General features: G+C 73.1%; 53 protein-coding genes and 1 pseudogene (2 of these 54 only partly in view). 28 read left to right on the plus strand and 26 right to left on the minus strand.

The window, feature by feature from the left end; genetic code table 11:
* Positions 1-69, minus strand: the 5' portion of a protein-coding gene (locus tag AC6EI4_RS08545) for a LysM peptidoglycan-binding domain-containing protein (protein WP_498451200.1). The gene continues 663 nt to the left of window position 1, outside the view; the window shows 69 of its 732 coding nt (coding positions 1-69); it begins with the start codon at positions 67-69; the stop codon falls past the left edge of the window.
* 111 nt (positions 70-180) lie between these two features.
* Here AC6EI4_RS08545 and AC6EI4_RS08550 point away from each other — a divergent pair, with 111 nt between their 5' ends.
* Positions 181-723: a hypothetical protein gene (locus tag AC6EI4_RS08550; RefSeq protein WP_498423301.1), complete on the plus strand. Its 543-nt coding sequence runs from the start codon at positions 181-183 to the stop codon at positions 721-723.
* Positions 724-738: 15 nt separating this feature from the next.
* Here the strand turns inward: AC6EI4_RS08550 and AC6EI4_RS08555 are convergent, their stop codons facing one another.
* From AC6EI4_RS08555 to AC6EI4_RS08590, 8 genes are read right to left on the minus strand one after another with little or no spacing between them, the layout of a single operon-like run.
* Positions 739-1,074, minus strand: a complete 336-nt coding sequence (locus tag AC6EI4_RS08555; protein ID WP_498423299.1) for a sec-independent translocase — start codon at positions 1,072-1,074, stop codon at positions 739-741.
* Between the two features lie 3 nt (positions 1,075-1,077).
* Positions 1,078-2,232: an Mrp/NBP35 family ATP-binding protein gene (locus tag AC6EI4_RS08560; RefSeq protein ID WP_498423297.1), complete on the minus strand. Its 1,155-nt coding sequence runs from the start codon at positions 2,230-2,232 to the stop codon at positions 1,078-1,080.
* A 25-nt stretch (positions 2,233-2,257) separates the two neighbouring features.
* On the minus strand, positions 2,258-2,818 hold the full coding sequence (locus tag AC6EI4_RS08565) for a DUF1003 domain-containing protein (protein ID WP_498423296.1): 561 nt from the start codon (positions 2,816-2,818) through the stop codon (positions 2,258-2,260).
* Positions 2,819-2,821: 3 nt separating this feature from the next.
* Complete coding sequence (locus tag AC6EI4_RS08570; RefSeq protein ID WP_498423294.1) at positions 2,822-4,108, minus strand: magnesium transporter MgtE N-terminal domain-containing protein; 1,287 nt, start codon at positions 4,106-4,108, stop codon at positions 2,822-2,824.
* Between the two features lie 36 nt (positions 4,109-4,144).
* Positions 4,145-5,263 (minus strand): hypothetical protein, encoded by a 1,119-nt coding sequence (locus AC6EI4_RS08575; protein WP_498451201.1) that lies wholly within the window; start codon positions 5,261-5,263, stop codon positions 4,145-4,147.
* Positions 5,260-5,469 (minus strand): DUF6752 domain-containing protein, encoded by a 210-nt coding sequence (locus AC6EI4_RS08580; protein ID WP_498423291.1) that lies wholly within the window; start codon positions 5,467-5,469, stop codon positions 5,260-5,262. The genes AC6EI4_RS08575 and AC6EI4_RS08580 overlap by 4 nt, the downstream gene beginning before the upstream one ends.
* 5 nt (positions 5,470-5,474) lie before the next feature.
* Positions 5,475-7,067, minus strand: coding sequence for a LicD family protein (locus tag AC6EI4_RS08585; RefSeq protein ID WP_498451202.1), 1,593 nt, complete (start codon positions 7,065-7,067; stop codon positions 5,475-5,477).
* Entirely contained in the window at positions 7,051-8,130 is a 1,080-nt protein-coding gene (locus AC6EI4_RS08590; protein ID WP_498451203.1) for a glycosyltransferase family 2 protein, read from the minus strand. The genes AC6EI4_RS08585 and AC6EI4_RS08590 overlap by 17 nt, the downstream gene beginning before the upstream one ends.
* Before the next feature lie 139 nt (positions 8,131-8,269).
* Between AC6EI4_RS08590 and AC6EI4_RS08595 the strand changes: the two genes are divergently transcribed.
* The 4 genes from AC6EI4_RS08595 (at position 8,270) to AC6EI4_RS08610 (ending at position 13,955) form a co-directional block, all read left to right on the plus strand.
* Positions 8,270-10,381, plus strand: coding sequence for a DUF6077 domain-containing protein (locus AC6EI4_RS08595; RefSeq protein ID WP_498451204.1), 2,112 nt, complete (start codon positions 8,270-8,272; stop codon positions 10,379-10,381).
* A gap of 109 nt (positions 10,382-10,490) precedes the next feature.
* The gene (locus tag AC6EI4_RS08600; RefSeq protein WP_498423285.1) at positions 10,491-11,579 is read left to right on the plus strand and encodes a hypothetical protein; all 1,089 of its coding nucleotides are present in this window, start codon (positions 10,491-10,493) and stop codon (positions 11,577-11,579) included.
* Between the two features lie 52 nt (positions 11,580-11,631).
* A complete protein-coding gene (locus AC6EI4_RS08605; protein ID WP_498451205.1) occupies positions 11,632-12,120 on the plus strand; it encodes a hypothetical protein in 489 nt (162 codons plus the stop codon).
* Positions 12,121-12,131: 11 nt separating this feature from the next.
* Complete coding sequence (locus AC6EI4_RS08610; protein WP_498451206.1) at positions 12,132-13,955, plus strand: peptidoglycan DD-metalloendopeptidase family protein; 1,824 nt, start codon at positions 12,132-12,134, stop codon at positions 13,953-13,955.
* Here AC6EI4_RS08610 and AC6EI4_RS08615 read toward each other — a convergent pair.
* From AC6EI4_RS08615 to AC6EI4_RS08625, 3 genes are read right to left on the minus strand one after another with little or no spacing between them, the layout of a single operon-like run.
* The gene (locus tag AC6EI4_RS08615; RefSeq protein WP_498451207.1) at positions 13,939-15,234 is read right to left on the minus strand and encodes a lipopolysaccharide biosynthesis protein; all 1,296 of its coding nucleotides are present in this window, start codon (positions 15,232-15,234) and stop codon (positions 13,939-13,941) included. The genes AC6EI4_RS08610 and AC6EI4_RS08615 overlap by 17 nt on opposite strands.
* A complete protein-coding gene (locus tag AC6EI4_RS08620; RefSeq protein ID WP_498423279.1) occupies positions 15,227-15,592 on the minus strand; it encodes a DUF2304 domain-containing protein in 366 nt (121 codons plus the stop codon). The genes AC6EI4_RS08615 and AC6EI4_RS08620 overlap by 8 nt, the downstream gene beginning before the upstream one ends.
* A complete protein-coding gene (locus tag AC6EI4_RS08625) occupies positions 15,589-16,368 on the minus strand; it encodes a glycosyltransferase family 2 protein (RefSeq protein WP_498423277.1) in 780 nt (259 codons plus the stop codon). Before AC6EI4_RS08625 ends, AC6EI4_RS08620 begins: the two co-directional genes overlap by 4 nt.
* A 161-nt stretch (positions 16,369-16,529) precedes the next feature.
* Here AC6EI4_RS08625 and AC6EI4_RS08630 point away from each other — a divergent pair, with 161 nt between their 5' ends.
* The 7 genes from AC6EI4_RS08630 (at position 16,530) to AC6EI4_RS08660 (ending at position 25,661) form a co-directional block, all read left to right on the plus strand.
* Positions 16,530-17,693: a hypothetical protein gene (locus AC6EI4_RS08630; RefSeq protein ID WP_498451208.1), complete on the plus strand. Its 1,164-nt coding sequence runs from the start codon at positions 16,530-16,532 to the stop codon at positions 17,691-17,693.
* Positions 17,690-18,964, plus strand: a complete 1,275-nt coding sequence (locus tag AC6EI4_RS08635; protein WP_498451209.1) for a glycosyltransferase family 4 protein — start codon at positions 17,690-17,692, stop codon at positions 18,962-18,964. The genes AC6EI4_RS08630 and AC6EI4_RS08635 overlap by 4 nt, the downstream gene beginning before the upstream one ends.
* Positions 18,965-19,045: 81 nt before the next feature.
* Positions 19,046-20,242: an acyl-CoA dehydrogenase family protein gene (locus AC6EI4_RS08640; RefSeq protein ID WP_498423272.1), complete on the plus strand. Its 1,197-nt coding sequence runs from the start codon at positions 19,046-19,048 to the stop codon at positions 20,240-20,242.
* Between the two features lie 86 nt (positions 20,243-20,328).
* Entirely contained in the window at positions 20,329-23,292 is a 2,964-nt protein-coding gene (locus AC6EI4_RS08645) for an RCC1 domain-containing protein (protein WP_498451384.1), read from the plus strand.
* A 129-nt stretch (positions 23,293-23,421) separates the two neighbouring features.
* Positions 23,422-24,732, plus strand: a complete 1,311-nt coding sequence (locus AC6EI4_RS08650; protein WP_498451210.1) for a phospholipase D-like domain-containing protein — start codon at positions 23,422-23,424, stop codon at positions 24,730-24,732.
* A 100-nt stretch (positions 24,733-24,832) separates the two neighbouring features.
* Positions 24,833-25,018, plus strand: a complete 186-nt coding sequence (locus tag AC6EI4_RS08655) for a DUF5302 family protein (protein ID WP_498423267.1) — start codon at positions 24,833-24,835, stop codon at positions 25,016-25,018.
* 109 nt (positions 25,019-25,127) lie between these two features.
* Positions 25,128-25,661 carry a MaoC family dehydratase gene (locus tag AC6EI4_RS08660; RefSeq protein ID WP_498451211.1) on the plus strand — a complete coding sequence of 178 codons (534 nt, stop codon included), beginning with the start codon at positions 25,128-25,130 and terminating at the stop codon, positions 25,659-25,661.
* Positions 25,662-25,735: 74 nt separating this feature from the next.
* Here AC6EI4_RS08660 and AC6EI4_RS08665 read toward each other — a convergent pair whose 3' ends face one another.
* The gene (locus AC6EI4_RS08665; RefSeq protein ID WP_498423264.1) at positions 25,736-26,914 is read right to left on the minus strand and encodes an MFS transporter; all 1,179 of its coding nucleotides are present in this window, start codon (positions 26,912-26,914) and stop codon (positions 25,736-25,738) included.
* 82 nt (positions 26,915-26,996) lie between these two features.
* Between AC6EI4_RS08665 and AC6EI4_RS08670 the strand changes: the two genes are divergently transcribed.
* Positions 26,997-27,632: a DUF6758 family protein gene (locus tag AC6EI4_RS08670; protein WP_498451212.1), complete on the plus strand. Its 636-nt coding sequence runs from the start codon at positions 26,997-26,999 to the stop codon at positions 27,630-27,632.
* An 84-nt stretch (positions 27,633-27,716) separates the two neighbouring features.
* On the opposite strand, the pseudogene AC6EI4_RS08675 reads toward AC6EI4_RS08670, so the two are convergent.
* The 4 genes and pseudogenes from AC6EI4_RS08675 to AC6EI4_RS08690 form a co-directional block, all read right to left on the minus strand.
* Positions 27,717-28,445: pseudogene (locus AC6EI4_RS08675) on the minus strand (AfsR/SARP family transcriptional regulator); the annotation flags it as partial.
* A gap of 436 nt (positions 28,446-28,881) precedes the next feature.
* Complete coding sequence (locus AC6EI4_RS08680) at positions 28,882-30,357, minus strand: sugar transferase (protein WP_498423260.1); 1,476 nt, start codon at positions 30,355-30,357, stop codon at positions 28,882-28,884.
* 107 nt (positions 30,358-30,464) lie between these two features.
* The gene (locus AC6EI4_RS08685) at positions 30,465-31,145 is read right to left on the minus strand and encodes a LuxR C-terminal-related transcriptional regulator (RefSeq protein ID WP_498423258.1); all 681 of its coding nucleotides are present in this window, start codon (positions 31,143-31,145) and stop codon (positions 30,465-30,467) included.
* A complete protein-coding gene (locus AC6EI4_RS08690; protein WP_498423256.1) occupies positions 31,124-32,554 on the minus strand; it encodes a sensor histidine kinase in 1,431 nt (476 codons plus the stop codon). The genes AC6EI4_RS08685 and AC6EI4_RS08690 overlap by 22 nt, the downstream gene beginning before the upstream one ends.
* 209 nt (positions 32,555-32,763) lie before the next feature.
* Between AC6EI4_RS08690 and AC6EI4_RS08695 the strand changes: the two genes are divergently transcribed.
* Positions 32,764-33,666 (plus strand): PHP domain-containing protein, encoded by a 903-nt coding sequence (locus tag AC6EI4_RS08695; RefSeq protein WP_498423254.1) that lies wholly within the window; start codon positions 32,764-32,766, stop codon positions 33,664-33,666.
* On the plus strand, positions 33,663-34,283 hold the full coding sequence (locus AC6EI4_RS08700) for a MarC family protein (protein WP_498423252.1): 621 nt from the start codon (positions 33,663-33,665) through the stop codon (positions 34,281-34,283). The genes AC6EI4_RS08695 and AC6EI4_RS08700 overlap by 4 nt, the downstream gene beginning before the upstream one ends.
* A gap of 4 nt (positions 34,284-34,287) precedes the next feature.
* Here AC6EI4_RS08700 and AC6EI4_RS08705 read toward each other — a convergent pair whose 3' ends face one another.
* Positions 34,288-35,103 (minus strand): SDR family NAD(P)-dependent oxidoreductase, encoded by an 816-nt coding sequence (locus AC6EI4_RS08705; RefSeq protein ID WP_498451213.1) that lies wholly within the window; start codon positions 35,101-35,103, stop codon positions 34,288-34,290.
* 58 nt (positions 35,104-35,161) lie between these two features.
* On the opposite strand from AC6EI4_RS08705, the gene AC6EI4_RS08710 reads away from it, so the two are divergent.
* Positions 35,162-36,001: a ParA family protein gene (locus tag AC6EI4_RS08710; protein ID WP_498451214.1), complete on the plus strand. Its 840-nt coding sequence runs from the start codon at positions 35,162-35,164 to the stop codon at positions 35,999-36,001.
* A 2-nt stretch (positions 36,002-36,003) separates the two neighbouring features.
* Positions 36,004-36,738, plus strand: a complete 735-nt coding sequence (locus AC6EI4_RS08715; RefSeq protein WP_498451215.1) for a L,D-transpeptidase — start codon at positions 36,004-36,006, stop codon at positions 36,736-36,738.
* Between the two features lie 58 nt (positions 36,739-36,796).
* Here AC6EI4_RS08715 and AC6EI4_RS08720 read toward each other — a convergent pair whose 3' ends face one another.
* Complete coding sequence (locus AC6EI4_RS08720) at positions 36,797-38,320, minus strand: DEAD/DEAH box helicase (protein ID WP_498451216.1); 1,524 nt, start codon at positions 38,318-38,320, stop codon at positions 36,797-36,799.
* A 364-nt stretch (positions 38,321-38,684) separates the two neighbouring features.
* Between AC6EI4_RS08720 and AC6EI4_RS08725 the strand changes: the two genes are divergently transcribed.
* Positions 38,685-39,389 carry a ferritin-like fold-containing protein gene (locus AC6EI4_RS08725; RefSeq protein WP_498423243.1) on the plus strand — a complete coding sequence of 235 codons (705 nt, stop codon included), beginning with the start codon at positions 38,685-38,687 and terminating at the stop codon, positions 39,387-39,389.
* Between the two features lie 79 nt (positions 39,390-39,468).
* Here AC6EI4_RS08725 and AC6EI4_RS08730 read toward each other — a convergent pair whose 3' ends face one another.
* Together AC6EI4_RS08730 and AC6EI4_RS08735 are read right to left on the minus strand one after the other, a co-directional pair.
* Positions 39,469-39,690: a DUF3107 domain-containing protein gene (locus AC6EI4_RS08730; protein WP_498423242.1), complete on the minus strand. Its 222-nt coding sequence runs from the start codon at positions 39,688-39,690 to the stop codon at positions 39,469-39,471.
* A 55-nt stretch (positions 39,691-39,745) separates the two neighbouring features.
* A complete protein-coding gene (locus tag AC6EI4_RS08735; protein ID WP_498423239.1) occupies positions 39,746-40,384 on the minus strand; it encodes a TetR/AcrR family transcriptional regulator in 639 nt (212 codons plus the stop codon).
* 184 nt (positions 40,385-40,568) lie between these two features.
* On the opposite strand from AC6EI4_RS08735, the gene moeZ reads away from it, so the two are divergent.
* The gene (gene moeZ / locus AC6EI4_RS08740; protein ID WP_498451217.1) at positions 40,569-41,795 is read left to right on the plus strand and encodes an adenylyltransferase/sulfurtransferase MoeZ; all 1,227 of its coding nucleotides are present in this window, start codon (positions 40,569-40,571) and stop codon (positions 41,793-41,795) included.
* Between the two features lie 234 nt (positions 41,796-42,029).
* Positions 42,030-42,344, plus strand: a complete 315-nt coding sequence (locus AC6EI4_RS08745; RefSeq protein ID WP_498423235.1) for an MGMT family protein — start codon at positions 42,030-42,032, stop codon at positions 42,342-42,344.
* A 79-nt stretch (positions 42,345-42,423) separates the two neighbouring features.
* On the opposite strand, the gene AC6EI4_RS08750 is transcribed toward AC6EI4_RS08745, so the two are convergent.
* Genes AC6EI4_RS08750 through AC6EI4_RS08760 form a run of 3 tightly spaced genes read right to left on the minus strand, consistent with a single transcriptional unit; the run spans position 42,424 to position 46,216 of the window.
* Positions 42,424-43,857, minus strand: a complete 1,434-nt coding sequence (locus tag AC6EI4_RS08750) for a YlbE family protein (RefSeq protein WP_498451218.1) — start codon at positions 43,855-43,857, stop codon at positions 42,424-42,426.
* On the minus strand, positions 43,854-45,353 hold the full coding sequence (locus tag AC6EI4_RS08755) for an AllF/FdrA family protein (RefSeq protein WP_498451219.1): 1,500 nt from the start codon (positions 45,351-45,353) through the stop codon (positions 43,854-43,856). The genes AC6EI4_RS08750 and AC6EI4_RS08755 overlap by 4 nt, the downstream gene beginning before the upstream one ends.
* Entirely contained in the window at positions 45,350-46,216 is an 867-nt protein-coding gene (locus AC6EI4_RS08760; RefSeq protein WP_498451220.1) for an oxamate carbamoyltransferase subunit AllH family protein, read from the minus strand. Before AC6EI4_RS08760 ends, AC6EI4_RS08755 begins: the two co-directional genes overlap by 4 nt.
* 78 nt (positions 46,217-46,294) lie before the next feature.
* Here AC6EI4_RS08760 and AC6EI4_RS08765 point away from each other — a divergent pair, with 78 nt between their 5' ends.
* The 7 genes from AC6EI4_RS08765 to AC6EI4_RS08795 all read left to right on the plus strand — a co-directional run bounded on the left by AC6EI4_RS08765 (position 46,295) and on the right by AC6EI4_RS08795 (position 55,216).
* A complete protein-coding gene (locus AC6EI4_RS08765; protein ID WP_498451221.1) occupies positions 46,295-47,566 on the plus strand; it encodes a PucR family transcriptional regulator in 1,272 nt (423 codons plus the stop codon).
* A 230-nt stretch (positions 47,567-47,796) separates the two neighbouring features.
* Positions 47,797-49,242, plus strand: coding sequence for a uracil-xanthine permease family protein (locus AC6EI4_RS08770; RefSeq protein ID WP_498423519.1), 1,446 nt, complete (start codon positions 47,797-47,799; stop codon positions 49,240-49,242).
* A 14-nt stretch (positions 49,243-49,256) separates the two neighbouring features.
* Positions 49,257-50,156, plus strand: a complete 900-nt coding sequence (locus tag AC6EI4_RS08775; protein ID WP_498451222.1) for an FAD binding domain-containing protein — start codon at positions 49,257-49,259, stop codon at positions 50,154-50,156.
* The gene (locus AC6EI4_RS08780; RefSeq protein WP_498423222.1) at positions 50,153-50,716 is read left to right on the plus strand and encodes a (2Fe-2S)-binding protein; all 564 of its coding nucleotides are present in this window, start codon (positions 50,153-50,155) and stop codon (positions 50,714-50,716) included. The genes AC6EI4_RS08775 and AC6EI4_RS08780 overlap by 4 nt, the downstream gene beginning before the upstream one ends.
* Positions 50,713-53,106, plus strand: coding sequence for an aerobic carbon-monoxide dehydrogenase large subunit (gene cutA / locus AC6EI4_RS08785; protein WP_498423220.1), 2,394 nt, complete (start codon positions 50,713-50,715; stop codon positions 53,104-53,106). Before AC6EI4_RS08780 ends, cutA begins: the two co-directional genes overlap by 4 nt.
* Positions 53,107-53,114: 8 nt before the next feature.
* Positions 53,115-53,816, plus strand: coding sequence for an SRPBCC family protein (locus tag AC6EI4_RS08790; protein ID WP_498423217.1), 702 nt, complete (start codon positions 53,115-53,117; stop codon positions 53,814-53,816).
* Positions 53,813-55,216: an amidase gene (locus tag AC6EI4_RS08795; RefSeq protein WP_498451223.1), complete on the plus strand. Its 1,404-nt coding sequence runs from the start codon at positions 53,813-53,815 to the stop codon at positions 55,214-55,216. The genes AC6EI4_RS08790 and AC6EI4_RS08795 overlap by 4 nt, the downstream gene beginning before the upstream one ends.
* Here AC6EI4_RS08795 and AC6EI4_RS08800 read toward each other — a convergent pair.
* Together AC6EI4_RS08800 and AC6EI4_RS08805 are read right to left on the minus strand one after the other, a co-directional pair.
* Positions 55,203-55,742, minus strand: a complete 540-nt coding sequence (locus AC6EI4_RS08800; RefSeq protein ID WP_498451224.1) for a 2'-5' RNA ligase family protein — start codon at positions 55,740-55,742, stop codon at positions 55,203-55,205. The two genes, AC6EI4_RS08795 and AC6EI4_RS08800, sit on opposite strands and share 14 nt — an antisense overlap.
* 4 nt (positions 55,743-55,746) lie before the next feature.
* Positions 55,747-55,992 carry a superinfection immunity protein gene (locus AC6EI4_RS08805; RefSeq protein WP_498423211.1) on the minus strand — a complete coding sequence of 82 codons (246 nt, stop codon included), beginning with the start codon at positions 55,990-55,992 and terminating at the stop codon, positions 55,747-55,749.
* A 54-nt stretch (positions 55,993-56,046) separates the two neighbouring features.
* Here AC6EI4_RS08805 and AC6EI4_RS08810 point away from each other — a divergent pair, with 54 nt between their 5' ends.
* Positions 56,047-56,176, plus strand: partial view of an HNH endonuclease gene (locus AC6EI4_RS08810; RefSeq protein WP_498451225.1) — the 5' portion only. Its footprint extends 1,292 nt past the window's final position; only the first 130 of its 1,422 coding nucleotides appear in the window; its start codon is at positions 56,047-56,049; its stop codon lies off the right edge, out of view.

The following is a 56,176-nucleotide window of genomic DNA, read 5'->3' on the forward strand; positions in this document are numbered from 1 at the left end:
CAGTCCGGTCACGGCCAGCCAGACCGCGAGGCAGCGCCCGAGTGGTGCGCGTTCGACAGGTCCGGCCACGGCCTGATCCCTTCGTTTGCGTGCGTTTACCTCATTCAAAGTCCGTTCACGGCGTTGGTCAACCGTTTGTCCACAGTGGATTCGGGAAGGCCAGCGTGGCAAGGTCGGCACATGTCCTGGGAGGAACAGCTGTTCGCGCTCTTCGACGACCTGGAGTCCCAGGCGGACACGCTCTTCCAGGCCGAGCGGGAGCTGGAGCTGGCCGACCGGATCCGCGCGGAGTACCAGCACGTCGACCTGGACAGCCGGTTGATGGCCTCGCTGGAGCGCGAGCTCACCGTGTCCCTGCGCGGCGTGGGGCAGGTCGGTGGCGTGCTGCAGCGCGTGGGCCCGGGCTGGTTCCTGCTGCAGGGTCCGGGCCAGGACTGGATCGTCGCGAGCGCCGCCGTGCTCACGCTACGGGGAGCCTCGCCACGGTCGGTGCCGCGGGAGGCCTGGTCACCGATCCACCGGCTGGGGCTGTCCTCGGCGCTGCGCCGGATCGCCGACGCCGGGGAGCGGTGCGTGGTCCACCTCGTCGACGGCGCCCGGCACGACGTCACGTTGTCCCGGGTCGGCCACGACTTCGTGGAGGTGCTCAGCGGCGAGGGACGCTCGGCGCGCTCCGTCCTGGTGGCCTACGCCGGGCTGGCGGCCGTGCAGAGCCGTGACTGAGCGCCGACGCGGCGCTCAGGTGGCGTCTACGTCGTAGGGCGGGAGCTCGCCCTCGGCGAGGGGGCGCAGGCCCTTGCGAGCGGGTGCCGCGGCGGCGGCGTCGTCGTCCTCCAGCGCCTCCATGATGTGCTTGCGGACCACGTTGCGGGGGTCGAGGTCGGTGAGCTCGAGATCGGAGAACTCCGGGCCCAGCTCGGTGCGCAGCTCGTCGCGGGTGGCGTTGGCGAAGTCACGCGCCTTGCGGACGAACTGGCCCAGCTGCTTGGCCACCTCGGGCAGCCGATCGGGGCCGAAGACGAGCACGGCGACGAAGGCGATCACCGCCAGCTCGGTCAGCCCGACACCCCACACAGGTCAGAACTTACTGGTGGGCGTGAGCCCCAGCTGCATGCCGGCCAGGCCGCGGCCGCGGCCCGCCAGTCCCTCGGCGACCTGACGCAGCACCTGGGCGGCGGGGGCGGCGGGATCGGCCTCGACGATCGGCTTGCCGGCGTCGCCTCCCTCGCGCAGGGAGATGTCCAGCGGGATCTCCCCGAGCACGCGCACGTCGTAGCCGAACCGCTCGGAGAGCGTCTTGGCGACCCGGGCGCCACCGCCGGATCCGAAGACCTCCAGGCGGTGCTCGGGCCCGCAGTGCGGGCAGGGCAGGAAGCTCATGTTCTCGACCACTCCGACGACGCGCTGGTGCATCATCGAGGCCATCGTGCCGGCTCGCTCCGCGACCTCGGCGGCCGCCTCCTGCGGCGTGGTGACGACCACGACCTCCGCGTTGGGCAGGTGCTGGCCCAGGGAGATCGCGACGTCGCCGGTGCCCGGGGGCAGGTCGAGCAGGAGCACGTCGAGATCGCCCCAGTAGACGTCGGAGAGCATCTGGACCAGCGCCCGGTCCAGCATCGGGCCACGCCAGGCGACGACCTGGTCGCGGCGGGGCTTCAGCATCCCGATGGAGATCACGGAGACGCCGGACGCGGTGGGGACCGGCATGATCAGGTCCTCGACCTGGGTCGGGCGGGCGTCGGCGACCCCGAGCATGGCCGGCACCGAGTGGCCGTAGATGTCGGCGTCGACGACGCCGACCTTCAGGCCCAGCTGGGCCATCACCAGGGCGAGGTTGACCGTCACCGAGGACTTGCCGACGCCGCCCTTGCCGCTGGCGATCGCGAACACCTTGGTCAGCGAGCCCGGCTGGGCGAACGGGATCTCACGCTGCGCCTGGCCGCCGCGCAGCACCTCCTGCAGGCCCTGGCGCTGCTCGCCGGTCATCACCCCCAGGTGGAGGTCCACCCCGGTCACCCCCGGCACCCGGCGCAGCGCCGCCTCGACGTCGCGGTTGATGGTGTCCTTCATCGGACAGCCGGCGACGGTGAGAAGGACGGTCAGCGCGACGGTGCCGTCGTCGCGGACCTCGACGGCCTCGACCATCCCGAGCTCGGTGATGGGGCGCTTGATCTCGGGGTCGTTCACGGTCGCCAGCGCAGCGGTGACCTGCTCGACGGTGGGGGTGCTCATGATGCGCAAGCGTAGACCTTGCGCCTCAGCGCTCCCGCCTCGGAGGGCCCTCCGTCGCGCCGGCGACGCTCTCACCCTCCTCGGCGGAGCCGGACCGGGCACGCTCGTCGAGCTCGTGCAGCAGGGTGCGCAGCTCCGAGCGCAGGTAGTCGCGGGTCGCCACCTCGCCCAGCGCCATCCGCAGCGACGCCACCTCGCGGGCCAGGAACTCCATGTCGGCGTGGGCGCGTGCGTTGGCCTGCCGGTCCTGCTCGGCGATCACCTTGTCGCGCATCTCCTGGCGGTTCTGCGCGAGCAGGATCAGCGGCGCGGCGTACGACGCCTGCAGGCTGAGCATCAGCGTCAGGAAGATGAACGGGTAGGCGTCGAAGTCCATGTCGCCGGGGGCGGCCCAGTTCCAGCCCACCCAGACCAGCACGAACAGCGTCATGTAGATCAGGAAGCGCGCGGTGCCCATGAACCGGGCGAACTGCTCGGCGAAGACGCCGAACGTGTCCGAGTCGTAGGAAGGGCGCCGGACGAGGTGGCGACGGGTGTCGCGGGGGGTGTCCAGGCGCGGCGTGCGGGAGGTACGGCTCTCTGCCATCGCTCAGATCACCGACCCCGGGGCCTTGCGGTGGGCGGCGGGGCGCCCCCGTCTGGCCACCCGGTCGCGCCAGCCGTCGGGCAGCATGTGGTCGAGCAGGTCGTCCACGGTGACCGCGCCCAGCAGCCGGCCCTCCTCGTCCACGACCGGCGCGGCGACGAGGTTGTAGGTGGCGAGGTGCGCGGCCACCTCGTCGATGCCCGCCTCCGGGCGCAGCGGGTCCATCGAGGAGTCCAGCGCCGCGGCCACCAGCGTGGAGGGCGGCTCGCGCAGCAGCCGCTGGATATGGGCGACGCCGAGCAGCTTGCCGGTGGGCGGCTCCAGCGGCTGACGACAGACGTAGACCAGGGCGGCCAGGGCGGGGGAGAGCTCGGGGTTGCGCACGTGGGCCAGGGCGTCGGCGACGGTGGCGTCGGGGCCGAGGATCACCGGCTCGGGCGTCATCATCGCGCCGGCGGTGTGCTCGGCGTACGACATCAGCCGCCGCACGTCCTCGGCCTCCGAGGGCTGCATCAGCTCGAGCAGCTGCGCGGCGGTCTCGGGCGGGAGATCGGCGATCAGGTCCGCCGCGTCGTCGGCCGACATCTCCTCGAGGACGTCGGCCGCGCGCTGGGAGTCGAGGTGCTCGAGGATCTCGACCTGGTCCTCGTCGGGCAGCTCCTCGAGGACGTCGGCGAGGCGCTCGTCGTCCAGCGCGGCCACCACCGCGGTACGCCGTTCGGGGGGCAGGTCGTGGATCATGTTGGCGGCGTCGGCCGGGCGCATCTCGTTGAGCGCCGCGATCAGGTGGGTCGCGCCCTGGGAGGCCTCGCGCTGGGTGAGGTTCTCGACCTCCCACCAGTCGACGACGTGCGACTGACCCCGGCGGCGGAACCCCTTGCCGGGCTCCTGGATCGCGACCCGACTCAGCACCCAGTCGCGGTTGCGGGCCTGCTCCATGGCGACGTCGTAGACGGTGCCCACCGTGCCGGTGCCCTTGACCCGCACCTCGCGGTCCAGCATCTGGCCGATCACCAGGGTCTCGGTCGGGCGCTGCTCGAAGCGGCGCATGTTGAGCAGCCCGGTGGTGTAGACCTGACCGCTGTCGATGTTGGTGACGCGGGTCATCGGCACGAAGATCCGCCGGCGGCCGAAGACCTCGGCGACCAGGCCGAGGACGCGCGGCTGGTTGGCCTCGGTCCGCAGCGCTACGACGAGGTCGCGGACCTTGCCCACCTGGTCGCCCTGGGGGTCGAAGATCGGCAGGCCGACGAGCCGGGCGGCGTAGACGCGGGGAGGGGTGGTGCTCACCAGCGTCACGCTACCGGGTGTCCCGGGCGCGGTGCCTCAGCGGCGCCGCAGTCGGCGCAGCGCCCCGCCCACTCGTCGGGCGCCCGAGGCGGCGCGCCCGCGCCAGCCGCCGTGCGCGCGCGCGGCGGGCGTCCCCGCCGCCCCGCTGCGCTCGCGCACGTCGGCGAGCAGCCGGGCGGAGAGCTCGACGGCGACCTGGGCCACCTCCGCGTCGGTCACCGAGGAGGGGTGGCGCCGTGGCGCCAGGGCGTCGGGGACCAGCAGGGAGTCCAGCTCGCCCACCACGTGGAAGCCACGTGCGCGCACCAGCTCGACCGAGGCGCGGGCCCGCTCACGGCACTCCTCCTGCTGGTCGGGGCCGGGCCAGAACCGGTCGCCGCCGCGCGGCACCAGCCGCTCGTCGGCGAGGAAGGAGCGGATCCACACGCCCCGGTCGTGGGCGCGCGAGAAGTCGTCGAGGTGCTCGTTGATCCGGCGCAGGGTCTCGGCCTCGACGACCCCCATCGAGCTGTTGGCGAAGGCGGTCGAGACCTCGAACCCGGACGGGTCCAGGCCCAGGACGCCGGCGAAGCGGTCCCACAGCGTGCTGCGCGGCGCACCGGGCGGGGGCGTGGTCAGCACGTGCACCCGCTCGCTGGGCACGAGGTCGCCCCAGCGCTCGAGCACCAGGCGCAGGTCGAGCGCGCGCCAGTCCCAGACCGTGAGCGGGTCGGGGGAGACCGTGCGCGCGTAGTCCTCGATCCGGGTGGTGCTCTTGTTCTTCAGCGACTCCTGCCAGCTGGAGGTGAACAGGCTGAGCGGCTCACGCGCGGTGACGATCACGTGCACCTCGGCGGGCGCCAGCGCCTCGACCATCTCCCGTGCCTGCTCGGCGGTGGCGGAGCAGAAGAACTCGTGGCTGATCACGGCGTCGTGCGGCCACGCGGCGACCTCGTCGCGCAGCACGTCCCACGAGGACGGCGCCCGCGGGTTGCGCCTGCCCACATGGGGGTCGCCGCGGACCACCAGCGAGGCCCAGAGGTGATCGCGCCGCTCCCGCCCCGGCAGCAGCATCCCCGCCTCGCGCAGCTCCTCGCGCTGGGCCCACATCACCGTCTGCAGGTAGCTGGTCCCGGTCTTGGGCAGCCCGATGTGGACGAAGACGCGGCGGCTCATCCCAGCTGGCTCGAGTATCGCTCGAGGAGTGTCTCCAGCTTCTCCTGGTCGCGGCGCGCGACCGGGAGCAGCAGCTCCTGGACGATGTCGGTCAGCTCGGCGACGCGCAGGTGCAGGCTCCGGCACTCCTGGACCTCCGCCTCCAGCTCGTCGAGGCGGGCCTCGAGCCGGGCCGTGCCGCGAAGCCGGTCAACCAGTTTGCTCATCGTTCTCACTCCTGCCACGTGACGACCATGCGGCACGCTCGACGGTGTTGGGCCATGGCCGCGGGGTTGGGGGCCTTCATCTGCGAGGAGTCGATCGTCTCCTCGCTGAGGATGCGCGCGCCGCGCTCCTCGAGCTCGGCGCGGATCACCGCGGGGTCCAGCGCTCGCACGCCGTGCCACTCGGGCCAGGGGTCCTCGGGGTGGGTCTCGAGGAGGAACTGCAGGTGCAGCCTCCCGCCGCTGCGCCCGACGATCTCGGCGAAGCGCCACACGTTCGGGCGACCGTCCGCGGGCATCGCGTCGATCAGGTGCCGGGCCAGCACCGCGGTGGGCCCCGGCTGGTGCGCCAGCAGCGCGGCGTAGGACAGCACGTGGCGCGTCTCGAACAGGTTCATCTCGGCGAACCGCACCGGCAGCCCCTCGGCGCGCGCCTGCGCCTCGAGGGTCGGCCAGCCCAGCGAGGAGTAGTCCAGCGCCAGCACCTGCGCCCCCTGGGCGGCTAGCCAGTAGGCGTTGTGGCCGCGGCCGCAGCCGAGGTCGACGACCCGGGTGCCGGGTGGGTTCTGCTCCAGCACCTGGGCCGCGATCGGGTCCGGGCGCTGACGCGGCTGCTCGTTGCGCTGGGTGAGGTAGCGGCGGTCCCAGTCCGAGCGCCCCGGGCGGGTGCCGCGGAACCAGCCGTTGAGGCGGCGCGAGGTGGACTCGGGGGTCTCGAAGTGGAAGGCCGGGTCCGGCACCCGCCACGACGTGCCGTAGGTGACGTCGAGGAGACGCTCGGGGACGGCCGGGGCCGGCAGGGTGCGCCCGTTCAGTTCGGTGGTGCCGAGCGGGTAGAGCCACTCCTCGCGGAACGGCGCGCGGATCTCGCCCATCAGCACCAGGTAGCCGTCGGTGCCCAGGAAGCCGCCGAACACGTCGAGGCCGCGCACCCGGCCGTCGGACTCGCGGACCAGGACCTTGACCGCGGCGCCGCTGTAGCGGACCACGTCGTAGCCCATCTCGGCCAGGCGCCGCTGCAGCTGGAAGGACTCACGGATCACGTCGACGGGGGTGGTGTGGCGGCTGACGTAGCAGAGGTCGGCGTCGTTGTCGTGGCCGATCACCTTGCCGTCGCGCACCGCGCCCAGCAGCGTTCCGTAGCCGGGGAAGGCCCGCACGCCGGCGCTGGCCAACGCGCCCAGCACCTCCTCGATGGCGTCCAGGAGGGGCTCGAGGTGGGCGGCGCTGCGGGTCTCGAAGGTGAGCGTGAGCCGCCCGGACTTGTCGATGCCCAGCGGGTCGCCCTCGGCGTTGACGATCGCGATGCGCCCCTCGCCGGCGCCGAACTGCAGCTCCTCGTCGTACATCGGCTGCTCGGCGCCGTGGGCGCGCACGGTGATCCGGGCTCGCCCGTCCAGGTAGCGCTGCAGGCCGGGGGGCCAGGGCACGTGGTGGGTGTCGGGCGAGGACGGGACCGGGTGGCCGTCGCGGATCAGCCAGAAGGACCAGACCCGGCGCCCGTCGAACATCACGTCGAGCACCTGCTCCTCGGCGGAGCGCACGCGCACGCCGGTGTCGTCCACGTGGACCGCACCGAGGGCGTCATCGGCTCGGGACACGAGCACTCCTGTCGTCGAGGCGCGACCGGGTCGTGGCGCGGAGCAGCGGGCGCATGAGGGCCCAGTATGCACGCGAGCCGGCGCGCAGCCAGGGCGGCGCGGCCAGGCCCTCGACACCCGGCGCGAAGTCGCCGGTGAGCAGGTCGACCAGGGCGGCGTCGGGCTGCAGCCTGGACTCCTGGACCAGCCGCCGCCGGCGACGTACCGCGCCGGCGTTGCGCACCAGCCACCACCAGCCGGCGCGCTTGCGCGGTCCCCAGCCCTGCTTGGTGGCCACCGCCAGCATCGCCAGCTCCAGGGCGAGCAGCGAGGGAGCCAGCAGCAGCAGCGTGCGGGTCTGCAGCACGGTGAGCAGCATCAGCAGCCGGTTGCGCTCGAGCAGGTAGAGCTTGAGGTCGTTGCGGGAGAACTCGTAGCGGTGCAGGACCACGGCGTCGGGGACGTAGACGACGCGCCAGCCGTGCTGCCAGGCGCGCAGGCTGAGCTCGGTGTCCTCGCAGTAGGCGAACATCAGCTCGCAGAAGCCACCGAGCGCCTCGAAGACCTCGCGGCGGCACAGGGTGGCGGCCCCCGAGGCGACGGTCACCTCGCGTCGCACGGCGTACGACGTGGCGGGCTCGCCCAGGCCGCCGGCCCAGCTGAGCCCGGAGTAGTGCAGCGGGTTGCCGGCCGAGTTGATGGTCTGCGGGGCGTCGTAGAGCCGCACCGAGCCGGTGACCAGGCCGACCTCGGGCTCCGCGGCGACCGCCGCCATCCGGGCCAGCGCGGCGGGCTCGACCACGGCGTCGCCGTTCACGAAGGCGAGGTAGTCACCGCCGGCGCGCTGGGCGCCCAGGTTGCAGCCGCCGGCGAAGCCGACGTTGCCCTGGCCCTCGACGACGACGACGCCGGGCTCGGTGCGCAGTTGCTCGACCGCGTCGGAGGTGCAGCCGTTGTCGACCAGCACCACCTCGACGTCGACGTCGGTGGAGGCGAGCGCGGCACGCACCGAGGTGGTCAGCAGCGGCTCGTCACCCCAGGCCAGCACGATCGCGCTCACCCGGGGAGCGTGGGCCTGGGTCATCCGAGGGACTCCGGGTTGCCGGGGAGCGCCGTGGGCCCCGGACACGGGCGAGCTGACGTCGCGGGGCTGGGCATGCAGGCATACTACTGACGCCTTACCGGGCCGGAGTGTGCGCGGGGGCGGACGAGGGGAGTGGCGAGTGAGCGTGGCGCTCGAGGAACGAACGGTGCGGCCCACGACGCTGCCCACGGCGCTGCGCAGCGTGCTCGACGCGCTGAGCGACGCCGCGGTGCTGTCCTTCGCGCTGTGGACGCTGCTCTACTGTCTCGGCCTCGCCACCCAGTGGTCGCTGTGGCCCAGCGGCTGGCTGTGGCTCCTCGCGACGCCGGTGATCATCGGCTGGCGGGTGTGGGCCGAGCTACGCGCCCGTCCCGACTCGCCGCCCGAGCCCGCCGCCCCGACGGCCGCACCCCCCTCCGGTGCCCGACACGCCCGGCCGGCCCCCCGCAGCCTGCAGTGGGTGCCGGTGGCGGTGCTCGTCCTGGCCGCGGGGGCGGCCCTGGCCGGCCTGGTCTGGAGCCGCACCAGCTTCTGGGGCGCTTGGGTGGCCACCGTCCTGGCCGGCGTGCTGGCCCTGCTGTGGGCCTGGAGGTCGGGGTGGCTGAGCCCCGGCGAGGGGGTCCCGGACGAGGACGGCGCGAGCGCCGCGCCGCAGGCCGGTGCGCTCAACCGCTGGGGCGCCGACGTCTTCGCGCTGGTCTCCTCGCTCGGACTGGGCGCGCTGGCGGCGTTCCTGCACCTGGCCGACACCGACGACCCCTACTACCTCAACCGCTCGGTGTGGGTGGCCGAGCGGGGCAACGCCGCGCTGCTCGACACCATGTTCACCCCGGAGATCCTCAACTCGCCGTACGGCGGGGGCATCCCGATCGCCTCGATCGAGGGACTGATCGGCGTGGTCGCGCACATGAGCGGGATGCGCGCCGGCGCGGTGACCTACCTGGTGGCCGGCCCGGTGGCGGCCTTCCTGGCGGGCTGGGCGCTGTGGCGCCTGGTCCGGGCCTGGGCACCGCGGCGACGGGCGCTGGTGCTCGCCGGCGCACTGGTCTTCCTCCTGCTCAGCGGCGACTCGATGCTCGGCAACTTCTGGGTGCCCCGGATGTGGCAGGGCAAGGTGATGGCGGTGGCGGTGCTGATGCCGTTGCTGTGGGTCTACCTCACCCGGATCCACGAGAGCGCCGGCACGCAGCGGCGCTGGGCGGGAGTGATGCTGCTCGCCGGCGGCGTCGCGTTCTTCGGTCTCACCCCCACCGCGGTGGTGTGGGGCCCGCTGATGAGCGGCGCGGCGGTGCTGGCGGCGCTGCTGCTGCGGTCCCGCGCGCTCGCGGTGGGAGCGGTGCTGCTGTCCGTGGGCCCGGTCGCCAGCGGGCTGGCGGTGATCGCGTTCTCCACCGACGTCGGCGGCAAGGACCCCGTCGCGCTGCCCGCCTTCGACTCCTTCGTACGGATCCTCGGCGAGCAGGGCCCGATGGTCGCGCTGTCCTTCTTGGCGCTTGGCCTGGCCACCCTGCTGGCCCGGCGCGGGGTGGCGGCGGCGCTGGCCGGGGCCTCGGCGCTGGTCAGCACCCTGGTCTTCGCGCCGGGGGTGCTCGAGCTCGTCAACGCCGTCACCGGCTCCGGGCCGGTCCTGTGGCGGATGCTCTACTGCGCGCCGATCCCGGTGCTGGCGGCGCTGCTGCTCGCGGTGGACGTGCCCGACCCGCGCCGGGTGCCGGCCCCGGTCGCCGGGGCCGCCCGGGCGCTGCCGTGGGTCGCCGCCGTGGTGGTGCTGGTGGCGTTCGTCGGCGGAGGCAGGCCGATCTGGGCCTACACCGGGCACGGCGGACCCGTCTCGGTCAGCTCGACCCCGCAGTGGAAGCTGGACCGGCCGGCGCTCGCGGACGTCCGCATTCTCGACGAGCAGGGACTCCAGGGGACGGTGCTGCTGCCGCCACGTTGGATGAAGGTGCTCACCATGTACACCACCGACGCCTTCCCGGTCGTCCCCCGGGAGTGGTTCGTGGGCAACATGGAGGAGCCCCGCGAGGTACGCCGGGCGCGGATGCTGCTCTACGACCTGGCCGGCCAGAAGGCGCCGCTGCCCTCGGCCGGCAAGGTCCGTGCGGCGGTGCGGCTGCTCGACCTGAGCCTGGCCTGCGTCGGCCCGGGCCCCTACCGCGAGCGGGTGCTGGAGCTCTACGAGCAGGCCGGGCTGACCGGCGAGCGCACCGCGGGCACCCTCGAGTGCCGCACCCCCGCCGGCGCTGGTTGAGAGGCCGGCTGAGGGGCCGGGACCGTTCCCGGGCGGGCGCGGCGGCGCCTGTAGCCTGAAGGGCGCGACACGCAAGAAGCACGGCTCACTCAGAACAGGGAGAACCTCGATGCCCGGCAAGGTCTTTCTCCACCTCGGCCTGCCGAAGACAGGCACCTCCTTCCTGCAGAAGGTGCTCCAGCACAACGAGGCGCCCCTGCGCGAGCACGGCGTGATCTTCCCGAACGGGAAGGGGATGCTGATGTTCCGCGCGATGCTCGAGGTCACCGAGCGGGCGCCGAACTGGGGCCGCACCGTGGAGAGCGTCGAGGGCACCTGGCGCACGATCGTCCAGGCCGCCCGGGCCCACGACGGCACCACCGTGGTGAGCAACGAGCTCTTCTGCCTCGCCACCCCCGACCAGGTCGAGCGGATGCTCGCCGACCTCGCGGGGCTGGAGGTCCACGTGGTGCTGACCGTGCGCGACCTGGGCCGTCAGCTGCCCGCGGAGTGGCAGGAGGGCGTCAAGCACGGCCGACGGGTGGGCCTCGACGACTTCCTCTCGGTGGTCTTCGACGAGCCCAGCCCCGACCCGCGGCTGCACCAGCGGTTCTGGAGCGTCCAGGACCCGGCGGCGATCCTGCAGCGCTGGTCCGCGGTCCCGCCCGAGCGGGTCCACCTGGTCGTCAACCCGCCGTCCGGAACGCCCTCCACGCTGCTGTGGGAGCGCTTCGCCGAGGTCATCGACGTCCCCCCGGAGGCGGTGACGATGCCCGACCGGGAGGTCAACACCTCGCTGGGGATCGCCCAGACGGAGGTGCTGCGGCGGGTCAACCAGCGCCTCGACCGCGGCGGCAACCAGGTCGTCTACGGCGAGGTCGTCAAGCGTCTCTACGCCGGCCGGATCCTGGCCCCCGGCTCCACCCGGCGCGCCGGGCTGCCCGAGAAGTGGCACCCGGCGGTCCACGAGCGCGCCGCGCGCATCCTGGAGGCTCTCTCCGAGCAGCCCTACGACGTGGTCGGCGACCTGGCCGAGCTCACCCCGCGGCTGTCCGGTGGCGCTGCGCAGAGCGACACCACCACCGAGGAGCTGCTCGAGGTCGCCGTCGACGCCACCGCCGCCCTGCTCCAGGAGATCGTCGACCTGCGGGGCACCGTGACGGAACTGCGCGGCAAGGGCCCCCGACGTAGCATCAACCTCCTGCGGGCTCGCAACTGACCCGATCCGCGTCGGGCGGCCGGCGGCGACGAGCAGCAGGGGACGGAGCACGATGGTGGACGCACGCGTGGCCCTCGCCGGGGCTGCCGCCGTCCTGACGGTGGTGGCGCTGGGCGCCTGCTCGACGCCCGACGCGGGTGAGGCGGGCGACGCCGGCTCGCCGAAGGACACCGGGTCCTCGTCCTCGTCCGGCCCCGGAGCCGACGCGCAGAGCGACGCCCCCCAGGCCGTGGCCCGCCGGGTGCTCACCACCTGGTCGCGCAACGACGTCGGGTACGCCGCCTGGTGGTCCGCGCTGCGCCCGCTGCTGAGCGCGGGTGCCCGCGAGGCCTACGCGTTCACCGACCCCGCCGCCGTGCCGGACCTGGAGCTGCCCGCCGGCGGCGAGGTGAGCCCGGGGCCCTATCCGGGCACCACGACCGTGCGCCTCAAGACGACCACCGGCGTCTTCGGGGTCGACCTGGCCCGGGTCCGCGGCACCGGCCCGTGGCGTGCCGAGCGCATCATCTTCCCCGACCAGCCGTCCCTCTACTCCGAGTGAGCGAGTCAGCCGTGAAGCGTCGTTCCCGCCGTCCCCTGCTGGTGGCGCCCGCCCTGGTCCTCGCGCTGCTCCCGGCCCTGGCCGGAGCCAGCGCACCCACGGTCTCGACGCGTGCGCCGGCGCACGCGGCGCCGGGGGCGTGCGCGGCTCCCGCCCTGGCCGGCAGCATGTCGCTCACGGCGCGGGCGCCGGTGGCGGCGGGCTACGACCGCGAGCAGCTCGACCGCGCCCTGACGATCCTGGCCGTGGGGGAGCGCAGGAAGGTCCCGGCGCGCGCCCAGGCCCTGGCGCTGACCGCGGCTCTGGCCGAGTCCGGCCTGAAGCGGGGCGGTGGGCGCGCCCTCGCCGGCGTCTTCCACGGCTCCGGATCGTCCCCGGCCCTCGAGCGCCTCGGCGTGGCCGAGTTCTACGACCGGCTGCTCGCCGTACCGGGCTGGAGCACGCTGCCTGCCGAGATCGCCGTGCACCGGGTGACCCGCAACGCCGACCCGTTCCGCTACGACCCGTTCTGGGCGAGTGCCCTCGACCTCCTCGACACGCTGGCCCGCGGCCGGATGGATGTCCCGGCCACGGTCCAGTCGGGCGCCCGCTCACCGCAGTGGTGCCGCCCGGACGGCACCAGCGACGTCGCCGCGCCGTTCCCGCCGGGCACCGGCTACCGGGTCACCTCGCGCGCCAAGGTGACGCCGGCGCGCCGGGCGGCCGCGCCGCTGGAGGTGCGCAGCCACTGCGGCAGCGCCGTCCTGGCCGCCAGCTCGGGGTCGGTGGAGGTCGGCAAGCCCACCCGGACCGGGTGGGAGGTCCAGGTGGAGAACGAGGCCGCCGAGGTGGTCACCCGCTACCAGGGCCTCGTCGGGCTCACCGTCTCCGACGGCCAATCCATCGGCGCCGGCCAGCAGCTGGGCTCGCTGGGCTCGCTGGGCGCCACCGACGGCTGCTCCCTGGGCTTCCGGGTGCTGGGCGGGACCGGGCAGGACCTCACCCCGATCGACGCCTCCGCCTGGCTGCAGCGCAGCGTGACCCCGCGCTCCCGCCGCCCGGCGGCCCCCGAGCAGGAGACGGCGGCTCCGGCCCGGCCGACCACGCTGCGCCTGGCCAGCTACAACGTGCTGGGCGCCCACCACAGTGCCCCGGGGGGCAAGAACGCCGGTATGGCCGACGGTGCCTGGCGGATGCGGCAGTCCCTGGCCCGGTTGGAGGCCAACGGCGTCGACATCGCGGTCTTCAACGAGTTCGAGGGCCCGCAGGCCGCGGTCGTGCAGAGCGACGGCGACTGGACGCTGCTGCGCGCCACCGGCAACTCGCGGCTGCGCGGCGGCGACTTCTCCGGCAACGCCATCGCCTGGCGCAGCGCCGAGTGGAGCCTGGTGCGCAGCGAGGAGGTGACCGTGCCCTGGGACGTCACCCTGCACCTGCCGGTGGCCCACCTGGTGCACGTCGAGACCGGCGCCGCGGTCGTGGTGATGGGCGTGCACAACCCCGCCAGCACCCAGCGCAAGGGCAACCAGCAGGGCGCCCGGGACCGGGCCCGCGCCATCGAGAAGGCGGCGGTGAGCCGGCTGGTCGCCGAGACCGGCAACCCGGTCTTCCTGGTCGGCGACATGAACGAGCGCGCCACGGTGTTCTGCGACTTCACCTCAGACGGCCTGATGACCACCCCGTACGGCGCGGCGAGCGGCGGCGGGTGCTCCACGCCGCCGGGCTTCCACGGCGGCGTCGACTGGATCTTCGGAGCTGGCCCCCTGGTCTTCGGCGGGGGACTGGTGGACCGCTCCACCAAGGGCACGCTGAGCGACCACCCGCTGGTGATGGCCGACGTCACCGTCGGCGGCTGACCTCGCGTACTCCCGGGGCGAACGAGGCGGGCGCGAGCAGCACGATCACGCCGGTGGCGCCGAGCAGCATCGCCACCTCGACGCGCAGGAACAGCTCGAGGGGGAGGGCCAGCGCGAGGACGGTGAGGGCCACCCCCACCACCCAGGCGGTGACCACGTGCCGGTGCCGGCGCCGGGCGATGGCGGCCGACTGCAACGTCATCGCCATCATCAGCAGCCCGCTGGACGCGGCCAGCAGGGCCAGGTCCTGGCGCGGCATGTCGTAGGCCGAGCCGAACAGCAGGTGCATCGCCCACGGGCCCAGCGCCCAGGCGCCGAGCGCACCGGCCGTCGCCAAGCCGGCGGTGACCAGCACGAAGGCCCGCAGCTGGGCTCGCATCCCGCTGTGGTCGCCCACGGTGAGGTGCGCGGTGAGTCGGGGCACCTGGATCGCCTGGATCGCGGCGAAGAGCAGCATCGGGATCCGGGCCAGGGTCAGCCCCGACAGGAAGATGCCCGCGGCGGCCGACTGCTCCGGCTCGGCCAGCAGCCGCACCGCGATCGCCCCGACGTTGGCGAGCAGCTGCGAGCACAGCGCGGAGAGGACCAGCAGGCCGATGCCGCCGGCGACCTCCGCCCACGCGGCCACCGCCTGGCCCGGGGACGCCGGGGCCAGCCGGCTGACCCGAGGGGCGACGACCAGGGCGGAGAGGAGGGGAGCCAGGGCCAGGACCAGGGCGTAGGCGAGGGCGCTGTCCACGCCCAGCGCGAACAGGGCCAGGCAGGCGACCGCGCGCATCGTGCCCTCGGTCGCCAGCTGGACGCCGTACCCGGTGAAGTCCTCACCGGCGGAGAGCACGCCGCGCTGGAGGTACTGCACCGCGAACCCGGTGCAGGTCAGCGCGGCGGCGAGCAGGAAGGGGCCGGGGCGGTCGAAGAGCAGCCCGCCCACGGGCGTGGCCAGCACGACCAGGCTCAGCGCGGCCAACAGTGCCACCAGGACCAGGGCCGCGGTCAGCGCCGTGCGGCGCACCAGCGGACGCAGCGGGAGGCCGGCGGCGCGCCGGACCACCGCCGCGTGCGACAGCTCCTGCTCGAAGGGCAGGAACAGGCCCACCCCGACCGTGTAGACGAGGGTCCACAGCACCGCGACGTTGGAGAACTCCGCAGGATCGGTGCCGCGCGCGGACACCACCAGGAAGACGCTGGCCGAGATGCCCAGGATCGCCACGCCGGCGCCGGTGCGCAGGGTGGCGTTGGGGCGCCGCGCGGAGCGGGTGCCCGGTGCCGGGTCAGTCATCCTGGTCGAGACGGTCCCGTCCCTGCTCCTCGAGGCTGAGCCGCAGCAGCGCGACCTCCTCGGCCAGCGTGCGGGTCTTCTCCTCGAGCCGGCCGAGCTCGTAGGAGTGCTGCAGGGTCAGCACCAGCAGCACCATGCTCGCCGCGAAGAACAGCAGGTTGGCCGGCACCTCGACGCCGACCACCTCCGCGGCCCAGTTCAGCGCCCCCGGGAAGGCGGAGACGCCGAGGACGCCCAGTGCGACCAGGAACCACAGCACCGCGTACTTCTCGCGCAGCGAGTGCCGGCGCAGCATCTCCAGGAGCACGGCGACGATGATCAGCGAGCCGATCAGGCCCAGCACCATGGTGGCGCTCATCGCAGGTCTCCCGCCGCGGCCGGCTCCGCGACCGCCGGCGTCTCCGGCCAGCGGCGCACGAGCGCCAGCACCAGCGCGACCACGGCGCGGGCCAGGTACAGCGTCGCCTTCAGCGTGGTCTGGCTCGCCGTGCCGGCCTGACGTACCCGCATCTCCACCGGCTCCTGGCGGATCACGCAGCCGCGCCGGATGGCGATCACCATCGACTCGACGGTGTCACCGAGGTACTCGGCCGGGTAGTGGGTGGCGAAGGCGGCGATCGCCTTGCGGTTGGCGACCCGGAAGCCGCTGGTGACGTCGGTGAGCCGGGTGCCGGCCATCCGGGACAGCACCCGGGCCAGCACCACCATCGCGAGCTTGCGCGGCAGCGACACCCGGTACGGCGTGCCCTCGCCGGCGAACCGGGCTCCGATCACCACGTCGGCGCTGTCGAGTCGGGCCAGCAGGATGGGCAGGTAGCGCGGGTCGTGCTGCCCGTCGGCGTCGATCTGCACCGCGACGTCGAAGTCGTGGCGCAGCGCGTAGCGGTAGCCGGTCCGCATGGCGCCGCCCACGCCCAGGTTGAACGGCAGCCGGCAGACCTGGGCCCCGGCCGCGCCGGCGAGCTCGGCGGTCCGGTCGCTGGAGCCGTCGTCGACGACCAGGACGGTGGAGCCCGGAACGTGCTCGTGGATCTCGCGCACGGTGCTCGCCACGGCACCCTGCTCGTTCCAGGCGGGCACGATCACCAGGATCCGGGGCGGGGTCTCGGTCGGGCCGGGCACCTGCTGGTTCATGGGGGGCACTCTAGTGGCCGGGACCCGGCGGCCGACGAGGACTGGGGCAGGGACCGGTGCGCAGGGTAGTGCCAAGATGGAGCGCATGATCTTCCAGCTGCGTTCGGGCCGGCTCGGTGAACCGAGGCGGGCAGTGGCCACGGGCTCGCAGGGCGGGCGTCGTGGCTGAGCGGATCGTCCTGCACATCGGGGCGCCGAAGTCGGGCACGACCTACCTGCAGACCATCCTGTGGCGCAACCGCGCCGCCCTGCGCAGCGCGGGGGTGTTGGTGCCCGGACAGTCGCTGGGTGACTACAACCGGGCTGCCAAGGCGCTGCGGTCCTACCGCCGCGGGAACGGGCCGGCGGTGGGCGCGTGGCGCAGGATCTGCGAGGAGAGCGCGCAGTGGCCGGGCACCGTGGTGCTGAGCAGCGAATGGTTCTGCCTGGTTCCCGAGGACCTCGTCGCGCGCGCCGTCGAGGAGCTTCCGGACGCCGAGCTGCACGTGGTCTTCACGGCGCGGGCCTTCCTCGGCCAGGTGCCGGCGGCCTGGCAGGAGACGCTCAAGCTCGGCACGGGCCAGTCCCTGGACAGCTTCGTCGACGACCTGGACAAGGACGGCGAGCGCTGGAGCTGGTGGGCGATCGACCCCGCGGAGGCCCTGGCGCGCTGGGCGGGCGCCGTACCCGCCGAGCGGCTGCACGTCGTCACGGTGCCACCACGCGGGGCGGACCCGGACCTGCTCTGGAAGCGCTTCGCCGGCCTGTGCGGGGTCGACCCGGCGCTCGCCGACACCGAGGTGGCACAGGCCAACGAGTCCCTCGGCGTCGAGGCGGCGGCGCTGCTGCAGCGCCTCGGACCGCAGGTCCACGAGCGCATCGACTTCTCCGGGCTGAGGTGGACCGAGCCGTACCGCTGGCTGCGCCGCTACCTGGGCCACGAGCTGCTGGTGCCGCTGTCCGGGGGACGGATCGCCCTGCGCGACGCCCAGCGTGAGGCCGTCCAGGCACGCAGCGAGCGCAGCGTCGCGACGCTGCGGGCGGCCGGCTACCCGGTGACCGGGGACCTCGACGAGCTGCTCGGGGGCAACCCCGCGGGCAGGCATCCCGACGAGGTGACCGCCGCGGAGATGCTGGAGCGGGCCCTGCCGGTGGCGGCCGACCTGCTCGCGCAGGTGCGCACGCAGACGCTGCGGGCCGAGGCCGCCGAGGAGCGGCTGCGTGAGCTCGAGCCGCCCCGCACCGAGGCAGCCGTGAGCGACGGCGCGGCGAGTGACGGCGCCGGCAGCGACGGCGCCGGGGATCGAGCGGCCGGGCTGCTGGCACGGGTGAGGAGACGCCGGTGAGGCCGCTGACACAGGCACGCGACATCGCCGGGCGCCGGCTGCGCTCGCTGAGGCACGCCGTACGGCCGGCGCGTCCGCGCACCGACCGGGTCTACTTCCTGATCGCCGACGCGGCCGGGCGCGGGGGAGTGGCGCGCACCGTGACGAACCTCGCCGACGCGCTCGCCGCGGACCACCAGGTCGAGATCATCAGCGTCAACCGCAACAAGCGCGAGCCCGTCTACCCCACCCAGCGCGAGGTGCCGGTGCGCTGGCTGGTCGACAAGCGCGGGCGCGCGCTGCGGCAGCTGCGCGAGAGCGACCCCGCGGAGTTCGCACGGCGCCAGCGCCTGGCGGCCCAGCCCTCGCAGTACGGCGGAGGCGACGCGGCGATGACCCGCTACGCCGACGAGCGCCTCGAGGAGCTGATGGGCAGCCTGAAGCCGGGGGTGCTGATCACCACCCGCCCGAGCCTGCACCGGGCCGTCGTCGCGCTGGCGCCGCCGCACCTGCTCACCGTGGGCCAGGAGCACCTGAACTTCATCACCCGCAGCCAACGGCCCGGTCCGTTCCAGACCATCAAGACGGCCGCCCCCGGTCTCGACGGCTTCGTCGTCCTCACCGAGGCGGACCGGCAGGACTGGGCCCGGGAGCTGGCGGGGACCGACGCCTACGTGGAGGCGATCCCGAACGGGCTCACCTGGGATCTCGGGCCGCAGGCCCCGCTGCAGGCGAAGGTGATCGTGGCCGCTGGGCGCTTCGAGGAGCGCAAGGGCTTCGTGCGGATGGTGCAGGCCTACGCCCCGCTCGCGCGCGAGCGCCCGGACTGGCAGCTGCACATCTACGGCGGCGGCGAGGAGGCGCCGGCGATCAGGCGGTGCATCGAGGAGCTCGGCGTCGGCGAGCAGGTCCGGCTGATGGGCTTCACCGACCGGCTCCAGGACGCCTTCCAGGGGGCCTCGGCGTACGCCATGACCTCCTACTTCGAGGGGCTGCCGATGGTGCTGCTCGAGGCGATGAGCCAGGGCCTGCCGCTGGTCAGCATGGACTGTCCGCGCGGGCCGGCCGAGCTCATCGAGGACGGCGTCACCGGCCGCCTCGTCGCGGACGGCGACCTGACCGGCTTCGCCGAGGCGCTGCGCTCGCTGATGGACGACGCCGACCTGCGCGCCCGGATGGGCGCGGCCGGGCTGGCCCGGGCCGCCGACTACCGCGTCAGCGCGGTGGCGCAACGCTGGACGCGCCTGTTCGAGACGCTCCTCGAGCGCCGCTCGGCACCGCGCAGCTCCTGACGCGCGCGGTGAGCAGGGTCACGTTCTCCCCTGCCTACTCGACGGTAGGCTTCGCGCGTCACTGCTGAGAAGGGACCAGACATGAGCCGGTTGTGCCAGACCGAGGGCCTGAGCGACATCCAGGAGGAGATCCTCAAGACGATCCGTCAGTTCGTCAACGAGAAGATCCTGCCTGTCGCCACAGAGCTCGAGCACAAGGACGAGTACCCCACCGAGATCGTCGAGGGGCTCAAGGAGCTCGGTGTCTTCGGGCTGATGATCCCCGAGGAGTACGGCGGGCTCGGTGAGTCGCTGCTGACCTACGCGCTCGCGGTCGAGGAGATCGCCCGGGGCTGGATGAGCGTCTCCGGCGTCATCAACACCCACTTCATCGTCGCCTGGATGCTGATGCACCACGGCACCGAGGAGCAGAAGCAGCACTACCTGCCGCGGATGGCCACCGGCGAGGTCCGCGGTGCCTTCTCGATGTCCGAGCCCGGCTGCGGCTCCGACGTCTCCGCGATCAAGACCAAGGCCGTCAAGGGCGAGGACGGCGACTACACCATCGACGGCCAGAAGATGTGGCTGACCAACGGCGGCTCGGCCAACCTGGTCGCGGTGCTGGTCAAGACCGACGAGGGCGGATCCTCGGTCTACAAGAACATGACCACCTTCCTGGTGGAGAAGGAGTCCGGCTTCGGCGAGACGGCTCAGGGCGTCACCGTCCCGGGCAAGATCGAGAAGATGGGCTACAAGGGCGTCGACACCACCGAGCTCATCTTCGAGGGCCACAAGATCGCGGCCACGCAGATCCTGGGCGGCGAGCCGGGCAAGGGCTTCTACCAGATGATGGACGGCGTCGAGGTCGGCCGGGTCAACGTCGCCGCCCGGGGTTGCGGCGTGGCCAACCGCGCCTTCGAGCTCGGTGTCGCCTACGCCCAGCAGCGGGAGACCTTCGGCAAGAAGATCGCCGATCACCAGGCGGTGCTCTTCCGTCTCGCGGAGATGGCCACCAAGGTCGAGGCCGCCCACCAGATGATGGTCAAGGCGGCACGCACCAAGGACCTGGGCCAGCGCAACGACCTCGAGGCCGGCATGGCCAAGTACCTCGCGAGCGAGTACTGCTCGCAGGTGGTCGAGGACTCCTTCCGCATCCACGGCGGCTACGGCTTCTCCAAGGAGTACGAGATCGAGCGTCTCTACCGGGAGGCGCCGATGCTGCTGATCGGCGAGGGCACGGCCGACATCCAGCGGATGATCATCGGCCGGCGGGTGCTGGAGGACTACAAGCTCTCCTGAGCCCCAGCGGCGCTGCCGGACGGCTTCTTATCGTCACAACTGATTACTGACACCACATCAGTCCCACGGTTACCCTCGTGTCCGTGATGCTGAGAATCCGCGCGGGACACGCCGCAGCCCTGATGGCCGTGCTCGCCCTGGTGGTGCCGATGCTGGCCGTCGGGGGAGCCGCGGCCAGTCCCGCGTCGGCCGCGACGGCCAGGTCGGCCGCGCCGGCGGCCCGGGCGGTGGTGGCGTGCAGCGACGTCCTGGTGGTCGGTGTCGGCCGCGGCGCGCCGGGGTGGCGGGGCAGTGCCTCGCTCGCCCCGGCGCTCAACACCGTGACCGGCGCGTTCGCCTCGCTGGCCGAGCAGAACGGCTCGCGCGTCTCCGTGCGGCACCTCGGGGTGCGCTTCAAGCCGGCCACCGCGCTGGCTCCGGCCCGGGCCAAGAACGCCGCCCGTGCGGTCACCCGGGCGCGTGCTCGCGCCTGGGCCACCGGGGTCGACGCGGCGGTGGGCTCGGTCCTCAGCGAGCTGCGCAGCGCCGCGGCCACCTGTCCCCAGCAGTCGATCGCCCTGGTCGGGCAGGCGCAGGGCGCCAGCGTCGTGCACCGGGTGCTGGCGCGCGACGGCGACGTGGCTGCCCTCAAGGAGCTGCTGGTCGGCGCGGTGCTGGTCAGCGACGGCGACCGCCGCGCCTCGACCCGCGCCACGGTGATCGGCCGGCGCGCCGCGCTCGCCGCGGGACGCGGGGTGCTCAACCAGCGCACCAAGGCGGTGGCCGACGTCCCGACGCCGGCCCACGACCTGCGCGTGATCTCGGTCTGCTCGCGCCGCGACCTGGTCTGCGACCTCGGCAAGGTCCCGGTCCGCAAGGCGCTCGCCGCGCACCGGTCCTACGACGCGGCGCCGAGCCGGGCGATCCTCCAGCGCGGCGCGGACCTGCTCTGGCAGCGGGCCGCGGCCTGGCCGCGCGTGAGCGCCGGGCAGAGCGTGATCACCCGGCCCGGCATCGCCTTCTCCCAGTCGGTCGCGGTCCGGGTGGGCTCGTCGTACGCCGCCAGCACGGTCTTCGACCAGGTGCAGGGGCTGCCGGACGGGGTGACGCTGAGCTCGGCCGGCGTGCTCTCCGGGGCGGTGGGCGCCGCCGGCAGCTGGGACGTGACGTTCCGGGTGCGCAACACCCGCCCCGCCACCGCGCCGGTCACCGGCACGGTGACGATCGTGTCCGCCGACACCGGGGCCACCTCCCAGGTCGACGCCGGGGGACAGACCTCGTGCCAGGTGAACAAGGAGGGCACCGCGTTCTGCGTGGGCAGCAACGCCGCCGGACAGATCGGGGACGGCACCAAGACCGACCGGCTCGAGCCGGTCCAGGTCGGAGCCACCGGGGAGTGGCGCTCGGTCAGCACCAGCGGGGCCACCACCTGCGGCATCAAGGTCACCGGGGCGCTGTTCTGCTGGGGGATGAACAACCGCGGCCAGCTCGGCAACGGCGGGGCCTTCCGGCTGACTCCCACCCAGGTCGGCACCAGCACCGACTGGACCCAGGTGGCGGCCGGCTGGATGCACACCTGCGCCCTCAGCGGCGCCGGTGCGCTGTGGTGCTGGGGTGAGAACTCCGACGGCCAGCTCGGCATCGGCAGCCGTGCGCAGCGCACCACGCCCACGCGGGTCGGCACGCTCCAGGACTGGACCGACGTCACGGTCGGCGGCTGGCACACCTGCGGCGTACGCCGGGACGGGTCCGCATCCTGCTGGGGGCGCAACGACCTCGGTCAGCTCGGCGTCGGCAGCACCGCGGCCCAGCTGAGCCCGGCGCGCGTGCGCTCCTCGGCCGTCTGGTCCTCGCTCGACGCGACCTGGTCGTCCACCTGCGGTCGGACCCAGGACTCGCAGATCCAGTGCTGGGGCCTCAACGATCAGGGGCAGCTCGGCGACGGGAGCCGCACCAACCGGACCGCGCCGGTGGCGCTGTCGGTGGGGCGGCGTTGGTCGACGGTCTCCCTCGGCGACGCCCACGCCTGCGCGGTGGACCTCGACGGCGCCGCCTGGTGCTGGGGCGGTAACCGCTACGGCCAGCTCGGCGACGGCACCGAGCGCACCACGCTCCGGCCGGTGGAGGTGGCCGGGAACCGACGGTGGATGGGCATCGACACCGGATGGATGCACACCTGCGCGCTGGCTCTCGACGACACCCTCCAGTGCTGGGGCAACAACGAGCGGGGCCAGCTCGCGCGCGGCGGGGCCGCTCGCGCCGATCGCGCCACGCCGCCGGGGGTGCGCGCCGCGCCTGCGCCGAGTCCCCGGGTGCGCGCCGTGCCCGAGTTCACGATGGTGTCCTTCAACGTGCTGGGCAGCCAGCACACCGAGCCGGGCGGAGGCGCTCGGAACTACGCGCCCGGCCGGATCCGCTCGGAGTGGTCCACGAACCTCCTGCAGGGCCTGAACGCCGGAGTCGTCGCGCTCCAGGAGCTCCAGGTCGACCAGTACCGCGACCTGAAGCGCTCGGTGGGGGACACCTTCGACTTCTACCCCGCCAACACCAACCGTCCCCGCGTCGTGTGGCAGAGCGTGATGTGGAACAAGTCCCAGTGGCGACTGGTCGAGGCGGTCGACGTGACGATCCCGATGAACGGCACCACTCGGCCCAACCCGATGGTCCGGCTGAGGAACATCGCCACCGGACGCGACGTCTGGGTGCTCAACGTGCACAACTCCGCGCGCAACACCCCGCAGCGCCAGCGCGAGCGCAACCAGGCGCTGCGCATCGAGATCGCCAAGATCAAGGAGCAGCGGCGCAACCAGGTCCCGGTGGTCTTCGCCGGTGACATGAACGAGCGCAAGATGGTCTTCTGCAAGGTGACCGGGCAGACGGATCTGCGGGCCGTCACGGGGGGCTCGCGCACGGCCAAGGTCTGCACGCCTCCGCGTCAGATGCGCCTGGACTGGATCTTCGCCTCGCCCGAGCTCACCCGGCGCAGCGCGGGGTTCCTCACCGATCCGCTGGTGCGCAGGATCACCGACCACGCCGTGCTCCAGGCGCGGCTCACCGCACCCAACGGCTGAGGCCGGCCGGGCGTCGTACGGCGCCCGGCTCGGCCCCGCGGCCGGTCTCCCAAAGAATCCGAACCAGCGCGTGGCCTGGGTTAGAGTCATCTTTTGGTCGACGCCCCCCAGCAACGTAGGAGTTCCACCGTGCGCTCTGCACACCTGACTCGAGGCGCCGTTCGCGTCACGCTGCTCGCGGTCCTCGCCGCGCTGCTGCCGCTCACTTTCAGCGGGGCCGCAGCCCAGCCGCAGACGAGCACCGCCAGCACCACGAAGGCGGCGAGCCCCGCGAAGGCCGCCGCCGCCAAGGCTGGGCGCTGGGCCCCGCCCACCGGCGTGCTGCTCAACGACCCGACCAACGCCAGCCGGCGGGTGATCCTGGCTCGGGTGATCAAGGCGATCAACCTGACGCCGCGCGGGGAGTCCATCCGCATCCTCACCTGGAACCTCGACGACCGTCCGGTCGTCAACGCCCTGATCAAGGCTCGTCGTCGTGGGGTCACGGTCCAGGTCGTGGTCTCCGGCGTCGTCGACAACCCGAACTGGACCCGGTTGAAGACGGCGCTCGACCGCAACCGGACCGACACCAGCTTCGCCAAGAAGTGCCGCGGGGCCTGCCGCAGCAGCGGGCCGATCAGCCACTCGAAGGTCTACCTCTTCAGCCGGGTCAACAACGCGCGCTACACGTCCATGTACGGCTCGTCCAACCTCGCGACGCCGGCCGGCAACCGCCAGTGGAACGACCTGGTGACGGTGCGCAAGCAGGCCCTCTACAACTACTTCGTCAAGACGTTCAACGAGCACTCCCGCGACCGTGCGGTGGCGAACCCCTACGACGTGCGCTCGTTCGGCAACACCCGGGTCACGCTGTTCCCGGCGGGCGAGCGGAACCCGGTGCTCGAGGAGCTGCGCCGGGTGCAGTGCACCGGCGCCACCGGCAACACCGGCAACGGGGGCCGCACCCGGATCCGGATCGCGATCGCCGGCTGGTTCGACGCCTACGGCGGTGCGATCGCCAACCGGGTGCGCACGCTGTGGGATCGCGGCTGCGACGTCAAGATCGTGACCACCCTCGCCGGTGGCGGCGTGAACCGGACGCTGAAGGCGAACACGGGCCGCGGCCCGGTCCCGATCCGCAACATCAGCGTGGACAACAACGGCGACGGCGTGCCGGAGCGCTACCTGCACCTCAAGGCGCTGGCGATCAGCGGCGTCTACGACGGTGACACCTCGGCGTCGGTGTTCTTCACCGGCTCGCCGAACTGGAGCAAGCGGGCCCAGAAGTCGGACGAGGTCTGGGTCCGGATGCTCAACCGGCCCGGGATGGTCGCCCAGTACACCCGGCTGGTCAACAACCTCTACGCCTCGCCGTCCGCCTCGGCGCGGATGACGGATCCCGGCCTGACCGCCAAGCGCGGGGAGACCGACGGCGCCCCGGGCGTCTTCGAGATCAACTGATCGCTCGATCCACGCACTGGGCGGCACCGGGTATTTATCCGGTGCCGCCCAGTGCGCATCGGTGCCATGCTGGGGATCCGCCCGAGCAGAGGAGCACCCGGTGCCGAACAGCGATGGTCCCCGCGAGGACCTGAAGGCCAAGATGCGCGCGGCGCTCGCCCGCAAGCAGAGCAACGACCGCGGCGTGGACCACGCGGCCGGCCCCCCGGAGAAGGCCCACGGCTCGGAGGTCGTGGGGGGTGCGCCCAAGATGCACCGCCGCAAGGCGGGTGGCGGAGGCTCCTGAGCCGAGCGTGACGTAGCGCACGGGCGTTGCGCCTCCCCCTGGGCCGGATCTTTCGGCACGATGGGCGCAGCCCGGGAGGCGGGCTGGAGTCGACCAGGAGGAGCACGTCGTGCAGTTCGGCCGCAGCTACGAGGAGTTCGAGGTCGGAGCGACCTACAAGCACTGGCCCGGCAAGACGGTCACCGAGTTCGACGACCACATGTTCTGCCTCCTGACCATGAACCACCACCCGCTGCACCTCGACGCGAACTACGCCGAGGAGACCACGCAGTTCGCCAAGAACGTCGTGGTGGGCAACTACGTGTACTCGATCCTGCTCGGCATGAGCGTCCCGGACATCTCCGGCAAGGCGATCGCCAACCTCGAGATCGAGTCGCTGCGCCACGTCGCCCCGACGTTCCACGGCGACACCCTCTACGGCGAGACGACCGTGCTGGACAAGTGGGAGTCGAAGTCCAAGGACGACCGCGGCGTCGTACACGTGGAGACCATCGGCTACAACCAGGACGGCAAGATCGTCTGCATCTTCCGCCGCAAGGTGATGGTCCCCAAGGACAGCTACCTCACCGCCCGCGGCGGCGAGCAGCCCGGCCGTCCGGTCCCGCAGCCGGACAAGAACTGGTCCGGCCCGCAGGGGGAGTGATCACCCGAGGATTCACGAGGTAACTCGTGGTTCCCGCACTTCCCACGCGTTCCGACGTGTGGGAAGTGCGGGTTTCACGAGGTAACTCGTGAAAGCGCGGCCGGCGCGAACGCCCGCGCCAGCGGCACGATGCCCAGCACCAGCACCATCGGTACGGCGAAGCCGACGCGCAGCGAGCCGGAGCCGACCAGGCCGATCAGCACCGAGCCGAGCAGGGCGCCGGCGTAGTTGAACTGGTTGAAGCGGGCGATGACCGCGTCGACGCGGGCCTGGCGCTGCACGGGCGCAAGCGCGGCGTCGTCGGCGATCGCGGCCGCGGCCGAGAACGACAGCGGCGCGATCACCGCGACACCGAGTCCCAGCAGCGTGAAGCCGACCACGGCGACCTGCCAGGTGGGGGCCAGGACCACCAGCGCCAGGGAGCCGGCCGCCCCCAGCGCGCCGGCCCGCAGCACCCGCACCGGCCCGTGCCGGGCGACGAGGCCGTCCCCGGCCGTCCGCATCAGCCCGGTGGCCACCAGGTAGGGCAGGGTCGCCATCGCCACCCAGCGCTGCGGCGCACCGAAGGTCTCCTCCAGATGGGTCGGGCCCCAGGTCGCGGCCGCGGTGTCGACCATGTAGAAGAGCACCAGCGCGACGCCCACCAGCAGGACGGGACGCCAGGGGAGGGCCACCGCCGGTCCCGAGGGATCGCCGACGCGCGGGAGCAGGGGCCCCAGGGACACCAGCAGGGGCACCACCGCCAGCACCGCGACCACCCTCAGCCCGGCGTCCCCGGACGCCAGGGTGCCGGCCGCGCCGACCACGCCGCCCCAGGTCCAGGCGCCGTGGAAGGACGGCAGCAGCGGGCGAGCGGCCAGACGCTCGATCGCGACCGCCTGCATGTTGCCGCACGCGTCGACCATCCCCAGCGCCACGCCGTACGCCGCGAGCCCGGCGACGAAGACCCCGAAGGCCGGCGCGAGCGCCAGCACCGGGACGGCCACCGCCATCAGCAGCAGGCCGGCCCGCAGCACCCAGGCGCTCGGGCGCCGCGACGAGAGGCGCTCGCTTGCCACGGAGCCGGCGCCGGCGAGCAGCACCATCATCAGCAGGAGCAGGGACAGGTCGGTCTCATCGACCGACCAGGTGTCCTTCACCTCGGGAAGCCGGGTGGTGAGGCTGATGAACACCAGCCCCTGGGTGAAGAAGGCGGCTGCAGCGGCCAGTCGGGCTCTGCCCAGGCGGGTGGTGGGATCCGGCTCGTCGCGCACGCTGGCATCGTGTCAGCACCCGGGTCTCGGCGGGGGACTTTCCGCCCTTGACGCATCCCCGGCCCCCGCGCACGGTGGGGCCATGCCGCTCACAGCCGCGTGTCCTAGATGTGTCTCGCCGGTGATCGAGCGCGACGACGTGTGGTCGTGTCCCGAGCACGGGAGGGTCGCGCCGCTGTGGCGCCCGCGCGAGGTCTCCTACGATGCGTTCACCGCACACCTGCGTCTGGCGGACGGCTTCCCGACCTATCTGTCGTGGCCGCTGCTCTCGGGGTGGTCCATCGCCGACTTCGGGGTGGTCTGGCAGTCGCCTGGCCAGCCCCTGGCCACCATGGCCTGCTGCTCGGGAACCAGCGCGGCGGACGGCCCGGTGGACGTCTGCGTGGTGGCCGAGGAGGTCGGGGTGGGGCTGGGCGCCCGCCTGGCCGGACGGCCCGGCGACGACCCGGGACCCGAGTTCGGCCAGGGGGCACCGGTCACCCGGGTCCGGATCGGCTCACAGGCCGTCCCCCTGTGGTGGGTGGCCACGGTCGCCGGGGCGGGGGAGGTCGACCGCGCCGTCCTCGCCGGGGAGGCGGGGGGACGGTGGCTGTGGATCCTGGTGCGCCCCGCGCCCGCGACCCTGCTCCTGCCCGAGGACTGGCTCCTGCGGGACGTGTCCGGTCTCGGAGCCGCGCTCGTCGATCTTCCCTTCGGGGGGCACCGTCCGAGCCTCTGAGGAGCGTGCCGCGGCGGGCCCGGGCGCGGCGGGCGGGGGCGTGGAGGGTGGCGTACCCCAGCCCACGCCTCGCAGCAGCGTCAGGTGCAGGTCGAGGGTCTGCGGCGACGGGTCGATGCCGAGCTCCTCGGCGAGGCTGGCCCGGTAGGTCTCGAAGACGCGCAGCGCGCTGCCGATCTCACCGAGCTCGGCGTGCGCGCGCATCAGGGCCCGCTGGGCGCGCTCGGCCGAGGGATCGAGGCTGATCGCGGCACGGGCGTGGTCGAGCGCGTGGCGATAGCGGCCCAACTCGAGGGCGGCCTCGGCCGCATCGGCCAGCAGGCTGTGCCGCTTCTCGCTGATCACCGCGCGCACCGCCACTGCCCAGCCGCTGTCGTCGTTGGAGGCCCGGAACTCTCCCGCGTACAGGTGCTCGGCCGCCTCGGTCAGCTCGAGGGCCGTGCGGAAGTCCCCGTCTCGGCAGGCCGCATGCACCTGGGCGGCGCAGATCTCGAAGGAGGCCACGTCCACCCAGGCGTGGTTGAGCACCACGCCCACCTCACGGCGGACCACGCACTGCGGGCCCAGCACCCGGCGCAGATGGCTGATCGCGGTCCGCAGGCTGGCGCGGGCGCGGTCCTCGGTGACGTCCGGCCAGAGCTTGTCGATGATGCCCGCCACCCGGACCGGGTGGCCGTTCTGGAGCGCGAGCAGTCGCAGCAGGTCGCGGTTCTTGCCGGTGCGCCACTCGTGGTCGGCGATCGACGAGCCGTCCCGGCGCAGCACGATGAAGTCGCCGAGCAGGAAGATGCGGATCCACGGCTCCCGATGCATCGACTGCCCCCCGGCTCTGTTCGGCTGGCCCGACGTTTGCAAACCCAACACAAGCGTCGCCGGCTAGAACGCTGTTCACAACGGTAACGCCGTACTCAAGGAATGTCGCCGATCGATCGGCGAGCCCTCGGCCAAGGAGGGGGCCACGCCCCTCGCCCGAGCCGGAAATGCCAGCCGGCTCACCAGCCGCTATCGGCCGCCACGACCTCCCGCCGGGGGACGGGACGGGGGGTCTACGGGGCGGGGTGACCAGACCGCGATCGGTCCGCCGCAACGGACTCGAACAGGCCGGGCTCCGCGCCTTCGAGCGGCACGGCTGGTGAGCCGGGGCAGTGCGCCGAGCCGAGGCCCGACGAGTCCACGATCTGCCAACGGGGGCTATCGGGGCATCCCCAATTCAGGGGTTCTCGGCGGCCTCGCCCCCGAGGGGAGAGCGTCAGTAGGCGCCGCGGTGGGTCAGCACCGCTCCGAGCGTGCGGCACACGATCCGGGCGTCCATCACCAGCGACCAGTTCTCGACGTACTTCAGGTCCAGGCGCACCGACTCGTCCCACGGCAGGTCCGAGCGACCCGAGACCTGCCACAGACCGGTCAGGCCCGGCTTCACCGCCAGTCGCCGGCAGGTGTCGGCGTCATAGCGGGCCACCTCCGCCGGCAGCGGGGGACGCGGGCCGACCAGCGACATCTCACCGCGCACCACGTTGACCAGCTGGGGCAGCTCGTCGAGGGAGTAGGTGCGCAGGAACCGGCCCACCCGGGTGACGCGGGGATCGGCGCGCATCTTGAACAGCACGCCGGCGCCCTCGTCCCGCTCGCGCAGCCTGGTGAGGTGGACCTCGGCGTCGGTGGTCATGGTGCGCAGCTTGAGCATGGTGAACGGGCGGCCGTCGCGGCCGATGCGCACCTGGCGGAAGAAGGCGGGGCCGCGCGAGTCGTACCTGACCGCGATCACGAGGGCGAGCAGCAGCGGTGCCGTGAGCACCAGACCGGTGGCCGCGGCGAGCCGGTCGGAGCACCCCTTGGTCACCCGGCGCACCCCCTGCAGCTCGGCGTGGCGCACGTGCACGAACGGGATGCCGCCGGCGGGGGCGAGCGTGGTGCGGGAGGCGTCGACGTCGAGCAGGCCGGGGCCGATGAACAGCTGCCGCCCCTCGCCCTCGAGCTGCCAGCCGATCCGACGCAGGGTGACCGCGTCGAGCTCCGGGCTGGGCAGGGCGATCACGGCATCGGCGTCGTGGTCGGCGACCACGTCACCCAGGGCGTCGACGCCCACCGTGCAGGGCAGGTCCGCGAGAAGCGCGGACGCGGGGCCCGAGGGCATGGACGGGACCGAGACCGCCACCACCTCGAAGCAGTGGTCGGCGGTACGGCGCAGCGCGGCGAGCACGTGGGCGACGTCGCGCTCGTGGCCGGCCAGGACCACCCGGGTGGGCCGACCGCCGAGAAGCGGCAGCCGGGTGCCCAGCCGGCCCACGACCAGGAGCCGCATCAGCACGGTCAGCGTGGTCGTGGCCACCGCCAGGGAGAGGACGTCGATCGGCGGCGTGGACAGCTGGGACAGCGAGAGCCCGGCCCAGCCCAGCAGGGCCAGGCCCACCCCGGCTCGGCCGATCCGCCGGACGTCCTCGATGTCGAAGCGGGTCCCGCGGGACTCGTGGGCGCGGGTGACCACCAGCAGCAGCGTCCACAGGACGGGCAGCACCACCACCGAGAGGGCGTCGAGGGCGACCAGCGACGTGCTCGCGTCGGGCAGCAGGTCGACCGTCGGCGTCCCACCCTGGACGACGGTGAGCGCCAGGACCGCGGCCAGCGCGTCGCAGGCATGGCCCAGCCAGGGGCTCGTGCGAGGGCCGATCCGACGCCCGGCCGGCTCGCGCTGCTCCGCGTGCTCGAGCCTGGCCACTGCGGTCATCGGCTGTTCCCTCCCCGGTGCGTGCTGCGCTGGAAAGCGCTGTCACGAACCTAGGAAGGGTGCTCGCGCGATGCATGCCGCAATCTGGGCATCTCAGCCGCCGGCGCTCAGGCCGGCACCTGCCAGCCCGCCCGGTGGGCGATGCCGACGGCGGCCAGCTGCGAGGAGACCCCGAGCTTGGCCAGGATCGACTTCACCTGCGTGCGCACGGTGGCCTCGGAGACGACCGAGCGCACGGCGATGTCGCGCACGTTCAGGCCGTCCATCAGCAGACCGAGGATCTCCGACTCCCGCCGCGTCAGCGAGTCGAGCCGCTCGCGGATCTCCTTCACCTCGTGACGCTCGCTGTGGTAGAGCCGCAGCAGGTCCTCGCGGTCCTCGTGCGAGAGCACCGAGCGCCCGTCGTTGATCAGCCGGACCGTGGCGAGGATCCGGTTGAGGGGCGAGGTCTTGCTGAGCACGATGCGGGCGCCGTTGCGCAGGCACTCGCCCCAGCGGATCTTGTCGTGGCTGGCGGTGACCACGACCACCGCGGCGCCGGTGCGCACGATGGGCTCGATCAGCGGGATGGCGCTGCCGGCCGGCCCCAGGTCGAGGTCGAGCAGCACGATCCGGGGCTGGGCGCGCACGATCGCGGGCAGCAGGGTGCTGGCGTGCGTGACCGACTCCGGCGGCGAGATGCGGCGGACGTCGTAGCCCTCGATGGTCATCGCCACGTCCAGCGACTCGGCGAAGAGCTGGTGGTCCTCGACCAGCACCACCCGGGTCAGACCGCGTGGGCGTGCCATGCCGCGTCCTCCTCGGCCAGGTCCAGGGTGATCACGAAGGCCGCGCCTCGGGGGCGTCCGCTGCGGTCGAGCTGCAGCGTGCCCCCGAGCTCGCCGACGAGCCGGCTGGCGATGTGCAGACCGATCCCGCGTCCGCGCGAGCCCGGCCGCTGCGTGCCCCACTCGAAGAGGATGCCGCTGAGTTCCTCGGGCACACCGGGTCCCTCGTCGGCGACCGTGATCCGGGCGTGCGGGCCCGCGCTCGTCACCTCCAGGGTGACCGCGGAGCCCTCGCTGTGCCGGGCCGCGTTGTCCAGCAGGATGTGGACCGCCTCGGCCACGTGATCGGCGCGTCCGAGGGCCCGTACGCCGGACGCCTCGCACCGCACCTGGTGCCCGCGCGCACGTACCGAGGTGACCACGGGCAGCAGCACGTCGTCGAGGTCGAGCGCCGTGAGGGGCTCGTCGGCGCCCCCGGCGAGCAGCCGCTCGAGGCGGGCCAGCTCGTCGGCCTGCATCCGCTCCAGGCGTGCTCGAGCGGGAGCCGGCACGGCGTGCTCGGCGCCGTGCAGGAGGCGCGAGGCGGCGGCCAGCCCGGCGACGGTGGAGCGCAGCTCGTGCAGGGTCTCCTCGTAGTGGCGCACCTCCGCGGCCAGGGTGGAGGCCCAGTCGGTCGCCGGCGGGTCGCTGGGCGAGGTGTCCCGTACGGCGCCCAGGATGCTCAGCGCGGGCACGGTGCGGCACAGCGTCAGCGCCACCCAGGCCACCAGCGCGGCGCCCCCGATGTGGGCCACGGCGATCGGCAGCCCCAGCGCCGGGGCGTCACCCAGGCTCGGTGCCGCCGCATCGGTCAGCACGATGACGAGCACGCCGGTGCTGAGCTGGGCGCCCGCCCACCGGGGCAGCTGTGAGAGGCCCGCGAGGGTGACGGCGATGGCGAGGCCGGCGCAGGCCGTGGCCAGGTGCAGGGCCGTGGCGGCGGCCGTGGACGGGTCGGTGCCGAGCTCCAGGGTGAGCAGCGTGGCCTGCAGCGTCACCGCTCCCAGGCCCAGCAGCATGCCCAGCGCCACCGGGTCCAGCGACGACGGGAGCGCGACGCCGCGCACCGCCATCACCACCAGGCCGAGCGTGGTCACCACGGTGACCAGCTCGGCGATCCCCGGGAGCGCCAGCGACGTCGTGGTTCGGGCCCCGGCGACGTCGAGCAGCGAGAAGGGGATGCCGTACGTGGCGACCGCGAAGGCCGCCGCGGCGAGCCATCCGCTGACGTCCCTGCCGCACAGGCGCCAGTGGACGTAGAACGTGACGCCACCAGCACCGAGCACGATCTGCGCGATCGCTCGGCTGATGACCTGGACGGACGCGAACGGCGCCCCTTCGTGCAGCAGGACCATGGTGGCGACCAGAGGCGGCGCCAACACGATGGTCACGAACAGGATCGTGAAAAGGCCGGTGGTCCGGCGCGAGTGCGCAAGTGTGGTGGCGGACCTGCGGGCCGCGTGTACAACGTGCATATCTGTCCCTCCGTCTCACCACAAGTAGGGATGGCGGGGCTCAAACGAACGTCAACAACGCGCAAAACCGCAGCCTTCGACGCTCACCAGCGGTCTAGAACTCCCGGCCCACTACGCTGAGCGCCGTGCGCATCGACCTCCACACCCACTCGCAGGTCAGTGACGGGACGGAGGCTCCCGCGGACGTGGTCCGAGCCGCCGCCGCCGCCGGGCTCGACGTCCTGGCCCTGACCGACCACGACACCGCCGCTGGCTGGGCGGCCGCGGCCGACGCGGCGCAGGAGGTCGGCATCACCCTGGTCCCGGGGATGGAGATCAGCACCCAGCTCGAGACGACGACCGCCGCGGGCCCGCATCGCCGTGGCGTGCACCTGCTGGCCTACCTGCCCGACCCGACCTACCCGCCCCTGGGGGCAGCCCTCGGCCGGGTCCTGGACGGGCGCAACGAGCGGGTCCCCGCGGTCCTGGCCAGGCTCGCCGACCTCGGCATCGAGGTGCCGTACGCCCACGTGGCCAGGCTCGCCGGCCCCACGGCCGCGATGGGCCGTCCGCACATCGCCGACGCCCTCGTCGACCTCGGCCTGGTCCCGGACCGCACCGAGGCCTTCCGCAGGTTCCTCAACCCCGGCCGACCGGCGTACGTCGACCGCTACGCCGCCGCGCTCGACGACATGGTGCGCCTGGTGGTGGAGGCCGGCGGGGTCGCCGTGATCGCGCACCCCTGGGGGCGCCACCGTGCCGACGGCCTGGGCGAGGAGGAGCTGGCCCGGCTGCAGGGCCTCGGGCTGTCCGGCATCGAGGTCGACCACCAGGACCACGACCCGGTCGACCGGGAGCGGCTGCGCGCCATCGCCGGCAACCTCGGGCTGCTGGTGACCGGCTCCAGCGACTACCACGGCACCGGCAAGATCGACCACGACCTGGGCTGCAACACCACCCACCCCGACGAGTACGCCCGCCTCCTGGAGCTGGCCCGCGCGGCCGCGACCCGCGCCGGCCGCAGCGGCGGCTGGGTGGTGGGCCCGTGAGCGAGTGGGTCAACCTGGTCCTGCTCACCGAGGTCTTCGTGACGCTGTTCGTGATCATGGACCCGGTCGGGACGGTGCCGGTCTTCCTGTCGCTCACCTCGGGCCGCGCCGTGGACACGGCCCGGCGCGCGGCCTGGCAGGCGGTCGCGGTCTCGTTCTCGGTGATCGTGGCGTTCGCCCTCTTCGGCCAGCAGATCCTGAGCTACCTGCACATCTCCCTGGCGGCCCTGCAATGCGCCGGCGGGCTGCTGCTGCTCATGGTGGCGCTCGAGCTGCTCACCGGCGACCAGGACAAGGAGCCCACCGCCACCTCGGGCACCAACGTCGCGCTCGTCCCGCTCGGCACCCCGATGATGGCCGGACCGGGGGCGATCGTGGCCACCATGCTGTTCGTCGAGCAGATCGACGGCGGGGCCGACCTGCTGGGAGTCAGCGCCGGCGTCGTCGGCGTGCACCTGTGCCTGTGGGCGGCGATGCGGTTCTCGCTGCCGATCCTGCGCCTGATCAAGGACAGCGGGGTCCTGCTGGTGAGCAGGATCGCGGGCCTGCTGCTGTCGGCGATCGCGGTCCAGCTGGTCGCCGACGCGGTGCGCGCGTTCGTGGTGGGCGAGGGCTGAGCGGCTACTCCCGGGCGCTGCCCGAGCGACCGAGGCTCTGCGCGCGCTGGAGCAGCGGTCCGGGCACGGCGCGGGCGGCCGCCGCGATCACCTTGTAGCGCTTGCTGGGCACCGACATCGCGACCCCGCGGTCCAGGTCGGCGAGGGCCTCGCGGACCAGGTCGTCGGCGTCGAGCCAGAGCATCGACGGGGCCGAGGCCCGCGAGACGTCCATCCGCTGGTGGAACTCGGTCTTCACGAAGCCGGGGCACAGCGCCATCACCCGCACCCCCTGCGTGCGGTACTCGTGGGCGGCCCAGGCGCTGAAGCTGTTCACCCACGCCTTGGCGGCGCTGTAGGTGCCGCGCGGCAGGAAGGCCGCCACGCTCGAGACGTTGACGATGGCCCCCTGGCCCCGCTCGGCCATCGGCCCCAGGGCGGCGTGGCTCAGTCGCAGCACCGCGGTGACCAGCACGTCCAGCATGCGCTGCTCGTCGGTGATGCTGTTGTCGGCGAAGCGCCCCTTGAGCCCGAAGCCGGCGTTGTTCACCAGCAGGTCCACCGGTCGCGCCGGGTCGCACAGCCGGTCCTCGACGCGGGCCAGCTGGTCGCGCTCGGCGAGGTCGGCGGGGAGCACCTCCACCTCGACGCCGTACGACGTGCGCAACGCGGCGGCCACCTCCTCCAGACGCTGCCGGTCGCGTGCCACCAGCACCAGGTGGTGGCCCCGGGCGGCGAGCTGGTGGGCGAACGCGTGGCCGATGCCCGCGGTGGGACCGGTGATCAGGGCGGTGCCGACGGGGATCGGGGTCGGCGTGGAGCGGCGCGCGGAGAAAGACATGCGAGGAGCCAACCGGGTCTGCTGCCTGCGGGCAAGCGAGTCGGGCATGATGGGCGCGATGACCACGACATTGGCGGTCGCCAACCAGAAGGGTGGCGTCGCGAAGACCACCACCGTCGCCTCGCTCGGTGCCGCCCTGGCCGAGCTGGGCCACTCCGTGCTGCTCGTGGATCTCGACCCGCAGGCCTGCCTGACCTTCTCGCTCGGCATCGACCCCGAGGACCTCGAGCTGTCGGTGTACCAGGTGCTCACCCAGGGGCTCGATCCCGCCGAGGTGATCGTGACGACCGAGGAGGGCGTCGACCTGCTCCCGGCCACCATCGAGCTGGCCCGGGCGGAGGCGGACCTGCTCACCCGGACCGGACGCGAGCACGTGCTCGCCGGCGTGCTCGAAGCGCTGGAGGAGGCGGACGCCGGCTACGACTGGGTGCTGCTGGACTGCCCGCCGTCCCTGGGGGTGCTGACGGTGGCCGCGTTGACGGCCGCTCGCGGCGTGCTCGTCCCGCTGCAGTGCGAGACCCTGTCGCACCGCGGCGTCGGGCAGCTGCTGGACACCGTCCACGACGTACGGCGCTTCACCAACCGCGCCCTGGAGGTCTGGGGCGTCCTGCCCACGCTCTACGACGGGCGCACCAACCACGCCCGTACGGTGCTGGAAACCATCTCCGAGACCTACGACCTCGAGGTGATCGGGCCGCCGATCCCCAAGACGATCAAGTTCGCCGAGGCCCCGGCCGCCGGACGCTCGATCCTGGCCACCAGCCGCGCCAGCAAGGGTGCCCTGGCCTACCGCGAGGTCGCGGTCGGGCTGGTCGCCCGCGCAAAGCGCCCGGCGGCGGGCCCGGCGAAGCGGGGTGGGTCGCCAAGCGCTGCGCCGCGGGCCGGGACGAGGGGCTGAGGTTGGCCCGACACCGGCGCGCGAGGACCCGGCCACGCTACGGCCGCCTGACGTTGGTCGCCTGCGCGCTGGGGATCACCGGCGCCGCGGTCCTGGGCGGTGTCGGCGTGCTGCCCTCGCCCACCGACGACTACTCCACGAGCTCGCAGGCCGCCGACGTCTCCGCCGGCGTCGCGGGCGCCGACGACCAGGCCCCCCGGGAGCCCGTGCGGGCGGCGGGCAGCGACGCCGACGACAGCGACGCCGCGGGAGGGCGCACCGCCGACCTGCGGGAGGTGGTGGCGGGAGCCCTGGAGGGCGCGTTTTCCGGCACCGCGCTGCTGCGCCACGACGTCACGCTGCCGGAGCGCTCGGGCCAGGGGCGGCGCGTGGTCTTCAGCGAGTCGCGCCAGCGGGTCTGGCTGGTGGGGGCGGACGGCCGGGTGCAGCGCACCTACCTGGTCTCGGGCAGCGTCTACGACAATCTCGACCCCGGCACCTTCGAGGTCTACTCGCGCTCGGAGCACGCGTGGGGGATCGACGACTCGGGCACGATGCGCTACTTCGTCCGGTTCACCGAGGGCGACAACGCCGCGATCGGGTTCCACGACATCCCGGTGCATGAGGGGGCCCGCGTGCAGACGCTGCGCCAGCTCGGCACCCCGCAGTCGCACGGCTGCATCCGTCAGCGTCCCCGTGACGCGATCGCGCTGTGGAGGTTCGCCCCGGTCGGCACCATTGTGGTGGTCACCCCCTGAGACGAGCCGACCCGCCGCCCGTGGTGGGCGGCGGGTCGGCTCGTGGAGCTGGGCGGGGTCAGTCGGTGCCCGAAGTGGTGCTCTCGCCGCTCGTGGCGGTCTCGCCGTTTCCGCGCGAGCCACCGGTACGACGCCGGCGGCGGTTGCGGCTCGGGCGCAGGTCGTCGGCGCCCGACCCCTCGCTCGGGGCGTCCTGACGGCTCGGCGGCGCGCTCGAGGCGCCGGTCTCCGGGGAGCCGCTGCCGGCGGAGCCCGAGGCGGCGCCGCCGCTGCGCGTGCGGCTACGGCCGCGGCTGCGCGGGGGACGCTCGCCACCCTCGCGCGCGGCCTCGCCACCCTCGCGCGCGGCCTCGCCACGGCCGCCGCCCTCGCCGCGGCCACCGCGCTCGGGGCGGCCACCGCGCTCGGGACGGCCGCCCCGCTCGGGACGCTCGGAGCGCTCGCGCGGGGGCTGAGGCGCGGGGTCGACGATGCGGCCCTTGGTGCCGGGGGCGATGCCCATGTCGTGGAAGAGGTGCTCGGAGGTGGAGTACGTCTCCTGCGGCTCGTCGAAGGGCAGGTCGAGCGCCTTGTTGATCATCTTCCAGCGGTGCACGTCGCCCCAGTCGACGAAGGTGACCGCGATTCCCGTCGCGCCGGCGCGGCCGGTGCGGCCGATCCGGTGCACGTAGGTCTTGTCGTCCTCGGGGCAGGTGTAGTTGATGACGTGGGAGACGCCGGCGACGTCGATGCCGCGGGCGGCGACGTCGGTGGCGACGAGCACCCGGATCTTGTCCTCGCGGAACTTGGCCAGCGCCTTCTCGCGGGCGACCTGGGCCATGTCGCCGTGCAGCGGGCTGGCCGAGAAGCCGCGCTCGGCCAGGTCGTCGGCGACGCGCTGGGCCTGGCGCTTGGTGCGGGTGAACACGATGACCTTGCCGGCGCCCTCGGCCTGCAGGATCCGGCCGATGATCTCGGGCTTGTCCAGGTCGTGGGCCTGGTAGATGAACTGCGCGGTCGCCGGCACCAGCGTGGTGTCGTAGGACGACTCGGCGCGGATGTTCATCGGGTGGCGCATGTGGGTGCGCGCCAGCGAGACGATGGCCGCGGGCATGGTGGCCGAGAACAGCATCGTCTGCCGGGTCTCGGGGGTCAGCTTGAGCAGCTTCTCGACGTCGGGCAGGAAGCCGAGGTCCAGCATCTCGTCGGCCTCGTCGAGGACCAGCGCGTGCACGTGGGAGAGGTCGAGGGCCTTGCGGTTGGCCAGGTCGATCAGTCGGCCGGGGGTGCCGACCACGATGTCGACGCCCGACTCCAGCGCGTCGAGCTGGGTGTCGTAGCCGACGCCGCCGTAGACGGTCAGCACCCGCAGGCCGCGGTCCTTGCTGGCCAGGTGCAGGTCGTTGGAGACCTGGAGCGCGAGCTCGCGCGTCGGGGCCACGATCAGGGCCTGCGGCTTGCCCTGCGGCAGGTCGGCGTAGTCGGGGTCCTTCGGCGCGACGCTGCGCTGGAGCACCGGGATGCCGAAGGCGAGGGTCTTGCCGGTGCCCGTGCGGGCCTGGCCGATCAGGTCGGTGCCCATCAGGGCGACCGAGAGGGTCATCTCCTGGATGGCGAACGGCGTGATGATGCCGGCGCGCTCGAGCGCGTCGCAAATCTCGGGCAGGACCCCGAGCTCTCGGAACGTAGTCAGTGTCTTTTCGCTTTCGTGAGTGGCTTCTGAGCGGCTGACTCATCGAAAGGGATCGAAGTCGTCTCGACAGGGTCTGCCGCGCACATGCTCGGCGGTGTCGGTCCCGAGGACCTGTCGGTGACAATCCTGTCGGTGACAGTGCGGACCGTCTCGCCGGTCGCGGGCCATCCCGGGTGACCGTGCACGGCTGACCCTGCACGGACGAGGTCGGCGACGCTGTCGTCGACCCGGTGGGCGGCACTCGATGAATCCACTGTATCGGTAGGGTGCGGGCATGTCTGAATCCCCGCTCGGGTCGGGCGCGCCGTCGGCCGCCCAGGACCCCCAGTACCGCGCTGCCGTGGTCGACCTGCTGGGCGTGATCGCCTACGGCGAGATCTCGGCGTTCGAGCGGCTGGCCGAGGACGCCAAGCTGGCGCCCTCGCTGGAGGAGAAGTACACGCTGGCCGCGATGGCGGCCACCGAGGTCGGCCACGTCGGGCCGTTGCGCGAGCGTCTGGTCGCGCTCGGTGCCGACCCGTTCGAGGCGATGGCGCCGTTCCGGGTGCCGGTCGACTCCTTCCACGAGCACACCGCCCCGGCCGACTGGTACGAGGGCCTGGTCAAGGCGTACGTCGGCGACGGGCTCGCCGCGGACTTCTACCGCGAGATCGCGCAGTTCGTCGACGCCCAGACCCGCGACCTGATCATCGCCTCGCTCAGCGACACCGGTCACGCCGGCTTCGTGGTGGACCGGGTGCGCGCCGGCATCGCCGAGGACCACCGGCTCGGGGGGCGGCTGGCGCTGTGGGGCCGCCGACTGATGGGGGAGGCGCTCTCCCAGGCGCAGCGGGTCGTCGCGGAGCGCGACGCGCTGGGGGCGCTGCTGGCCGGCGGGGTCGACCGGCCCGGCCTCGACCTGGCCGAGGTGGGGCGGATGTTCACCCGGATGACCGAGCGCCACGACCAGCGGATGGGCGAGCTGGGGCTCGACTCCTGAGCCGCCACTACCCACGACGAAGCCGACCCGGCAGAAGCGAGCTTCTGCCGGGTCGGCTCTGTTCGTCGGGGCGCTGCGCTCAGCTGCGGAAGCCGACCTGCTTCGCGCTGGGGTTGCCGAGCTCGACGTAGGCGATCCGGGAGCCGGGCACGATCACCCGCCGGCCGCGGCTGTCGGTCAGCGCGAGGACGGTCTCGCTGCTGACCGCCTCGGCGACCAGCTTCTCCACCGCCTCGGCGCTCTCGTCGCTCTCGACGAGCAGCTCACGCGGCGCGTTCTGGATGCCGATCTTGACCTCCACGGTCTCCTCCTGAAGTTCTCGGTGCTGCTGGATGACGAGGTTACGGGGTGGGTGTTCAGGCGTCCTCGGCGCGCGGGTAACCGCGGATGCCGCGCCAGGCCAGGGCGGCCACCAGCGCGGCCGCGTCGTCCTGGGTGATCCCGGATGCCTCGGTGAGCCAGAACCGCGCGCTCACCTGCGCCATTCCCACCAGGGACACCGCGAGCAGACGCGACTGCGTCGGGCTCAGGCTGGTGTCGTCGTGGATGACGTCGGCGATCATCGCGGCGGTCTCGGTGGTGACCCGCTCGACGTGCTCGCGGACGGTGGGCTCGTTGGTCAGGTCCGACTCGAAGACCAGCCGGAACGCGCCGCTCTCGGCGGCGACGTAGTCGTAGAAGACCTTGATCGCGGCCTGCACACGCTGCTTGTTGTCGTCGGTGGACAGCAACGCGAGCCGGCAGTTCTCGATGATCGCGTCGCACGAGCTGTCGAGCAGCGCCAGGTAGAGCTCCATCTTGCCCGGGAAGTGCTGGTAGAGCACCGGCTTGGAGACCCCGGCGCGTTCGGCGATGTCGTCCATCGCCGCCGCGTGGTAGCCCTGGGCGACGAAGACCTCGAGGGCGGACTCGAGCAGCTGCGCGCGACGCTCACGGCGCGGCATCCGGGCCCCGCGCGGGCGGGGGCGGTCCGCGTCGAAGTGATCAGCGCTCAACTCGGTGCTCCTCGGGCCTCGCGGCGGGCAGCGTACCCGCGTCGTGCGGGAAGCCTACCGGTCCGTAACCTCCGTCCGGATGACGGGATGGCGCGCGGCGCGCCCCTGCGGGCGGGGGAACATCGGGGGGTTCGCCGGCGTTGTGCCGAGAACCATCGATCGTCCGCCCTGAGGAGTTACCGCCGTGTCCTTTCCCGCGCTCGTGGAGCCGGCCGCCGAGCTGACCGTCGACGAGGTACGCCGCTACAGCCGCCACCTGATCATCCCCGACGTCGGGATGACCGGGCAGAAGCGGCTCAAGAACGCCAAGGTGCTGGTGATCGGCGCCGGCGGGCTGGGCAGCCCCGCGCTGCTCTACCTGGCTGCCGCCGGGGTGGGCACGATCGGGATCGCCGAGTTCGACGAGGTCGACGAGTCGAACCTGCAGCGCCAGATCATCCACGGCCAGTCCGACATCGGGCGTCCCAAGGCGGAGTCCGCGCGCGACGCCATCAAGGAGGCCAACCCCTACGTCGACGTCGTCGTGCACGGGGAGCGCCTCGACAACGACAACGTGCTGCAGGTCTTCGAGGGCTACGACCTCATCGTCGACGGCACCGACAACTTCGCGACCCGCTACATGGTCAACGACGCGGCGTACTTCCTGCGGATCCCCTACGTGTGGGGCTCGATCTACCGCTTCGACGGTCAGGCGTCGGTCTTCTGGCCGCACGCGGTGAAGGAGGACGGCCAGAGCGCCGAGGCGCCCTGCTACCGCTGCCTCTACCCCGAGCCGCCGCCGCCGGGGATGGTGCCCTCCTGCGCCGAGGGCGGCGTGCTGGGCGTGCTGTGCGCCTCGATCGGCTCGATCCAGGTCAACGAGGCGATCAAGCTGCTGACCGGCATCGGCGACCCGCTCGTCGGCCGGCTGATGATCTACGACGCGCTCGAGATGGAGTACCGCAAGCTGCGGGTGCGCAAGGACCCCAACTGCGCGCTGTGCGGGGAGAACCCGACGGTCACCGAGCTGATCGACTACGAGACGTTCTGTGGCGCGGTCTCCGACGAGGCGGCCGACGCCGCCGCCGGCTCGACGATCTCGGTCACCCAGCTGGAGGGCATGCTCAAGGAGCGCGAGAACGGCGAGCGCGACTTCGTCCTCATCGACGTCCGTGAGCCCAACGAGTACGAGATCAACCAGATCCCCGGGGCGGTGCTGGTCCCCAAGGGCGAGTTCCTCAACGGCAACGCGCTCGCGACGCTTCCCCCGGTCGACTCCGGGACGCAGGTCGTCCTGCACTGCAAGAGCGGGGTGCGCTCGGCCGAGGCGCTCGCGGTCGTGAAGGGCGCGGGCTACTCCGACGCCGTCCACGTCGGCGGCGGCGTGGTGGCCTGGGTCAACCAGATCGACCCCAGCCAGCCCTCGTACTGACCTCCGCGGTCCAGCCGCCGCAGCGCAAGGCCCACCCGGGCTCTCGTAACCCGGGTGGGCCTTCGTCGTTGAGGGGTGAGTCACATGGCGTCGGCTGCACAGGTGCCGGCCCCGCGCGGGCGGTCCACGGGGCCGAGACAAGGTCTCGGTCGTCGCTCCCGGTCACGGGGTGGGAGCGACGCCCCGGGCCGTCCGCGCAGCGCGCCCGGCCCCCTCGCCGCTAGCGTGGTGGCCATGAGCAGGATCGACCCCGAGCTGTACGCCGAGCGCGTGCTCACCTGCGTGGAGCGGGTCCCGCGCGGCCGGGTCACCACGTACGGCGCGATCGCGGAGGTCCTCGGCGCCGAGCTGGGCGGCGGGGGACCACGCACGGTCGGCGCGGTGCTGGCGTCGTACGGCGGACCGGTGCCGTGGTGGCGGGTGGTCCGTGCGGACGGCTCGCTGCCGGCCTGCCACGAGGGCCGGGCCCGCGAGCACTACCTCGAGGAGGGCACCGCGCTGCGCCCCTCGGGCCGGATCGACCTGCGCACCGCCTTCTGGCAGCCGTAGCAAACGCCGAGTCGGCGCAGGCTCGGGAGCCTGCGCCGACTCGGCGGTTCACAGCGGCGAGTTCACGCCGACTCGGCGGTCAGGCGCGCTCGCGGGTACGGCGCGCGAGGGCGGCCAGCGCCTTGGGGAAGATCTCCTCGGGCGGGTTGACCAGGCCGGCCCCGACCTGGCCCACGCCCGCCTTGGCGCCGGCCATGCCGGTGTTGATCTGCGGCAGGATCCCGGTCCGGCAGACCAGGCTCACGTCGATCCCGCTGGGGACCCCCTGGAACTCCAGCACCGGCACCGACCAGCGCGGGCTCTCGCCCAGGCAGATCTCGTGCATCCGGCGGGTGGTGGCCAGCGCGTCGGGCACGGTGCCGCCGACCAGCCGGACGATCGCCGGGGCGGTGGCCATCGCGAAGCCGCCGATGCCGGCGGTCTCGGTGATCGCGGAGTCGCCGATGTCGGGGTTGGCGTCCTCGGGCCCGTAGTCGCCGAGGTAGAGCCCCTCGGCCACCTGGGCCGGGCCGGTGAACCACTCGTCGCCGGTGCCGGCGGTCTGGATGCCGAACTCGGTGCCGTTGCGGGCCATCGCGACGACCATCGTCGAGCCCTCGATGCCGCGGGCGGCGTCCAGCGCCAGCTTGCAGGCGGGCATCGCGAGGTTGAGGAAGAAGTGGTCGTTGCCGCCGATGAACCGCATCGCGTCGGCCACGTCGGAGGTGGCGAAGCCCGACTCGACCATCGCCGGCGCCAGGTCGCGCATCATCATCAGCGTGCCCGCGCGGTTGCGGTTGTGGGCCTCGTCGCCCATCTGCAGCATCTGGGTGAGGATGCCGGTCACGTCGACCGGGCCGCTGGCGGCGACGGTGGTGCGCACCGCCTTCTGCAGCAGCGGGCCGAGCACCCCCGACATCCAGCGCAGCCGCTCGAGCACGTCCGGGCCGTAGGCGCCGTAGCGCAGCACCTTGCCCAGGCCCTCGTTGAGCGAGCAGTAGGTGCGCTTGCCGGTGGCGGGGTCCTCGAGGACGAACATCCACATCGAGGGCGAGACCAGACCGGCCATCGGGCCGACCGCGTTGCGGTGGTGGCAGGGCCCGAGGGTGAAGCCCTTGCCGGACTCGAAGAGCGCGACCGCGTCCTCCGGGTCGTCGACGAGGCCCTCCAGCGCGGCGGCGCCCATCAGCGCGCCGCGCAGCGGGCCGGACGCGGTGTCCCAGCCGATCGGCGGGCCGGCGTGCAGGAAGTCGCCGCGCTCCAGGCCGAGGACCTCGGAGGCGGGGGCGACGTCGACGAGGACCGCCTGTACGGCGAACATCGCGGCCAGCGCGCGCTGGTTCGCCTCGAGGCGCAGCGGGTCGGCGGCGACCGTGGCGAGGTCGGCCTCGGTGCCCGGCATCGGCGGGCGCCAGTCGACCCGGCTGACCGGGACGGCCTGGGCGGCGACGGCGTCGGCGAAGAGGTCGACGCCGGTGCCGACGACGTGCCCGGGGGTGCCGGTGGTGGGGGTGCCGGTGGGCGTGGTGGTCATCGGGCGGCTCCGATCAGCTCGACCGCGCGGCGGGCCGCGGCGGCATTGGACAGGTGGACCTCGGCGCCGGCCTCGGCCAGCGTCTTGGCCTGGCGCTCGAGCTCCTGGGGGTCCAGCGAGGTCCCCACGAGCGCGATGACGACGGGCTTGCCGACCTCGGCGATCGCCGGGGCGAGCGCGGAGGCGGGGTCGGCCTCGGCGCCGTGGCCGAGGACGACGTCGAGCAGCAGGACGCCGGTGAGCGGGTCGGCCGCGGCCCGGGCGAGGTGCTCCAGGCGCAGGGTCGGGTCGATCATCGGGTGCGCGCGGCCCTGGGTGAGGCCGTCGTCGCCGAAGTCGATCATCAGGTGGGCCTCGGCGGTGAGGTCGGAGCCCAGGGCCAGCTCGGGGGAGAGCGGGATGTTGCTGCGGATCGGGCCGAGGTCGGCGCGGGCGACGAGCATCGCCTCGTCGCACAGCGTGCCGCCGGCGAAGAGCCCGCGCAGCAGCGGACCGGCCGCGACGATGGCCGGGTCGCCCCAGGTCGGCCACGTCGGCACCGGGCGCCCGAGCCGGGTCAGCACCCGCTCGGCGGCCGAGGTGAGGTCGGGCTGTCCGTCGCCCAGCAGCGCGAGCTCCACCGGGGTGGACAGGGTGGCGGCGAACTCGGTGATCGCGGCGGCGACCTCGGGGGCCGGGGGCTTGGAGACCAGCACGATCATCTCCACGGCCGGGTCCTCGTCGAGGCGGCGCAGCGCGGTGCGCGTGGACAGCCCGCCGACGTCGGTGGACAGGTCGCGACCGCCGACGCCGAGCGCGGAGGTGACCCCGACGCCGGCGTGGTCGAAGAGCGCCAGCAGCTGCTGGCAGCCGGTGCCGGAGGCGGCGACCAGGCCGACCGGGCCGGGCGCGGTGATGTTGGCGAAGCCGAGGCCGAGGCCGCCGACCAGGGCGGTGCCGCAGTCGGGGCCCATCACCAGCAGGCCGCGCTCGGTGGCGGTGCGCTTGAGCGCCAGCTCGTGCTCGAGCGGCACGTTGTCGCTGAAGATCATCACGTCGCGCCCGGCGTCCAGGGCGTCCATCGCCTCGACCAGGGCGGCCTGGCCGGGCACGCTGATCAGCACGACCTCGTCGCCGGTGGCGCTGCGGCGCAGGGCGCTGCGGGTGGTGCGGGGCGCGGCGAGCTCGCTGGCCTCGGAGGACGAGGAGGAACGGGTGGCGGCCGCCAGGGCCGCGTCGACGCCGGCGAGCGCCCGCTCCAGGGCGTCCTCGGTTGCGTCGGGGGCCAGCCGGACGGCGACGACCATGTCGTTGCCGGTCGCCTCGCCGGGCACCGTGAAGCCCATCTGCTCGAGGACCTCGAGGTTGAGCGCGGTGGCCATGGCGACCTGCGCGGCGGCGACGCCGTCGATCGCGGCGACGGTCCGGCTCACCTGGAGCAGGGTGACCGAGTCCGCGTACGCGCCTCGCCTGAGCTCGACGTGAGGTGCGGTCGGCTCCACTGAGGTGGTGGTCATGCGCAACGTCTCCCTTCGGAGATGGGGATGGGGGTGGAACGGGTGAAGAGGTCAGGGTGGGCCAGGTCGCCCTCGGCCAGGTCGCCGCCGGCCAGGTCGCCGCTGGCCAGGGCGTCGGCGGCCAGGGCGGCGCCGAGCAGCAGGCCGGCTCCGGAGGTGTGCCCGACCGTGGTCAGGGCGCGGGCGGCCTCGCGCAGGCCGGTCGCCTCGCCGTCCGGCAGCTCGGCGCAGCGCAGCAGGTCGGCGAACTCGGGGAGCACCTCGCCGCGCAGCGCACAGTCCAGCAGCGCGGCCGAGAGCAGCCCGGTGCGCTCGAGCCCGTCGCGGACGGCCGCCTCGAGCGCGGGGGCGGGGACGCCGGCGGCGCGGCGCAGTGCGAGCCACCCGCACAGCACGTCGTCGCCGAGCGGGGTCAGGCCCTCGCCGAGGCCGAGCAGCGCCGCCACGGCGCCGGGGGCGCCGGTGGCCAGGCGCTGGAGGCTCCGGCGGGGCAGGGCGTGCCGGACGTGCGCGGGCACGGCCCCTCCCAGCCCAGCGAGGCGCTGCAGGCCCGCCGCGGTCAGGGGCGGCGCCTGGACGTCGAGGACCCGGCCGATGCGCAGCACGGTGTCGTCCAGCTGCAGTGCGCCACGTGAGACCCGGGCCGCGCGCGTCGAGGCGAGGGGGCCCAGCTCCGGGGAGGCCAGGCGCAGGGCGCACGGTACGGCGCTCGCCGCGGTGGAGACGACCCCGACGCAGCGGCCGGCGACCTCGACGTAGAGGGCATGGCGACCGCGGTGCACGATCCTCGCCGGGCCGTCGCTCTCGGCCAGCAGCCGGCGCACCCGGGCAGGGGCGGCGACGGCGAGAGCGAGGGGAGGCACCTGCTCGACGCTATCGGGGCACGCTACGGTTTGCCGATGTGAGGTTCTGACAAACCAATCGTGATCGAGGTGCAGAAGTTGATAACGCCCAGGCCGGCAACCGCAGAGAACGCCGCGTGGGCGCTGGCGCGGGTGGACACCCTGCACACGGCGCTGACGCAGATCGTCCTGGAGGGGGGGAACCTGAGCCAGATCACCGCCGAGGTGGCCCGGGTCCTGGACGTGGGGGTGCTGGTGACCTCGACCGACGGCCGCGAGCGCGCCGGGGTGCTCGACCCGGACATGCGCGCCGCGATGGAGGAGCTCGACCTCTTCGACCACACCGGCCGGTTCCGCGTCGAGCGGACCAGCACCCAGGGCACGCCGGCCGGCGCGGGGCAGGTCCGGATGCTGCGCGTGGTCGCGGGGGGCGCCGACCTGGCCCGGCTGGTCTGCTTCCGCCCGGCCGGCGAGATCCCCTCCGACGACGTGCACGCGATGGAGCGCGCCGCGGCGGTGGCCGCCCTGCTGATCACCCGCGAGGAGGCGGTGACCGCGGTGGAGAACAAGTACCGCGGCGACTTCCTGCGCGACGTCTTCCTCGGCCGCGCCGGCGGCATCGACTACGTGATCGAGCACGCCGAGGGGTTCGGCTGGGACCTGGACCGGCCGATGGTGGTGGTGGCCGCCGAGATCGACCCGCTGCGCCCCGAGGAGGCGCCCGTTTCCAGCCGGGTGCGCCGCCGCTGGCAGGAGCGCTTCTCCTCGGCGTGGAGCCAGGTGATGCAGGGGTACGACGCCGCCGCGCCCAGCGTGGACTTCTCCTCCGAGGTGGTGACCCTGATCCCGGTGGGGGAGGCTTCCGAGGACGCCGGCGAGGCGGTCGTCAGGCGGCTGGTGACCGGTGTGCGCGGTGACAAGGGCGGCGGGCGCCGGGCGTTCTCGGTGGGGGTGAGCCGGGTGGTCACCTCCCTCGACCAGCTGCCCGAGGCCTACGCGCAGGCCCGGCGGGCGGTCGAGGTGGGGCGCCGCGTGCACGGCGGCGGCTCCACCACGCACTTCGACCAGCTCGGCGTGCACCGGCTGATCGCGCTGGTGCCGGACACCGGCGAGCTGAGGGCCTTCGCCCAGGACGTGCTCGGCCCGCTGTCGGGCGCCACCACGGAGGCGGTCGACCTGCGCGAGACCCTGCAGGTGCTGCTCGACACGAACTTCAACGTCGCCGAGGCCGCGCGGCTGCAGTTCTTCCACTACAACACGATGCGCTACCGGGTCAGCAAGCTGGAGCGGCTGCTGGGCCCGCTCTCCTCCGATCCCCATCTGCGCCTCGACGTGGCCGTCGCGCTGCGGGTCCTGGAGATCGTGGACTGAGCCGGTTCGGCTGCGATCGGGTAACCGTCCGGTCACGAGTGCAATAAATCCGGCGTTCTGCTGCGCCCATCCGTCCTCCTCCCCACAATGTCTGCCACGAGTCTCCTGGGGTGTTCGGCAACACTCGCCGTGTCTCAGGTCTCGCCCGGACTACTAGGTTCGGCACCCACATGGGGTGTGGCCCGGACCGTGACCCTCACGGTCCCCCCTAAGGAGGCAGCACTGTGTCGATGTTCAAATGGGACCTGGTGGACCCGAAGCCTGGGGAGGCGGTGGCACCCCACCAGCGATTGAGTTGGGGCAAGACCACGGGCCTCGGCGCCCAGCACGTGGTCGCGATGTTCGGTGCGACGTTCGTCTTCCCGATCGTGATGGGGCTCAACGCCAACCTCGCGATCATGATGAGCGGCATCGCCACGATCTGCTTCCTGCTCATCGTCAAGGGCAAGGTACCGAGCTACCTCGGCACCTCCGCGGCCTTCGTGGGCGGCGCAGCCGCCATCTACGACCAGGATGGCGGCCCCGCTGACGTCACCGGTGCCATCCTCGTGGCCGGCGTGGTGCTCGCGCTGGTCGGCCTGGTCATCCACTTCTTCGGCGCCGACGTGGTCAACGCGGTCCTGCCTCCCGCCGTGACCGGCGCGGTGGTGATGCTGATCGGCTTCAACCTGGCCCCGGTGGCGACCGGTACCTATATGCCGTCCGACCCCTGGCTGGCGATCCTCACGATGACCGCGGTCATCATCATGGCGGTCGCCTTCCGCGGCTTCCTGGGGCGCATCGCGATCGTGCTCGGCCTGGTCTTCGGCTACGTCGCCTCGTTCCTCGCCGACAAGATCTTCGGCAAGACCGACGCCCCGCTGCCGAGTGATGCCGACCCCGGCCCGCACTGGCGCGTCGACTGGGCCTCGGTGAGGGAGGCCGACTGGTTCGGCCTGCCCGGCAAGACCGCCGACGGCCTCGTCGGCAACCAGGCCCAGCTGGACAATCTCGGCGCGGTCGGTTGGCACCTGCCGAGCTTCTCCGTGACGTTCACGCTGCTCGTCATCCCGGCCGTCATCGCGCTGGTGGCGGAGAACGTCGGACACGTCAAGGCCGTGGCCGAGATGACCGGCAGCGACCTGGACCCCTACATGGGCCGCGCCGTCGCCGCCGACGGTGTCGCCACCGTCGTCGCCACCTCGGTGGGTGGCTCTCCCACCACCACGTACGCCGAGAACATCGGCGTGATGGCCGCGACCCGGGTCTACTCGACGGCCGCCTACTTCGTGGCCGCGCTGGTTGCGATCCTGCTCGGCCTGGTGCCGAAGTTCGGTGCGATCGTCAACGCCACGCCGCCGGCCGTCCTCGGCGGGATCACGCTCGTGCTCTACGGCATGATCGGCCTGCTCGGCGCGAAGATCTGGACCGAGAACAAGGTCAACTTCGCCAACCCGGTGAACCTCGTGCCGCTGGGCGCCGGAATCATCCTCGCCATCGGTGACGCGAAGCTGAAGTTCACCGATGACTTCGTGCTCAGCGGCATCGCTCTCGGCACCCTGGTGGCGGTCCTCGGCTACCACCTCGCCCGTCTGGTGTCTCCTCCGCGCAACTCCGACGGCAGCCTGATCGTCGTCGGTGGCCCCGGCACGAACGTCGAGGACCACGCGGCCGCGCACCACCACCCCAAGCACTGACAGGAAGTCCCCCTGTGAAACCAGCACCCTTCGCGTACGCCCGCCCCGCCACCCTCGAGGAGGCGCTCCACACCCTGGCGAACAGCCCGGAAGCGAAAGTGCTGGCCGGAGGCCAGAGCCTGGTGCCGCTGCTGTCCATGCGACTGGCAGGACCGCGGACCCTGGTCGACATCAACGCACTGCCCGACCTGGACCACGTCAGCGTCGACGCTGACGGGGTCCGGGTCGGGGCGCTGGCCCGCCACGCCGCGGTGCTGGCCCACCCGGGCGCCCGCGCCGTCCAGCCGCTGCTCGCGCTCGCGCTCGACAACGTCGCGCACGCCACCATCCGCAACCGCGGCACCACGGTCGGCTCGATCGTGCACGCCGACGCGGCGGCGGAGATGCCGGTGGTGCTCCGCCTGCTGGGCGGCTCGCTCGAGGTCGCCTCCAGCACCGGACGGCGCACGATCGCGGCCGACGACCTGTACCTCGGCCCGATGGAGTCCTCGCTGCACCACGACGAGATCGCCGTCGAGGCGTTCTTCCCGGCGCTGCCCGCCGGCGCCGGGGTCGCCTTCGAGGAGCTGGCCCGCCGCCACGGCGACTACGCCATGTGCGGCATCGCGGCGCTGGTGCGCCTGGACGGCGAGTCGGTCGTCGAGGCGCGCGCCGGCTACCTGTCGGTCTGCGACGTGCCCACCGTGGTCGACCTGACCTCCGACCTGGCCGGCGGCCTGAGCGAGGAGTCCCTGGCCGCGGCGGGGGAGTCCGCGCTGGCTCAGCTCGACCCGGTCGACGACATCCACGCCACCGCCAGCTACCGCGCCCAGCTCACCCGGGTGCTCACCGCGCGCGTCCTGCGTGCGGCGTACGACGATGCGCGGGCGCGCGCGGCCTCGGCCGGCGCCCACGCGAAGGAGGACCAGGCATGACCACCGAGCAGCACATCGACACCCACACCGGCGAGGAGCTGCACACCGTCCGGCTCAGCGTCAACGGGAACGCGCACGAGATCGAGGTCCCCGCGCGCCGGCTGCTCAGCGACGCGCTGCGCCTCGACCTCGGTCTGACCGGCACCCACGTCGGCTGCGAGCACGGCGTCTGCGGCGCCTGCACGATCCTGCTCGACGGCACGCCGGTGCGCGCCTGCCTGATGTTCGCGGTCTCCGCCGAGGGCGCCGAGCTGACCACGGTGGAGGGGCTCACCGAGCCCGACGGCTCGCTCAGCCCGGTGCAGCAGGCGTTCAGCGACTGCCACGGCCTGCAGTGCGGCTTCTGCACCCCGGGCTTCCTGACCACGATCACCGCCGGGCTGCGGGAGAACCCGTGTCCCAGCCACGAGCAGGCCCGCGACATGATCGCCGGCAACCTGTGCCGCTGCACCGGCTACCAGAACATCGTCCGCTCGGTCGAGCGGGCCGCGGAGATCATCGCCGAGCGGTCCGCGCAGACCCCGCCCGGCGACGGCGACGACGAGGAGGCACCCCGATGACCACGAAGCTCTTCGGGACCCGCGTCGCCCGGGTCGAGGACCAGCGCTTCCTGCGCGGGCAGGGCCGCTACGTCGACGACGTCGGCGTCGACTCCGCGACCGACATCCTGCACGCGGCGGTGCTGCGCAGCCCGCACGCGCACGCCCGGATCCTCGACATCGACGTCGCCGACGTGCTCGAGGTCGAGGGCGTCCACGCCGTCTACACCTACGAGGACCTGCTGGGCCCGGCCGCCGAGCCGCTGCCCCTGCTGATCCCGCACCCGACGCTGACCCACGGCCGCACCCAGTACGCCCTGGCCCGCGACGAGGTCAACTACGTGGGCGAGGCGATCGCCTTCGTCGTGGCCGAGGACCGCTACGTCGCCGAGGACGCCGTCGGCCGGATCCGGGTGCAGTACGAGGTGCTGCCGGCCGTGGTCGGCATCGAGGCCTCCCGCGCCGCCGAGCACCTGGTGCACGAGGACGTGCCCGGCAACGTCGCCGCGCGCAGCGAGCAGCACAACGGCGACGCCCCCGCCGAGATCGCCAAGGCCCCGCACACGCTCTCGCTGGACCTCAGCATCGAGCGCAGCGCCTGCACCCCGATGGAGGGGCGCGGCACGGTGGCCCGCTGGGACGCCGACCAGAACCGTCTGCAGCTGTGGACCTCGACGCAGACCTCCACCGGCGTCCGGGCGGCCGTCGCGGCCAAGCTGGGCCTCGACCTCGGCCAGGTCGACGTGATCACCCCCGACACCGGCGGCGGCTTCGGCGTCAAGATCAACCACCCCTGGCCCGAGGAGGTGCTGGTGCCGCTGGCGGCCCGCGCCCTGGGCCGGATGGTGAAGTTCACCGAGGACCGTCGCGAGCACTTCATCTCCTCGGCCCACGAGCGCGGCCAGCTGCACCACGTCGAGGTCGGCTTCGACGACGACGGCCGGGTGCTGGGCCTCGACGTGATGTTCTGGCACGACCACGGCGCCTACACGCCGTACGGGCTGATCGTGCCGATCGTCGCCTCGACGCAGCTGCTCGGCCCCTACAAGCCCAAGGCCTACCGGGTCACCTTCGAGAGCATCTACACCAACACCGTCATCGTCACCCCCTACCGCGGCGCCGGACGCCCGCAGGGCTGCTTCGTGATGGAGCGGACCATGGACGCGATCGCGGCGTACCTGGGCAAGGACCGGCTCGAGGTCCGTGCGGCGAACTTCATCCAGCCCGACGAGTTCCCCTACGACCAGGGCCTGATCTTCCAGGACGGCCGGCCGCTGATCTACGACTCCGGCGACTACCCGCAGATGCTGGAGAAGACCAAGGCGCTGATCGGCTGGGACGAGTTCCCCGCCATGCAGGCCCAGGCCCGTGCGGAGGGACGCAAGCTCGGCATCGGCCTGGCCTGCTACGTCGAGGGCACCGGCGTCGGGCCCTACGAGGGCGCGCACGTGCACATCGAGACCAACGGCAAGGTCAAGGTCGCCACCGGCCTGACCACCCAGGGCCAGGGCCACCAGACGGCGTTCGCCCAGATCGTCGCCGACGAGCTCGGGGTGCCCTTCGAGGACGTCGAGATCGTCACCGGCGACACCCGCCGGATGCCGTACGCCGTGGGCACCTTCGCCTCCCGCGCCGCGGTGATGAGCGGCTCGGCGATCCACAAGGCCGCCAAGCGGACCAAGGAGAAGGCGCTGCGGATCGCCGCGGACGCGCTCGAGGTGGCCGAGGCCGACCTCGAGATCGTCGGCGGCGTGGTGCGGGTCAAGGGCTCACCCGGGTCGGCGATCGCGCTCGGCACCGTGGCGGTGCTGTCGAACCCGCTGCGCTACGCCTTCGACGAGTCCTCCAAGCAGGCCACCCAGTTCAGCGTCGGCGACCCCGCCAAGACGCCGGTGGCCGAGGGGGAGGAGCCCGGGCTGGAGGGCAAGGACTTCCACTCCGTGACCGGTGCGACGTACGCCGCGGGCATGCACGCGGCCATCGTCGAGACCGACCCGCTGACCGCTGAGATCAAGATCGTGAAGTACGTCGTGGTCCACGACTGCGGGCACCTGATCAACCCGATGCTCGTCGAGGGCCAGATCCACGGCGGCGTCGCGCAGGGCATCGGCGGCGCGCTGTACGAGAAGATGGCCTACGACGAGAACGGGCAGCTGCTCAACGCCTCCTTCATGGACTTCCTGATGCCCTTCGTCACCGAGATCCCCGACGGCATCGCGATCGACCACCTGGAGACGCCGTCTCCGTCCAACCCGCTGGGCATCAAGGGCGCCGGCGAGGCCGGGGTCATCCCCACCTCCGCCGTGTTCGCCTCGGCCATCGAGGATGCCGAGGGCTTCGACATCACCGCGATGCCGATCTCGCCCTCGGAGCTCTTCCACCTGCGCCTCGCGCACACCACCACTGACTAAGGAGCACCATGAAGATCTCCGGAGAGCACGTCCTGCACGCCCCTGTGGCGGCCGTCTGGGACGCGCTGCTCGACCCGCAGGTGCTGGTGCGCACCATCCCGGGCTGCGAGCGTCTCGAGGCGACCGGCGAGAACGCCTACGCGATGACCGTCACCGCCGGCGTCGCGTCGATCCGCGGGACCTACAACGGGGCCTGCGCGATGACCGACCTGGTCGAGCACGAGTCGCTGCGGATGAAGCTCGACGGCTCGGGCGCCCCCGGCACGGTCGACGCGACCGTCGACGTGACGTTCAGTGAGGCCGGCGAGGGCACCACGAAGATCGCCTACACCGCAGACGCCGTGGTCGGCGGGATGGTCGGCGGGGTCGGCCAGCGCATCCTCACCAGCGTGGCGCGCCGGATGGCGGGCGAGATGTTCGGCAACGTCGAGAAGGTGATCGCCGCCGGGGGAGTCAGCGCCCTGGCCGGCGAGCCGCCGGCCGCCGGCTCGGCCCCGGTGGCCCCGGTGGCCGCAGCGGGCGCCGCGGGTGTCGCTCAGCCGGCGGCCTCCGGCGCGGCGTCCGACGCAGCGCAGGTCTTCAGCGCGCCGAGCCGGCCCTCGGCCGTCGGCGGCGGCTCCGGCGAGGACTTCCTCAAGGGTGTCGGCGTGGGTGCCGGGCTGGTGCTCGTCGGCGTGCTGGTCGGCGCGCTGCTGGGCCGTCGGCGATGAGTGATCTCACCGCCGACTCCACCGCCCGGGAGATGGCGGCGGCGGTGCGGGCCAAGGAGGTCTCGGCGCGCGAGCTGCTCGAGCTGCACCTGACCCGGATCGCCGAGCGCAACCCCGAGCTCAACGCGATCGTCTCCCTCGACGAGGACCGCGCCCGGGCCGGGGCGCTCGCCGCCGACGAGGCGCTGGCCTCCGGGGAGGAGCCGGGCCCGCTGCACGGGCTGCCGTTCGCAGTCAAGGACACCCACGCGGTCGCGGGCTGGCGCACCACCTACGGCTCCACGCTGTACGCCGAGCACGTCCCCGAGCGCGACGAGCTGCTGGTGGAGCGGATCCGGGGCGCCGGCGCGGTGCTGATCGGCAAGACCAACGTGCCGGAGTTCGCGGCCGGCTCGCACACCTTCAACAAGGTCTTCGGCACCACGCTGAACCCGCACGACCCCTCGCGCTCGGCGGGCGGGTCGAGCGGGGGAGCGGCCTGCGCGCTGGCGGCCGGCATGGTCCCGCTCGCGGACGGCTCGGACATGGGCGGCTCGCTGCGCAACCCCGCGTCGTTCTGCGGGGTGGTGGGGCTGCGCCCGTCCCTGGGACGGGTGCCCGAGTGGCCGCTGTACAACCAGTGGGAGACCACCTCGGTGGGCGGCCCGATGGCGCGCAACGTCGGCGACCTGGCACTGCTGCTCTCGGTGCTGGCCGGCCCCGACCCGCGGGCGCCGCATGCTCTGGGCGAGCCCGGCGCCAGCTTCGCCCCGCCGCTGACCGGCTCGCTGGCCGGCTCGCTGACCGGTCTGCGGGTGGCGCTGTCGGTCGACCTGGGCGGCGCGTTCGAGGTCGACGACGAGGTCGCCTCGGTGGTCGAGGAGTCCGCGGTGGCGTTCGCCCGCGCCGGGGCCCGGGTCGTCGCCGCGACCCCGGACCTGCACGAGGCCGAGGACACCTTCCGCACCCTGCGCGCGTGGCACTTCCAGGCGAAGTTCGGGCGGCGCCTCGCCGAGCACCCCGACGCCTTCAAGGCCTCGCTGGCCGACAACATCCGGGCCGGGGAGGCGCTCACCGGCGTCGACGTGGCGCGCGCCTACAGCCAGCGCACGGCTCTGTCGGAGCGGATGCGGGTCTTCTTCGAGTCCCACGACGTGCTGGTGCTGCCGGTCTCGCAGGTGCCGCCGTTCCCCGCGGACCAGGAGTTCCCCGCCTCGATCAACGGGCGGCCGATGGAGACCTACCTGGACTGGATGCGCTCGGCGTACTTCATCACGGTGACCGGCTGCCCGGCCATCGCCGTACCCGCCGGACTCACCTCCGACGGCCTGCCGGTCGGCATCCAGATCGTCGCGCCGCACGGCGGAGAGCGACGACTGCTGGAGGTCGCGGCGGCGTTCGAGGCGCTCAGCTCGCGCTGAGCCCCTGCGCCGGGGCCGGCTCGACGAGCCAGGCGCGCTTGCCGGGACTGTCCCAGCGGCGCAGCCTGGTCGCCGTGGCCGGCAACGGCGCGTGCTCGGTGAGCAGGTCCAGCGCCGTGGCCACCTGGGCGCTGGTCAGGGCGTGGGCCAGGCTCACGTGCGGCACCCAGCCGCCCGGCGCGCTGAGCGGCGAGCCGCCTGGCCCCGGCACGGCGTGCGCCCGCCGGTGCAGCTCCATCAGCTCGGGGGTCACCAGCACGTGGCGCACCAGGACGTGGCCGCGCCGGTTGTGGAACAGCAGCGGCGCCCCGATCCGCACCTCGACCGGCAGCAGCCGCGCCACCTGCCAGAGCTCACGCTCGCGCTCGGCGGGCACGTCGTCGCGCGCATCGAGGGTGAGGTGCGGGCGGTTGGTGGCCGAGGTGTGGTGCGCCAGGCTCGGCAGCCCGGCACCGGCGAGCACGTCCCACTGACGGCGGATCCGCTCCTCGCTCGCCGGGTCGAGCAGCAGCTCGAGGGACTGCACGCGGTCAGCGGTAGGGGCCGCGCACCGCGATCGCCTGGTGCGGCATGCACGCCATCACCAGTGCCACCACCCAGCCGACCGCGGTCCAGCCGAGGAGCAGGTTCACCCAGAAGATCGCCCCGGCGTTGGACTTGCCCCGCAGCGAGGCCACCATCCAGGGCAGCATGTAGCCCAGGGACAACACGGTCACGAGGATGCTGACGAGCGCGCTGACCGGGCGCGGGCGCTGGTCGGTGACGATGCGATTCATGGCTCCACGCTACGACCATCCTGGTCGCTGCGCAGGTGTTGCGGGGTACGGCGGATGCGGCCGAGCCACCGTCAGCTGCAGCTGGCGGTGGACTGGGCGGCGATGCACTCGGTGGAGTCGTTGGAGGCGGCGGCAGTGGTCCACGGGCCGTATGGCGACCACGGCATCCCGGTCGCCGGGCCTG

It is taken from the genome of Nocardioides sp. Z43_10, assembly GCF_059766615.1.

What these genes read in the sequence shown, in the direction of transcription:
- AC6EI4_RS08725 (WP_498423243.1), top strand. Translation starts at nt 38,685, where the DNA reads ATGTCTGAATCCCCGCTCGGGTCGGGCGCGCCGTCGGCCGCCCAGGAC.
- AC6EI4_RS08795 (WP_498451223.1), top strand. Translation starts at nt 53,813, where the DNA reads ATGAGTGATCTCACCGCCGACTCCACCGCCCGGGAGATGGCGGCGGCG.
- AC6EI4_RS08640 (WP_498423272.1), top strand. Translation starts at nt 19,046, where the DNA reads ATGAGCCGGTTGTGCCAGACCGAGGGCCTGAGCGACATCCAGGAGGAG.
- AC6EI4_RS08755 (WP_498451219.1), bottom strand. Translation starts at nt 45,353, where the DNA reads ATGACCACCACCTCAGTGGAGCCGACCGCACCTCACGTCGAGCTCAGG.
- AC6EI4_RS08575 (WP_498451201.1), bottom strand. Translation starts at nt 5,263, where the DNA reads ATGAGCCGCCGCGTCTTCGTCCACATCGGGCTGCCCAAGACCGGGACC.
- AC6EI4_RS08780 (WP_498423222.1), top strand. Translation starts at nt 50,153, where the DNA reads ATGACCACCGAGCAGCACATCGACACCCACACCGGCGAGGAGCTGCAC.
- AC6EI4_RS08685 (WP_498423258.1), bottom strand. Translation starts at nt 31,145, where the DNA reads ATGGCACGCCCACGCGGTCTGACCCGGGTGGTGCTGGTCGAGGACCAC.
- AC6EI4_RS08670 (WP_498451212.1), top strand. Translation starts at nt 26,997, where the DNA reads ATGCCGCTCACAGCCGCGTGTCCTAGATGTGTCTCGCCGGTGATCGAG.
- AC6EI4_RS08625 (WP_498423277.1), bottom strand. Translation starts at nt 16,368, where the DNA reads ATGAACCAGCAGGTGCCCGGCCCGACCGAGACCCCGCCCCGGATCCTG.
- AC6EI4_RS08600 (WP_498423285.1), top strand. Translation starts at nt 10,491, where the DNA reads ATGCCCGGCAAGGTCTTTCTCCACCTCGGCCTGCCGAAGACAGGCACC.
- AC6EI4_RS08580 (WP_498423291.1), bottom strand. Translation starts at nt 5,469, where the DNA reads ATGAGCAAACTGGTTGACCGGCTTCGCGGCACGGCCCGGCTCGAGGCC.
- AC6EI4_RS08790 (WP_498423217.1), top strand. Translation starts at nt 53,115, where the DNA reads ATGAAGATCTCCGGAGAGCACGTCCTGCACGCCCCTGTGGCGGCCGTC.
- AC6EI4_RS08550 (WP_498423301.1), top strand. Translation starts at nt 181, where the DNA reads ATGTCCTGGGAGGAACAGCTGTTCGCGCTCTTCGACGACCTGGAGTCC.
- cutA (WP_498423220.1), top strand. Translation starts at nt 50,713, where the DNA reads ATGACCACGAAGCTCTTCGGGACCCGCGTCGCCCGGGTCGAGGACCAG.
- AC6EI4_RS08565 (WP_498423296.1), bottom strand. Translation starts at nt 2,818, where the DNA reads ATGGCAGAGAGCCGTACCTCCCGCACGCCGCGCCTGGACACCCCCCGC.
- AC6EI4_RS08590 (WP_498451203.1), bottom strand. Translation starts at nt 8,130, where the DNA reads ATGACCCAGGCCCACGCTCCCCGGGTGAGCGCGATCGTGCTGGCCTGG.
- AC6EI4_RS08750 (WP_498451218.1), bottom strand. Translation starts at nt 43,857, where the DNA reads ATGACCACCACGCCCACCGGCACCCCCACCACCGGCACCCCCGGGCAC.
- AC6EI4_RS08710 (WP_498451214.1), top strand. Translation starts at nt 35,162, where the DNA reads ATGACCACGACATTGGCGGTCGCCAACCAGAAGGGTGGCGTCGCGAAG.
- AC6EI4_RS08645 (WP_498451384.1), top strand. Translation starts at nt 20,329, where the DNA reads ATGCTGAGAATCCGCGCGGGACACGCCGCAGCCCTGATGGCCGTGCTC.
- AC6EI4_RS08605 (WP_498451205.1), top strand. Translation starts at nt 11,632, where the DNA reads ATGGTGGACGCACGCGTGGCCCTCGCCGGGGCTGCCGCCGTCCTGACG.
- AC6EI4_RS08745 (WP_498423235.1), top strand. Translation starts at nt 42,030, where the DNA reads ATGAGCAGGATCGACCCCGAGCTGTACGCCGAGCGCGTGCTCACCTGC.
- AC6EI4_RS08680 (WP_498423260.1), bottom strand. Translation starts at nt 30,357, where the DNA reads ATGACCGCAGTGGCCAGGCTCGAGCACGCGGAGCAGCGCGAGCCGGCC.
- AC6EI4_RS08720 (WP_498451216.1), bottom strand. Translation starts at nt 38,320, where the DNA reads ATGACCCTCTCGGTCGCCCTGATGGGCACCGACCTGATCGGCCAGGCC.
- AC6EI4_RS08770 (WP_498423519.1), top strand. Translation starts at nt 47,797, where the DNA reads ATGTTCAAATGGGACCTGGTGGACCCGAAGCCTGGGGAGGCGGTGGCA.
- AC6EI4_RS08805 (WP_498423211.1), bottom strand. Translation starts at nt 55,992, where the DNA reads ATGAATCGCATCGTCACCGACCAGCGCCCGCGCCCGGTCAGCGCGCTC.
- AC6EI4_RS08615 (WP_498451207.1), bottom strand. Translation starts at nt 15,234, where the DNA reads ATGACTGACCCGGCACCGGGCACCCGCTCCGCGCGGCGCCCCAACGCC.
- AC6EI4_RS08560 (WP_498423297.1), bottom strand. Translation starts at nt 2,232, where the DNA reads ATGAGCACCCCCACCGTCGAGCAGGTCACCGCTGCGCTGGCGACCGTG.
- AC6EI4_RS08705 (WP_498451213.1), bottom strand. Translation starts at nt 35,103, where the DNA reads ATGTCTTTCTCCGCGCGCCGCTCCACGCCGACCCCGATCCCCGTCGGC.
- AC6EI4_RS08620 (WP_498423279.1), bottom strand. Translation starts at nt 15,592, where the DNA reads ATGAGCGCCACCATGGTGCTGGGCCTGATCGGCTCGCTGATCATCGTC.